General features: G+C 69.5%; 45 protein-coding genes (2 of these 45 only partly in view). 20 read left to right on the forward strand and 25 right to left on the reverse strand.

Translation table 11 applies throughout. From position 1 onward, the window contains the following. Nucleotides 1–210 carry the 5' end (the start) of a helix-turn-helix domain-containing protein gene (locus ACQP2T_RS51155; RefSeq protein WP_433512052.1) on the reverse strand. 552 nt of this gene lie to the left of the window's left edge, so 210 of the gene's 762 nt are visible here — the first part of the coding sequence; the start codon lies at nt 208–210; its stop codon lies beyond the left edge, outside the window. A 330-nt stretch (nt 211–540) separates the two neighbouring features. Here ACQP2T_RS51155 and ACQP2T_RS51160 point away from each other — a divergent pair, with 330 nt between their 5' ends. The 3 genes from ACQP2T_RS51160 to ACQP2T_RS51170 all read left to right on the forward strand — a co-directional run bounded on the left by ACQP2T_RS51160 (nt 541) and on the right by ACQP2T_RS51170 (nt 2,281). Then, on the forward strand, nt 541–843 hold the full coding sequence (locus tag ACQP2T_RS51160; protein WP_433519938.1) for an ATP-binding protein: 303 nt from the start codon (nt 541–543) through the stop codon (nt 841–843). A 253-nt stretch (nt 844–1,096) separates the two neighbouring features. After that, complete coding sequence (locus ACQP2T_RS51165) at nt 1,097–1,861, forward strand: SDR family NAD(P)-dependent oxidoreductase (protein WP_433512053.1); 765 nt, start codon at nt 1,097–1,099, stop codon at nt 1,859–1,861. Between the two features lie 9 nt (nt 1,862–1,870). Beyond that, a complete protein-coding gene (locus ACQP2T_RS51170) occupies nt 1,871–2,281 on the forward strand; it encodes a MerR family transcriptional regulator (protein ID WP_433512054.1) in 411 nt (136 codons plus the stop codon). A 437-nt stretch (nt 2,282–2,718) separates the two neighbouring features. Here ACQP2T_RS51170 and ACQP2T_RS51175 read toward each other — a convergent pair whose 3' ends face one another. From ACQP2T_RS51175 to ACQP2T_RS51215, 9 genes are all read right to left on the reverse strand, one after another. After that, nucleotides 2,719–3,858: a lanthionine synthetase LanC family protein gene (locus tag ACQP2T_RS51175; RefSeq protein WP_433512055.1), complete on the reverse strand. Its 1,140-nt coding sequence runs from the start codon at nt 3,856–3,858 to the stop codon at nt 2,719–2,721. A gap of 26 nt (nt 3,859–3,884) precedes the next feature. Then, nucleotides 3,885–4,010 carry a hypothetical protein gene (locus ACQP2T_RS51180; protein WP_433512056.1) on the reverse strand — a complete coding sequence of 42 codons (126 nt, stop codon included), beginning with the start codon at nt 4,008–4,010 and terminating at the stop codon, nt 3,885–3,887. Nucleotides 4,011–4,065: 55 nt separating this feature from the next. Continuing rightward, complete coding sequence (lanL, locus tag ACQP2T_RS51185) at nt 4,066–6,630, reverse strand: class IV lanthionine synthetase LanL (protein WP_433512057.1); 2,565 nt, start codon at nt 6,628–6,630, stop codon at nt 4,066–4,068. A 154-nt stretch (nt 6,631–6,784) separates the two neighbouring features. After that, nucleotides 6,785–7,921 carry a hypothetical protein gene (locus ACQP2T_RS51190; RefSeq protein WP_433512058.1) on the reverse strand — a complete coding sequence of 379 codons (1,137 nt, stop codon included), beginning with the start codon at nt 7,919–7,921 and terminating at the stop codon, nt 6,785–6,787. 380 nt (nt 7,922–8,301) lie between these two features. Continuing rightward, nucleotides 8,302–10,302, reverse strand: coding sequence for a zinc ribbon domain-containing protein (locus tag ACQP2T_RS51195; RefSeq protein WP_433512059.1), 2,001 nt, complete (start codon nt 10,300–10,302; stop codon nt 8,302–8,304). An 825-nt stretch (nt 10,303–11,127) separates the two neighbouring features. After that, nucleotides 11,128–12,375 carry a hypothetical protein gene (locus ACQP2T_RS51200; RefSeq protein ID WP_433512060.1) on the reverse strand — a complete coding sequence of 416 codons (1,248 nt, stop codon included), beginning with the start codon at nt 12,373–12,375 and terminating at the stop codon, nt 11,128–11,130. Between the two features lie 51 nt (nt 12,376–12,426). Then, on the reverse strand, nt 12,427–13,107 hold the full coding sequence (locus tag ACQP2T_RS51205) for a TetR/AcrR family transcriptional regulator (RefSeq protein ID WP_433512061.1): 681 nt from the start codon (nt 13,105–13,107) through the stop codon (nt 12,427–12,429). Nucleotides 13,108–13,159: 52 nt separating this feature from the next. Next, nucleotides 13,160–14,914: a GMC family oxidoreductase gene (locus tag ACQP2T_RS51210; protein ID WP_433512062.1), complete on the reverse strand. Its 1,755-nt coding sequence runs from the start codon at nt 14,912–14,914 to the stop codon at nt 13,160–13,162. After that, nucleotides 14,915–15,673, reverse strand: a complete 759-nt coding sequence (locus ACQP2T_RS51215; protein ID WP_433512063.1) for a gluconate 2-dehydrogenase subunit 3 family protein — start codon at nt 15,671–15,673, stop codon at nt 14,915–14,917. A 151-nt stretch (nt 15,674–15,824) separates the two neighbouring features. Here ACQP2T_RS51215 and ACQP2T_RS51220 point away from each other — a divergent pair, with 151 nt between their 5' ends. Both ACQP2T_RS51220 and ACQP2T_RS51225 read left to right on the forward strand, forming a co-directional pair. Continuing rightward, nucleotides 15,825–16,319: a DUF1772 domain-containing protein gene (locus ACQP2T_RS51220; RefSeq protein ID WP_433512064.1), complete on the forward strand. Its 495-nt coding sequence runs from the start codon at nt 15,825–15,827 to the stop codon at nt 16,317–16,319. Between the two features lie 78 nt (nt 16,320–16,397). Continuing rightward, nucleotides 16,398–17,339 (forward strand): hypothetical protein, encoded by a 942-nt coding sequence (locus tag ACQP2T_RS51225; protein WP_433512065.1) that lies wholly within the window; start codon nt 16,398–16,400, stop codon nt 17,337–17,339. Nucleotides 17,340–17,353: 14 nt separating this feature from the next. Here the strand turns inward: ACQP2T_RS51225 and ACQP2T_RS51230 are convergent, their stop codons facing one another. Then, on the reverse strand, nt 17,354–18,694 hold the full coding sequence (locus ACQP2T_RS51230; protein WP_433512066.1) for a 6-phospho-beta-glucosidase: 1,341 nt from the start codon (nt 18,692–18,694) through the stop codon (nt 17,354–17,356). Between the two features lie 46 nt (nt 18,695–18,740). Then, nucleotides 18,741–19,499: a DeoR/GlpR family DNA-binding transcription regulator gene (locus tag ACQP2T_RS51235; protein WP_433512067.1), complete on the reverse strand. Its 759-nt coding sequence runs from the start codon at nt 19,497–19,499 to the stop codon at nt 18,741–18,743. A 131-nt stretch (nt 19,500–19,630) separates the two neighbouring features. Between ACQP2T_RS51235 and ACQP2T_RS51240 the strand changes: the two genes are divergently transcribed. The 5 genes from ACQP2T_RS51240 to ACQP2T_RS51260 are packed head-to-tail and all read left to right on the forward strand — an operon-like array spanning nt 19,631 to nt 26,644. Beyond that, the gene (locus tag ACQP2T_RS51240) at nt 19,631–20,872 is read left to right on the forward strand and encodes a PfkB family carbohydrate kinase (RefSeq protein WP_433512068.1); all 1,242 of its coding nucleotides are present in this window, start codon (nt 19,631–19,633) and stop codon (nt 20,870–20,872) included. A 4-nt stretch (nt 20,873–20,876) separates the two neighbouring features. After that, nucleotides 20,877–22,247: an extracellular solute-binding protein gene (locus tag ACQP2T_RS51245; RefSeq protein ID WP_433512069.1), complete on the forward strand. Its 1,371-nt coding sequence runs from the start codon at nt 20,877–20,879 to the stop codon at nt 22,245–22,247. Beyond that, nucleotides 22,244–23,128, forward strand: a complete 885-nt coding sequence (locus tag ACQP2T_RS51250) for a carbohydrate ABC transporter permease (protein ID WP_433512070.1) — start codon at nt 22,244–22,246, stop codon at nt 23,126–23,128. Before ACQP2T_RS51245 ends, ACQP2T_RS51250 begins: the two co-directional genes overlap by 4 nt. Then, on the forward strand, nt 23,125–23,952 hold the full coding sequence (locus ACQP2T_RS51255) for a carbohydrate ABC transporter permease (protein ID WP_433512071.1): 828 nt from the start codon (nt 23,125–23,127) through the stop codon (nt 23,950–23,952). Before ACQP2T_RS51250 ends, ACQP2T_RS51255 begins: the two co-directional genes overlap by 4 nt. Nucleotides 23,953–23,968: 16 nt before the next feature. Continuing rightward, nucleotides 23,969–26,644, forward strand: coding sequence for a sugar-binding protein (locus tag ACQP2T_RS51260; protein WP_433512072.1), 2,676 nt, complete (start codon nt 23,969–23,971; stop codon nt 26,642–26,644). 65 nt (nt 26,645–26,709) lie between these two features. Here the strand turns inward: ACQP2T_RS51260 and ACQP2T_RS51265 are convergent, their stop codons facing one another. Further along, the gene (locus tag ACQP2T_RS51265) at nt 26,710–27,525 is read right to left on the reverse strand and encodes a hypothetical protein (RefSeq protein ID WP_433512073.1); all 816 of its coding nucleotides are present in this window, start codon (nt 27,523–27,525) and stop codon (nt 26,710–26,712) included. A 368-nt stretch (nt 27,526–27,893) separates the two neighbouring features. Here ACQP2T_RS51265 and ACQP2T_RS51270 point away from each other — a divergent pair, with 368 nt between their 5' ends. Both ACQP2T_RS51270 and ACQP2T_RS51275 read left to right on the forward strand, forming a co-directional pair. After that, nucleotides 27,894–29,483, forward strand: coding sequence for a hypothetical protein (locus ACQP2T_RS51270; protein WP_433512074.1), 1,590 nt, complete (start codon nt 27,894–27,896; stop codon nt 29,481–29,483). Nucleotides 29,484–29,496: 13 nt separating this feature from the next. Next, a complete protein-coding gene (locus ACQP2T_RS51275; protein WP_433512075.1) occupies nt 29,497–29,838 on the forward strand; it encodes a hypothetical protein in 342 nt (113 codons plus the stop codon). 314 nt (nt 29,839–30,152) lie between these two features. On the opposite strand, the gene ACQP2T_RS51280 is transcribed toward ACQP2T_RS51275, so the two are convergent. Both ACQP2T_RS51280 and ACQP2T_RS51285 read right to left on the reverse strand, forming a co-directional pair. Next, nucleotides 30,153–32,330, reverse strand: coding sequence for a cellulase family glycosylhydrolase (locus tag ACQP2T_RS51280; RefSeq protein ID WP_433512076.1), 2,178 nt, complete (start codon nt 32,328–32,330; stop codon nt 30,153–30,155). A 266-nt stretch (nt 32,331–32,596) separates the two neighbouring features. Further along, nucleotides 32,597–33,106 carry a hypothetical protein gene (locus ACQP2T_RS51285; protein WP_433512077.1) on the reverse strand — a complete coding sequence of 170 codons (510 nt, stop codon included), beginning with the start codon at nt 33,104–33,106 and terminating at the stop codon, nt 32,597–32,599. 306 nt (nt 33,107–33,412) lie between these two features. On the opposite strand from ACQP2T_RS51285, the gene ACQP2T_RS51290 reads away from it, so the two are divergent. Next, nucleotides 33,413–36,325: an AfsR/SARP family transcriptional regulator gene (locus ACQP2T_RS51290; RefSeq protein WP_433512078.1), complete on the forward strand. Its 2,913-nt coding sequence runs from the start codon at nt 33,413–33,415 to the stop codon at nt 36,323–36,325. Here the strand turns inward: ACQP2T_RS51290 and ACQP2T_RS51295 are convergent. Then, nucleotides 36,299–38,593 (reverse strand): tetratricopeptide repeat protein, encoded by a 2,295-nt coding sequence (locus tag ACQP2T_RS51295; RefSeq protein ID WP_433512079.1) that lies wholly within the window; start codon nt 38,591–38,593, stop codon nt 36,299–36,301. The two genes, ACQP2T_RS51290 and ACQP2T_RS51295, sit on opposite strands and share 27 nt — an antisense overlap. Nucleotides 38,594–38,889: 296 nt before the next feature. Here ACQP2T_RS51295 and ACQP2T_RS51300 point away from each other — a divergent pair, with 296 nt between their 5' ends. Next, nucleotides 38,890–39,687 carry a calcium-binding protein gene (locus ACQP2T_RS51300; RefSeq protein WP_433512080.1) on the forward strand — a complete coding sequence of 266 codons (798 nt, stop codon included), beginning with the start codon at nt 38,890–38,892 and terminating at the stop codon, nt 39,685–39,687. A 456-nt stretch (nt 39,688–40,143) separates the two neighbouring features. Next, on the forward strand, nt 40,144–43,410 hold the full coding sequence (locus ACQP2T_RS51305) for a S8 family serine peptidase (RefSeq protein ID WP_433512081.1): 3,267 nt from the start codon (nt 40,144–40,146) through the stop codon (nt 43,408–43,410). A 107-nt stretch (nt 43,411–43,517) separates the two neighbouring features. Here the strand turns inward: ACQP2T_RS51305 and ACQP2T_RS51310 are convergent, their stop codons facing one another. The 4 genes from ACQP2T_RS51310 to ACQP2T_RS51325 form a co-directional block, all read right to left on the reverse strand. Next, complete coding sequence (locus ACQP2T_RS51310) at nt 43,518–44,453, reverse strand: methyltransferase (protein ID WP_433519939.1); 936 nt, start codon at nt 44,451–44,453, stop codon at nt 43,518–43,520. A gap of 106 nt (nt 44,454–44,559) precedes the next feature. Continuing rightward, nucleotides 44,560–45,339: an ABC transporter permease gene (locus tag ACQP2T_RS51315; protein WP_433512082.1), complete on the reverse strand. Its 780-nt coding sequence runs from the start codon at nt 45,337–45,339 to the stop codon at nt 44,560–44,562. Next, entirely contained in the window at nt 45,336–46,109 is a 774-nt protein-coding gene (locus ACQP2T_RS51320) for an ABC transporter permease (RefSeq protein WP_433512083.1), read from the reverse strand. The genes ACQP2T_RS51315 and ACQP2T_RS51320 overlap by 4 nt, the downstream gene beginning before the upstream one ends. Beyond that, entirely contained in the window at nt 46,106–47,092 is a 987-nt protein-coding gene (locus ACQP2T_RS51325; protein ID WP_433512084.1) for an ABC transporter substrate-binding protein, read from the reverse strand. Before ACQP2T_RS51325 ends, ACQP2T_RS51320 begins: the two co-directional genes overlap by 4 nt. 396 nt (nt 47,093–47,488) lie before the next feature. Here ACQP2T_RS51325 and ACQP2T_RS51330 point away from each other — a divergent pair, with 396 nt between their 5' ends. The 4 genes from ACQP2T_RS51330 (at nt 47,489) to ACQP2T_RS51345 (ending at nt 52,997) form a co-directional block, all read left to right on the forward strand. After that, nucleotides 47,489–50,374, forward strand: a complete 2,886-nt coding sequence (locus ACQP2T_RS51330; protein ID WP_433512085.1) for a nitrate- and nitrite sensing domain-containing protein — start codon at nt 47,489–47,491, stop codon at nt 50,372–50,374. Beyond that, a complete protein-coding gene (locus ACQP2T_RS51335) occupies nt 50,371–50,793 on the forward strand; it encodes a roadblock/LC7 domain-containing protein (RefSeq protein WP_433512086.1) in 423 nt (140 codons plus the stop codon). Before ACQP2T_RS51330 ends, ACQP2T_RS51335 begins: the two co-directional genes overlap by 4 nt. A 153-nt stretch (nt 50,794–50,946) precedes the next feature. Then, the gene (locus ACQP2T_RS51340) at nt 50,947–52,233 is read left to right on the forward strand and encodes an extracellular catalytic domain type 1 short-chain-length polyhydroxyalkanoate depolymerase (RefSeq protein WP_433512087.1); all 1,287 of its coding nucleotides are present in this window, start codon (nt 50,947–50,949) and stop codon (nt 52,231–52,233) included. A 185-nt stretch (nt 52,234–52,418) separates the two neighbouring features. Continuing rightward, nucleotides 52,419–52,997 (forward strand): TetR/AcrR family transcriptional regulator, encoded by a 579-nt coding sequence (locus tag ACQP2T_RS51345; RefSeq protein ID WP_433512088.1) that lies wholly within the window; start codon nt 52,419–52,421, stop codon nt 52,995–52,997. Between the two features lie 59 nt (nt 52,998–53,056). On the opposite strand, the gene ACQP2T_RS51350 is transcribed toward ACQP2T_RS51345, so the two are convergent. Together ACQP2T_RS51350 and ACQP2T_RS51355 are read right to left on the reverse strand one after the other, a co-directional pair. Continuing rightward, nucleotides 53,057–54,007, reverse strand: coding sequence for a M56 family metallopeptidase (locus ACQP2T_RS51350; RefSeq protein ID WP_433512089.1), 951 nt, complete (start codon nt 54,005–54,007; stop codon nt 53,057–53,059). A 1-nt stretch (nt 54,008) separates the two neighbouring features. After that, nucleotides 54,009–54,383 (reverse strand): BlaI/MecI/CopY family transcriptional regulator, encoded by a 375-nt coding sequence (locus tag ACQP2T_RS51355; RefSeq protein ID WP_433512090.1) that lies wholly within the window; start codon nt 54,381–54,383, stop codon nt 54,009–54,011. Nucleotides 54,384–54,536: 153 nt separating this feature from the next. On the opposite strand from ACQP2T_RS51355, the gene ACQP2T_RS51360 reads away from it, so the two are divergent. Continuing rightward, entirely contained in the window at nt 54,537–55,895 is a 1,359-nt protein-coding gene (locus ACQP2T_RS51360; protein WP_433512091.1) for a glycosyltransferase family 4 protein, read from the forward strand. Here ACQP2T_RS51360 and ACQP2T_RS51365 read toward each other — a convergent pair. The 3 genes in view from ACQP2T_RS51365 to ACQP2T_RS51375 are tightly spaced (at most 50 nt apart) and all read right to left on the reverse strand, a layout consistent with a single transcriptional unit that may run on beyond the window. Continuing rightward, nucleotides 55,825–56,220 (reverse strand): tautomerase family protein, encoded by a 396-nt coding sequence (locus ACQP2T_RS51365; protein WP_433512092.1) that lies wholly within the window; start codon nt 56,218–56,220, stop codon nt 55,825–55,827. The two genes, ACQP2T_RS51360 and ACQP2T_RS51365, sit on opposite strands and share 71 nt — an antisense overlap. A 35-nt stretch (nt 56,221–56,255) precedes the next feature. After that, complete coding sequence (locus tag ACQP2T_RS51370) at nt 56,256–56,813, reverse strand: TetR/AcrR family transcriptional regulator (protein ID WP_433512093.1); 558 nt, start codon at nt 56,811–56,813, stop codon at nt 56,256–56,258. 50 nt (nt 56,814–56,863) lie between these two features. After that, nucleotides 56,864–57,671, reverse strand: partial view of an FAD-dependent monooxygenase gene (locus tag ACQP2T_RS51375; protein ID WP_433512094.1) — the 3' portion only. The gene runs 356 nt beyond the window's last position; 808 of the gene's 1,164 nt are visible here — the last part of the coding sequence; its start codon lies off the right edge, out of view — the gene reads right to left on this strand; the stop codon is at nt 56,864–56,866.

Here is a 57,671-nt window from a genome sequence, read left to right on the forward strand (position 1 = left end):
CCTGAACCACTTCTGGCCCAAGCCCCTGATCGGGGGCAGCAGCTCCAGCAGTTCGCCATGCAGCCCCAGTGCCCTTTCGAGCTGCCGGGTGAACGGTTCGGTGGGCAGCCGGGTGCCTCGCTCAACCGCACCTATCAAGCTCTCACTACAGGGAAGGAGCGGCGCGAGACGGGCGTGAGTGAGATCCTTTGCTGTTCGATACTTCCGCATTCGTGCCCGATATTCCTCGCTGGCGTTTCTCGCAGCTTTATTCCCATCTTCCGACATATCACACCCTTTCTCCGCCGCTTGCACACCCGTACGTACAGAGACAACCACAGGCTGTGAAGCTTTTGGAGGGGAATTCCGGAAGACATCAGCATCGACCATGGCCATGCTTGGGACAGGTAACCGCACAAACACAAGAGATCTGTACGTTCCGAGGTGGCCATGCGAGCAGCTGTGTCAGACCCCCCGTACGCAGGTGTCAAGGTATGGACGACGAGCGAGGTGGAATCCCACCGGATTCCCTCGCTGGCCCGCCGCGAACTCGCAGAATGGATGGGCTCGGACCATCCCACTCTTCCCGACCTTCAGGAAATAGCCTCAGAACTACTCACCAATGCCATCATTCACGCCAACGCCATATGGGGCAGGATGCACCTGATTCCCGAATCGGGCTTTTGGCGATTGACCATCACCGATCCCGGAAACTCCAGCGAAACTCCACGCGCCCGCCGGCCTCGACCGGACGAGACGGGAGGGCGCGGACTCCTGGTCGTGGACGCCCTCACCAACGGCCAATGGGATACCCACCGCAGCCCAGTTGGCGAACGCGTCGTATGGGCGCTGCTGCCTCGCTAGACATCCCCACGGCCGGTACGACGGTGCCTCTACCTGCCGTGGGGTGCAGACCTCCCTTGACCCCCCAGGGAGGAGAAGGCCCCCAGACGCGCATCCGCCGCAGCGTTCCGTCTGGGGGCCTTTCCCAGCCGCCACGTCGTACTGGCTTTCCGACCGCCGCGTTGTAGCCCAGGGGCGAGCCGCCATTTTGACCTTGACCCCCAGGTCAGCCTTTAGCGTCGCGGTCACTCACCTGCGGACAGAGAGGACACTCATGGACGGCCTGGCAGGCAAGGGCGTGGTCATCACCGGAGGCGGCACGGGGATCGGCCGTGCCACGGCTCACCAGTTCGCCGCTGAGGGCGCGCGGGTGCTCGTCGTCGGTCGCACCGCCGCGCGCCTGGAGGAGACCGCTGCCGCGCACCCCTCGATCAGTACCTTCACCGCGGACGGCGCCGCAGCCGATGGGCCCGAGCGCATCGTCGAGGCGGCGGTGGAGCGGCTGGGGCGGATCGATGTCCTGGTCAACAACGCCGCGATCACCCGGCCCGCCGCGCTCGGGACGATCGATCGCCGTACCGCCGAAGAGCAGATCGCCACGAACCTGCTCGCTCCCCTCTTCCTGGCCCAGGCCGCCCTGCCGCACCTGACCGCCGCGAAAGGGACGATCGTGAACGTGTCCTCCAACCCGCCCTCGTACGGCTGGCCGGACAACTCGGTCTACGGCTCGACCAAGGTCGCCCTCGACTTCCTGACGGCCACCTGGGCGGTCGAGCTCGCGCCCAAGGGTGTGCGGGTCGTGTCCGTGGCGCCCGGCATCACCGCCACACCCGTGCTGGCGCACGCCGGATTCACCCAGGAGCAGATCGCCGCCTCGGGCGCGGGACTCATCGGACGCATCCCGCTCGGGCGCATCGCCCAGCCCGGCGAGATCGCCTGGTGGATCGTGAACGTGGCGCGGCCCGAGGCCGGGTATCTCACCGGCACGGTGGTTCGCGTTGACGGCGGCCTCTCCGTGGCAGCAGGACATAAGGCATAAACTGCCACGGTGCTGATCGGGGAGCTGGCGCGAGCGAGCGGCGTCACCGTCCGGGCCCTGCGCTATTACGAGCAGCAGGGCCTGCTTGAGCCGGAACGGGCCGTCAACGGCTATCGGCAGTACGACGGCAGCGCGGTGGCCAAGGTCCGCAACATTCAGCTTCTGCTGTCGAACGGCTTCACCGCCCAGGATGTGCGCGGCTTCCTGCCCTGCCTGGACGATGGCGAGGTCTCGCTTGGACCGGCTTGCCCGCCCAGTGTGGAAGCGGTGAGCAGAAAGGTCGCGGCCCTGGAGGAGCGGATCGCCGAGCTGAGCGCCGTACGAGATCGGCTCGTGCAGGCTCTGACCGGCAACGCGACGACCCAGCAACCTGGGACCATCGCTCGCCACCCCGCCTACACCCGTCCCGCTCACGAATAGCGTCACACCATCTGAGGTGACGGGCGACCGGCCCGAGAGCGACCAGCGAATGTACGCCATACCGGCCACCGTGATGATGATCGCGACCAGCGTCGCCGGGATGATGGCGAACAGCGGTCGGTAGTTGTGCCGTCGACGACAGCCCGGATAGACCCTGCTCGTCGCACTACCTGCGCCCGTCGGCGCCCGGTTCGCCCCCGGCGGATCGACGGTCGAGCACGACACCGGCTCCCGCTGCCGACTCACGCTCGGTGCGTGGTCATGGGCAGGACTGCTCCTGACCTTCGACGCTGACGTCACGGGCATCGAACCGGCAGAGCTCAGGCAGGTGCTGCGCTCCTTGCGCACCCGCATCGACGAAGGACTCAGGCGCACTATGTGAGTTCACTCTGGCGGATGGCTCCCGAGGGAAGGGTACGCAGCAGGCGCCTGCCCGCTCATGCCAGCAGGAGTGCGCGGTCCCACAGTGGTGGTTGTGTCGTGGTGGCGGCCAGCAGTGCGAGTACGGCGCCCGCTGCGCCCCCGAGGAATCCCGCCTGTTGCAGTGCCGGGTCGCGGAGCGCGAGAAGTTGCCCGACGAGCGTGTCCGCGGCCGCTTGGAAGGCGGGGTCCGCTGTGTCATGGGCGAAGCGCAGGGTGATCTGCAGGAGGCCGGCCAGTCCGTGGCACAGGCCCGCGGTGGTGTCGATTCGGCGTTCTGAGGCCGGACGGCGGAGTGCGGCCTTCAGAGCGGCGCAGGCGAGTTCGCGCAAGACCTGGTCGTCGAGAGCCGTGCCGGCAAGCCACAGAGCGCGGGCGATGCCGGGGCTGCCCTGGCACCATGAGGCGCGGGCGTGGCCCGGATAGCTGGGTGGGGCGGGCCAGTTGGTTCCCCAGGCGTCCTCGGTGCGGGCGCCGGTCAGGGCGGTGGCGAGGCGCTGGACGGCGTCGCGCTGGTTCGGGACCTCGATGCCCGCCCGCAGTGCCAGGGAGAGCAGCGCGAGAAGTCCGGCCGTACCGTGTGCGATTCCGTGGTCCGGGAGTGGGGGTGTGCTGCTCAAGGTGGTGAGGATGGTGCGCAGTATTTCGGCGCGCTGTGGATCGTCGGTGTGGCTCAGCAGGCAGGCGCCGGTGCCGGTCAGGCCCGAGATGAGATCCAGGGTGCGGCGATTGGTCGAATCCGCCGGAAGCCGGGCGTGTGTGGCTGCCGCAGTCAGGCAGCCGGGGGGCCAAGGACGTTGGAGCGTTGTCGCGGCGAACGAGAGTCCGCCGAGACCGCTGAAGAGGCCGTGCGTCCGCGGGCTGGTGTGTGCGCTTCCTCGTACAGCGGCGGCCAGGTAGCCGTCCGCCATCGTCCGCCATCCCTGTCCCGGTCGGCAGCGGTCCAGTTGGTCGAACGCCAGGGCCAAACCGGGCCCGCCGGCACCGAGGTCGTGCGGGACCGCCCGGGGGGACGGTCGTGGCCGACCGGCTAGGGCGTCGACTGCTTTTCGCCCGGCGCCGACGGTCCCTGCGGACACCGCCGGTGCCCAGACCATGCCGGAACCCCGCAACGGCAGCGGAGCCGCCGCGTTCGTGCCGGGCTGCGAAACAGGCATGATCTGGGCTGTCTACATGTCGCCGGTCAGTCCGAGCAGAAGTCGGTCCACTCGTAGCTGTGGTGGCCGGTGTCGCAGCACATCATCGGCTCCAGTGGCTGCTGCTCGGTGCTCTCGGGCAGTTCCTGCAGTTCCAGGACGGCGCTCTCCATGAGGTTTCCTCTTTCTGGTGTCGGTTCTCTGGGTGTGAGGTGGTGCTGTGTCCGGTCAGTCGACCAGCCACGAACGAGGTCCGCCGCACTGCAGGCGGAGAAGGAAGTCGAGGACACCGGCCAGTCCGACGTTGTAACTGGCGCAGACGTCCCGGAGGGTGTCGTCGGGTATCAGCAGGCGGCCGTCCCGCCGCACCGCACGGACGGCCAAGCAGGCTGCCAACTCGCGGGCCTGGACCAGGTACTGTTCCTCACCGATGGCGGTGTGCAGGTCGAGCAGCAACTCGGCATTGCCCGCGACTCCATGGCAGCTGCCGGGGCCCATCCGCCATCGGTCCCGCATCACGGCGGTCGCCGAGCCCTCGGCGTGCTGCCGGAATCGCGTCTCGCCGCTTGCGTGCCAGGCGCGGACCAGGAAGGTGCCGATGCCGGAGGCACCGTTGCACCAGTAATTCAGACCGATCCGTTCCGTGGCACCGGGTCCTTTGGGCCACAACGCGAGATCTCCCTGCCACGTGGTGAGGGCGCACAGCGCGTGCGCCCCGGCCAGCGCGATCTCGGCGAGTTCCGGGCGGTCCAGTACGCGGCCTGCGGCGAGGAGGAAGGTGGCGTTTCCGGCAACTCCATGGCCGAAGCCGTAGTGGGAAGAGCCGGACAGTTCATCACGCGCTGGTGCGGTGAGGGGCCAGTGCACGCCCTTTCCGGCACCCAGCAGCGTCAGGAGGCGGTCAGCGCATTGTGATGTCCGCTGGAGGAGCCGGGGATCGCCACTGGCTCGGCCGAGGTGGAGCAGCGCGGTCCCAGCGCCGGCCAGACCGTGGCAGACGTCGGTGCGCCTGGTGTCCAACGGGATGGTCAGGGCGTACTCCACGGCGCGCTCGGCCAGTTCTTGGTCGCCAAGCGTTCGCGCAGCCTCGTACAGTGCCCAGGCGCTCCCAGATCGGCCGAAGTACAGGCCGGGTAGCACCCGGTCAGGTGCCGCGAGTCGCTTGTCCAGCCACCGGGCCGCCGTCCGCAGCGTCGGCTCGACCTCGTGGTGGCCGCAGCGCACGGCACGGGCCAGGACGGCGAGAATCCCTCCCGCCCCCATCTGGACGTTGCACGGGTCTCCGGAGGGCAGTGAGCGCGGCGCGGGCCAGAGGTACTCGTGTCCGGGGGTGATGGTGTCGGCGAGGAACGCCAGCCCGTCGGCGAGCAGCCGGGCAACCGGGGGGATGGCTGCCTTCGGCAGGGCGCTGGGGGGACTGCTGTGCGAGGGCGCGCTGAGGAACTCGCGTGCGCGAGTGAGGGTCCAGCGTTCGGCCGAGGGTGCGGTGAGCCCGAGGACAAGCGGTGCCAGAGCGTGCAGGGCGGGCAGGTCCACTGCGGCCGAGGCGACGATCGCCGTGATCCGCTCCGCGTTCGGCCGGGCCGGAGGGGAGTCTGCGGCGAGGACCGGACTGATGCCGCTGGTGGCATGCAGCAGCGTCGCGCCCAGGCTGTAGCAGTCGGCCTCGTATCCGGGGGCCGGGGGGTGCGGGCGGGTGACGTCACCGGACTTCTCGGCCGGGGCGTCCAGGTACTCGGGGTCGGCGAACCCGCGGGTGCCGGCGACCCGCGCCGGTGTGCCGGCGTGGATCGCGCACTCCAGATCGACCAGCACCGGCTGGTCCTGCGGTGTCATCACCACGTTGCTCGGCTTGAAGTCGCGCAGTACCAGGCCCTCGGCGTGCACTTCGGCGATGAGCCGTGCGAGGTCGCCGGCGAGCTGCCACGCCTGCTCCACCGTGATCCCCCGGCCGCTCTCCAGGCGGTCGGCCGTCCACTGCTGCAAGCTGATGCCCTCGACCAGGTCCTCGGCGAGGAAGAGATGCCCGCCACTGTCAAAGAGGCCGCGCGGGGCCGGGGCGATCGCGCGCGGTACGAGCAGTTCCAGGATCCTCGCCTCGTGCCGCAGCCAGTCTCGCGCATCCGTGCCGTCTCTGTCAGCGCCGACATGGGGGCGGGCCTCCTTCAACAGGACGTCGTCACCCGTAACCCGGTCACGGGCCCGATACACACCACCGCGGTTGGAATGCCGGATCGCCTCGCTGACCTCGTACCGGTCGGCCAGCAGCACTGACGCACCGGGCCGCCGTCCAGGAACACCTGGCGCCGGCACGGGGAACGGGCTGCCCGCCCAGGGCGGCGCCCAGAACCACGGGCTGCGCTCGTCGACCACGAACGAACCATCAGGTGCGCGCAGCCGTCCCTCGTAGAACCCATCGTCATTCAGCTCACGTGGCCGAGAGAAGCAGCCGAACCGGTAGTGCACCAGACTGCCCGGCTCGAAGCGGCGGTCCGACAAGATCGCGGGCCCCTTCAGGCCCCGTGTGGCGGTATGCAGCGCCGCCGCCAGAATCCGCAGCTGACTGTCATCAGACGGGTAGGCGGTAATGAACTTCCCCGACGACGCGCGTGCAGCGTCCGGTGCGTTCAGTTCAGCGGTCACCCGGGGAGTGGCGGCGAACTTGAACGCACAGCCATGCCTGACGAGAACCTGCCCGGCGCGCTCCAGCACCCGGGGCGCCGACACCCCGGTGGCGGCCACATGCAGCTTCCATCCCTGCCGCCGGGAGACGTGGTGCGACGGGGTCACCATGCACCAGGGATCACCATGCACGACTCGCCACCGTGTCGCGCTGCCAGATCGCGCAAGAATACTCTCCAGAATCGACTGGTAACTCTGTGTCACAATTTGAGTGTGCCATACGACCCCCTTCACGCAAAGGCCGGCAGATAGGGCTGAAGCGTTCTCATGTTGCAAGGGGCCGGTTCCGGCGCACCATGTGGCCGGCCCGATCACCGGCGCCTTGGCCGCAGTGGCGGCACTGGCCCCGGCGGCGCAGGTGATAGGCCAAGGCCGCGGCGGCCAGCGCACCTCCCCAGATCGGCCAGAACGTCTCCGGCAGCCAGGCACCCCACTCCGCCATGGAGAACCGGCCCGCGATCGCCCCACGGATGTACGTCATACCGGCCACCGTGATGATGATCGCGACCAGCGTCGCCGGGATGATGGCGAGCAGCGGCGGCACGCGCTTGCCCCTCAGGCCGAGGATCCAGCGCGGGAAGACCTCGCCCCAGCGCTGCGCCAGCCCGAGAGTGAGCACGCCGCCGCCCGCGCCGAAGGTGGCGAGGTAGGCACCGGCCAGCCAGATGCCGGGAGCGTCACGGGCGCCTTCGACGAGGAACTCCTTGCTCACCCCCAGCGGGATACCGAGCGCCCAGCACCACCGGGTCGCGCAGTAGACCAGCGGTACGGTGGCGGCGATGTAGACGGCCCGGCGTCCCCACCGAGCCGCCGCCTCGGGCGCGGTCCAGCCGTCCTGGCCGGTACGCCCGCACGTACCGCATGCCTCACGGCGACGCCGCTGATAGGCGAGCGCCGCGGCGGCCAGCAGCAGTCCGCCCAGCACGCACACGAGCTGGTTGACCACCGGCCACGGCCAGGCATCGGCCAGGGTGGTGCCGCCCACGTTCAGGTCGAAGAGCGGCGCGACGGCCAGCAACGGGCTGTAGGCCACGCCCATCATGAGGCGGGAGTCGGGGATCACGACGATCAGTACGGCCGCCGAGGGCCAGGCCAGGAGCAGGGGCGCGAGGGAGGCCACGCCCCGCCCGCCTTGGCCGGTACGGGCCAGCGTCAGTGCGAGGATCGCGCCGAGCACGCCGAACGCGGCGATCCACCACCCGCCGGGACGCGGGGTCGCACCGGCGAGGATGGACAGCGCCCCGTCCAGATCGGGGTCGGAAGCTCCCCACGGGAAGCCGGGCGCGCCGAGTGCCCAGGCCATGCCGAGCAGGCCGTAGCCCAGAGACCACAGGGCCGCCGCGTAGGCCGACCACGCGGGCCAGCGCGAGATCAGGGATCGTGGGGTTGTCGTCATTGCCATGCGACCAGCCTGCTGGCCGGGGTCGATCCGGCCCATGTGCCATTCGGCCGATCTTTGCCCTGTTCCGGGGCTGCGAGTATGCCGTTCGGCAGAGGCGGGCGCCGCTGGAGCTCGCGTTCAGGCTCTCGACGCGTAGTGAGCGTCGAATCCAATGTCGGTAACCCTTTCGCCTGGACCGACGTGGATGCTTTCCCCCCTGCATCCGCTTTCTCGCCAAATGTTGTGTGCGAACAAGGTGTTGTTGATCACCGATCTGGCGGCGAATGAGCTACCGAGGCAAAGGCCAAGTGGAACTGACCGATTAACATCCAAGGTTCCGTTGAAGTCGGTGTCGTCGTAGAAGCACAGCGTCTTGAATTCCCTGTGGTTCCCTGAAGGAATCAGGCAACTCGGACAGGCGTAGCCTGCTTTGGGCCGCCCCCGTGCTCGGCAAGCTTGAGCACGGGGGTGGCTTTGGCGTGGTGGAAGCCGGTCCGATGGTGGGAATTCCTGACATGCCCTGTCCGGTATGGCTGGTGCCGTCCCGGCTTGGGTGCATGGCCCGCCGGACGCTGTCCACCGCTGGCAGGCGGTGGGGCGGGCACCGTGCGCCGGTCGGGCACACGGCTGAAAGTCATCGGGTTGTCTCGTGAATTGTTTCGTGAGTTGGCCGGGGTACGGGTGGGCCGTTTCGGGGTGGGACGGTTCTTGGACCGGTCGCGCGCCGCCGGGCGGGGGTGCAGGTCTGATCCGGTGCGGCGAGCGCGCCGGGCCGCCCGGGTGGGCCTGCGTCGCGGTCGGGCGCGGGCGACGTTGCCCTCCACGATGGTGGCGATGGTGCGCACGCCGGTGGAGCGGTGGGTGCGGGTGGCGTTTTGGCCGAGCAGACCGCGGGCGAGGATCCGCTCGGCCGCTGCCCAGTCCCGGTCACACGACAGGCCGCAGGCCGGGCAGTACGCCCACCTCCAGCCCCGCTCGCCGAGCCGATCCGGAGCCGGGCCATGCGTGAGCACCGACGTACCCTGGCCGCAGCGGGGGCAGTAGCGGGAGGTGCCGCGCGCCGGGACGGTGACCACCGCGATGGCGTGCTTGGCGGCCAGGTGCCGGATCGCTTCGACGATCTTCCCGCGCACCTGGCCCGACAGGCGCGCGTTCACGCTCCCCCGGCGGCCGCGTGCCTCCAGGGTGGCCAGGTCTTCCAGGTAGAGGACCGTCGCCCCGGCGGTCACGGCGTGGTCGACCGCCCAGCGTGCCGCTGACCAGGCCAGCGCCTTGTTCAGGTTCCGGATGCGGGCGCACAGCCGCTCATGTTCGACCCCGAGCACCTGCCGGGCCGTACGCAACGCGACGTGGCGGGAGTCAGCGGGCGTGATGTCGGCCAGGAGCCTTTCCAGATGCCGGTGTTTGGCGGCCAGGTGCTCACGCTCGGCTCGCAATCGGTGCAGCTTGGCCGAGATGCCGCTCGCGTCGTAGGCGAACGGCCGCCCATCACTGAGCACCCGCCCACCGGCCAGACGCCCCGCCACGCCGGCCAGCACCGTGTTGAGGCCCCAGTCGAAGCCGCACCCGACCGCATGACCGGTAGCGGGCGCGAAACCGATCGGGATCTTGAACGGTAGATCGACGCGCACCCGTCCCTTGGCCACCCGCACGGTGGGGGCGCACAACGTCGCTTCCGGCGGCACCGTCGGCGGCAAGCCGACGGGCAGCACATGCCACGCCCAGTCCTTGGCGGACACGGGGAACTCCACCAGCGGGAGCCGCACCCGCAACCGGGCGCTGCCGCCGCTGGTGCGCTGCAGGGTGAGCAGTTGCCGGTCGGCCGCCGCAAGCACGGTCTGGGCCGCAACGTTCGGCGGCTCCTCCAGGTCGGTCAGATCGGCCGGGAACACCTCATGCGCGTCGAGATAGGCGCGAACCTGCCGGGTCCGGTTCCGGACGTCCGCCGCCGTCACCCCGTCCGGCAGCAGCGCGCGCAGCGCGTCCCATTCGGCATCGGTGCGCGCACCCGTATCCTGCGGCCAGGTCGCCACGATCGCCGCCACCAGCCGACGCCGATGCAGCGCCAGCCGCAACAGGCGAGCGGCCTGCTCTTGGGCGCACCGCAGCACCCGATCGCACACATGCACACCCGAGGGCGGACTCACGGCCCAGCCGAGCCTGCGCAGGGCCATCCAGCCCTTCGACGGCAACGCCCGCCCGTCCAACCCTGCCCCGGACGCCAAAGCGTCCAGATCAACCGCATTCCACCGGGCCGCGACCAAGCAGGCGGTCAGGTCGCCTGTCAGGTCGCTCAGCCAGGCCACCCGCCGCACCAGCAGGCCCTGCGAAACAACCTCACCACTCGCCTCCACCACCGCCGCGTAGGCGGTGCACGAGGCGGTCGCGGTGAGCTCACTCATGCACCGCTCCCGCCTCGGGAGCAGGCCGAAGGGGATGAACCGCGCTGGAATCGGCCGCCACCTGAGCACTGAGCACCGCTCGACGGCCGGCGACCACACGCCGGCACGAAGGTGCCGGCCAGGCGGCGGTCGCGGCAACAGATGCACCACACGCTCAGCCCGTCGCGATCGGCGGGGAACCGGTATGCCCGCATGCCCGCACCCCCGCTCCTCCGCAACGCAACCTCACGATCGGTAACTGAAAGATTACCATCGGTTGGCCCTGGCGGGTAGAACACATGAACGACAACGCTCGAATCTGCCCGCCTGGCCGAACCAGCCACGACCCGCCATGCTGCGGGCGTGCAGGCTCAGCAGCGCCGCAGTCAACCGGTTCGGCGAACGCCTCACCGAACCATGACCCGCCCCGCGATGGTCCCGCTCGACCCGGCCAACGCCACCGACCAGAAGGAAACCCGGACAGATCATGGCGGATGTTCAGGTTTTCATAGCGAATATGAGCAGCAGATCACACCCTGGACTGGGGGCATGCTGCGGCGGTCGGGCCGGCATGTGCCTGCTGGGATTGTGGGTGAACTGAGGGGGCCATCGTTGACACCGCCGAAGCGGACGACGTGCTGAAGAGCCCGCTGAACATGGTGACGACGGGCAGGAGCGCCAACATCGTGGATCTGCGCATCTTGCTCTCCTATGCAGTCCCGGAGGTCATCCGCCGAACTGGCGATGATCCACCCTGTCAGCCTCCACAGTCACCCGAGCAGTGCGCGCGACGGCATACCCAGATCTCGGGGTTGCCGCGGGTACAACGCGAGCACCAACCGCAGTTCAGCGGCGGTCTCGGCGCATTTCGTGGCGTTGCCGCAGATAGAGGCCGAGCAGCAGCCCCACCCCGACCGCCACCACGGCCACCGTCAAGCCGTAGATCCCCCAGTACTGCCCGGCGAACATCGACACCCGCACATCCACCTCACGGGCGTTCACCCCGAAGAAGGTGAGCACCAAGGTCACCGGTATCGCCACCGTGGACACGAACCCGACCGCCACCGTCCACCGCAGCCGCCGGTCCTCGTCCGCCCGCCGCTCCAGGCTCTCGATCGAGGTCAGCTCGGCTCTGATCGCCCGGGCGAGCCGTTCGAGCATGCGCGCCACGTTCTCCGCCTTGCCCACCAGCCCCATCGTCGAGTAGAGGGCGTCGTGGTAGCCCGCCACCCGCAACGACGGCACCATCATCCCGAGGTCGGCCGTCGCCTCGACGCTGTAGCTGAGGTCCAGCTCCAGGTCGCCGAGCTGGTCGGTCAGTGACTCCAGGCTCCGCCGCCGCTCCCGCGTGTCCTGCCAGCCCCGGTCGCGGCCGCGGAACGCCTCCACCGCCTGGTAGGCCACCGACCGGATCTCGCGCAGCCGCGCCGCGCTCGCCACGCCCTGCACGGCGGACAGGAAGATGCCGTCCTCCACGTACTTCGGCTGACCGCAGAGCACGCTGACGTACGGGCCCACGGCGGCGGTCGTCTCCGGGCGCCGGTTCAGCTCGCTCGGGTACGTGATCGTGCTGAACTCTTCCCGCTCCGGGAGATCGCCACGGTAGATCACCCGCTGGACCAGGTCGTCGGACGTCTCGGGCGGGAGCTGGGAGCTGAAGGCGAGCTGGTGGCGTTCGGGGAAGAACCCGCCGGTGCCGCCCGCCAGCTCCGCGGCCACCTCCTCCAGCGAGCGGCCGTCGATCTTCAGATCGGCGTAGAAGCAGTCCTCCAGCAGATCGACCGTGTCGGCCAGCTCATCCTCGACGTCCAGGGTCAGCACGGCCACGATCTGCGTGGACGGCACCGCGAACAGCCACAACCGGGCACTCGCGAGCGGCCGGTCCCAGCTCTCGAACTCGATCTTGTGGTGGTCGAGAGCCAGCTTGTGCAGGACCTGAGGGGTCGCCGAGCCGGTGAAGTAGGTTTCCGGCCGCCCGAGCCGGGGCCGCTCGCCCGCCGACGCCGCCTCCGCGCCGTCCGTCATATGCCAGGGTGTGGCGAAGATGTTGGTTAGTCGTACGCCCTGCTCTGGACGGATGCCGAACAACGTCACGACCTCGAGGGTATCGCGGGGATCCGCACGGTCACCACGAGGCCGCCGCCGTCACGTCATGGAGGCGCCTGGCGGCCTTTCGCGGCGCGCGGGGCTCACCGTGGCGGCCAGGCCGGCGACCGGCGTGTCGAGGATCGTCCGGCGTCCGGCGCCGATGAGGAGCTGTTGAAGGCCGTCCGCGACGACCTGGTCGGGATGACGAGGATCGAGGTGGAGGAAGGTGACCGAGGTCATCAGGCCGATGGCGAGCTGGGCCAGGACGTGAGCCTCGGCGCGGGAGAGTTCGGGGCGTACCCGTACGACCGCGTCCGTCCACAGCCAGAGGTAATCCTGATGTCCCCCACCGATGCGCTCGCGCACGTCGTCGGACAGGTTGCGGCGCTCCTCCAGCCAGATCATGGCCAAGCCGGGACGCTGGACGCACAAGGCCGCGTAGCTCTTGAGCAGATATTCCAGGGCGGCGGCCGGAGGCAGAGCGGCGGCCTCGGCGGTGTCGTGCTCCATCTGCTGGAAGGAGACGTCGAGAACAGCGGTCAGCAGATCCTCCTTGTTGGCGAAATGCCGGTAGACCGCCGGGCCGCTGATCCCCGCCGCCGCCCCCACGTCGGTCGTGGAGGTGTTCCGGTAGCCGAATCTGTGAAACAGGTCCAGCGCCGCGTCGATGAGCATCTCCCTGCGCGGCGTCCGCCCCGGCGGACGCCCTCCGCGACGCGTCTTCCCCTGCTCAGCCATGGACGCGACGTTACCAATCAGCCACCCGGATCCGAGATCCGCTCCCGACCGGCTACACGAGCGGGCCGGGGTTCTCGCGATACTCACGGATGCCCTCCGCCGCGCGGTAGGCGAGCGCGCCTACCGTCCCGGTCGGGTTGTAGCCGGGATTCTGCGGGAAGGCCGACGCGCCGACCACGAACACATTCGGGAAGTCCCACATCTGCAGGTAGCTGTTGACGGCCGAGGTGCGCGAATCGGATCCCATGATGACGCCGCCGGTGTTGTGCGTGGACTGGTACGGCGCGGCGTCGTAGTGCTCGGACAGGACGCCGCCACCGACGACGACGTCGGCGTGCATGGACTCCGCGATCTCCTTCACCTTCTCGCCCAGGTAGGCGACCATCTTGCGCTCGTTGGCCTGCCAGTCGAAGGTGATGCGTAGCAGCGGCAGTCCGTAGGCGTCCCGGTAGGTCGGGTCGAGGTCCAGGTAGTGGCCCCGGTAGGCCGGGCTCTCCCCCTGGGCACCGATGATCAGCGAGTGCGTGTAGTACGTACGGATCGCCCGCTTCCACTCCTGACCCCACGTCGGCGTGCCGGGCGGCGCGAGGACCCCGGTGATGGGGAGCGCCGGGTTGCTGCCGGCCTTCACCAGGCCGCCGCCGATGAAGCCCAGGCCGGTGTGGTCGAAGTTGTCGCCGTTGAGGTCGTCGATGGCGACCGCGTTCCCGCACGCGGTCATGTACGGCTTGAAGTCCTTGTCCTTGAAGTAAGCCAGAGCGCCGGCCCCGTCGGACTGGTAGCAGTAGTTCTTGCCGATGACCCCCTTCCCGGTGGCGGGATCGTAGGGCGCGCCCATCTTGGACAGCAGCAGCAGCCGGCAGTTGTTCAGCGTGAACGCGGTGAGCAGGACGATGTCGGCGGGCTGCTCGCGCACGGTCCCGGACGCGTCGTAGTAGCGCACGCCCGTGGCCCGCTCGCCGTCGTGCAGGATCTCGATCACGGTGGCGTTCGTGCGCAGCTCCAACCGGCCGGTCTTCCGCGCTTCGGGGATGACGGTCACGGTCGGATCGCTCTTGGCGCCGATCTCGCAGCCGAAGTGCCCGGTGAAGCCGCAGTAGGTGCACGACGGGCGGGAGATGCCCGCCGGGTTGGTGTACGGCCGGGACAGCGCACCCGCGGGCCCGGGGAAGGGCTGGTAGCCCAGCTCGGCCGCCGCCTTGCGGAACAGGGACCCGGCGTAGGACTCCAGTTGCGGGGGAAGGGGGAAGTCCCGCCTGCGCGGGCCCTCGAACGGGTTGCCACCGGGCATCTTCTTCCCCTTGATGTTGCCCGCCTTGCCGGTGATGCCGGCCATGTACTCGAATCGGTCGTAGTACGGTTCCAGCTCGTCGTGGGTGATCCCCCAGTCCTGGATGGACATGTCATCGGGGATGGCCTTCGCCCCGTAGCGCTCGACCGTACGGCTGCGCATCTCGAAGTCGCGCGGGTTGAAGCGCCACGTCTGCCCGGCCCAGGAGACGCCCGAGCCGCCGACTCCGGAGGCGGGGGCGAAGGATCCCATGCGGCGGATCGGCAGGGCGCGCTCGCGCAGGTCGTGGCGGAGCGTCCACGTCTCGGCCGCGACGTTCTGCGCGAGCTCGCGATCGACCGCGTAGCGCACCTCGTCGTGGCCGTGGGCGAAGTCCTCGGTGCCGCGTTCCCCACCACGCTCCAGACCCACCACGGTCATTCCGGCCTTGGTCAGCTCGGCGGCGAGGATCCCGCCCGCCCAGCCCATACCGACACAGACCGCGTCCACCTTCGGCAGCACCGTTCGCGGGGCCATTTACTGAATTCCTTTCGGGGACACGGTGTACGGCTTGTTCCATCGGCCGATGTGTTCGAAGTACCGATCGCCGTAGGCCATGGGGTCACCGGGGAAGCCCACCCATCGCCAGCCGATCATGTCGCGGTTGCCGCCGTTCACGGGGTCGCAGAACAGGCCCTCGGTGACGTTCTTCAGGAACATCGCGAAGAACGCCGCGGAGGTGAACCCGTGCTCGCCGCTCGCCAGCCCGAGATCGACCTCGCCCTTCTCCATCGCGGCCAGCACCTTGTCCTGCTGCTCGGCGAGCAGCTCGGTGAACGCTTTGCCCTTGAAGTTCGCGCGGCAGTACGTGTCGATCCGTGACAGTGCGAGTTTGTACACCTCACGCGGCGTGAGCGGGAGCTGGTAGCCGTGCCCGCCGTGATCCGGCTCGTGGAAGGGCCCCCGCAGATACAGTCGGTCGCCGTTGCCCCATCCACCGGCCAGCCGGCCGTCGATGTAGTGGGTCACACCGGCCTCACGCGCGCCGGGCCCCTGTTCGTCGGCGGGAAAGACGCGTTCCGCCATGGCTGTCACGGTCGCCGCCTCGGCGTCTGTGAACGCCCGCAGCGGAGGAATCGGGGTGACCGGCACCTCTCGCACCTGGGGCTCCGCGCCCGTCGCCAGCGTGATTCCGACGCCGATGGCGCCACCGGCGGCCAGTCCCCCGGCACCGGTCAGCAGGTTGCGGCGCGATGGCCCCCGCCGTTCGTCCGTGGGGCGATCCTCATTGATCATGAAATTATGTTATTTCGGATTAACTTATTTGGCAAACACGCCAACCCGCAGCGCATCGTGCTCACGCGCGACAGTCGCGCGAAAGGGTCACGACAGGGGCCGCTTGTTATCCTCAACAAGCCACGAACCCCCCGTATCCCCAGGAGTACCCATGGACGTGCTGCGGGTTGTCTCGCTGATGGCCGCCACGATGACGATGGGGCTGGTGGCCGGTGTCTTCGGCCTTTACGCGCACACCGTCATGCCCGGCCTGGCCAAGACCGACGACCGTACCTTCGTCGGCGCGTTCCAGGCGATGGACCGGGCCATCATCAACCCGTGGTTCATGGGCGGCGGCTTCCTGGGCGCGCTGATCTTCACCGTGGTCGCCACGATCACCCACATCGGGCGGCCCGAGCTGCCATGGGTCGCGGTCGCGCTCGTCCTCTACATCGTCACGTTCGTCATCACGATCGCGATCAACGTGCCGATGAACGACGCGCTCAAGGCGGCCGGCGACCCCGACTCCATCGCCGACCTCGCCGCGGTCCGCGCGCGCTTCGACGAGGCCCGGTGGGTGGGCTGGAACCTCGTCCGCGTTCTCGGCTCCACGACCGCCTTCGGCCTGCTGGCCTGGGCGCTCGTCGTACACGGCAAGTCGAGCTGATCAAAGCGGAATCCACCCAGAGCGGCGGTGCCCGAGAGTAATCTTCCGGCAACAGCCAGTTGCCAGGAGGCCCCCACCGTGTACTCCTCCCCCGCCCGGCGGCCGTTGACCGACGAGTCGATCGATCGGCTTCTTGAGGGCGTGGCCGAGATCGCCGAGCATGCCGTGACCGACCACGCCACCGCGGAAAAGCACTACCGCGACTCCCTCAGCCTCGCCGAACGGGTGCGCCAGCAAGACTCCTCATCCGGCCGGGTGGCCAGCGGGACCAGGCTCGAACCGCTGGTGTCGCTCATCGTCCAGCGGGTGCTCCTCGCCGAGAGCATGGTCGACGAGCACGAGGAGGCCGCCCAGAAGTTCATCGCCTGGTGGGTCGACCTCGCGGTCTGCGCGGTGATGGCGCTGCTCACCGGCCTTCCGCTGACCCGCGGACGCGCGGCGGCCGGCGATCCGAGCTCGTGCATGTGCCCGGCCGAACTCGCCTGCCTGCCCCCCATACCCGAAGACGACCGTCGACTGGCCGAGCTCGCCGGCAGCATGGATCAGTGCTGGACTCCGGAGGGCATCCCGGTCGGCGGCAAGGCGTTCGCGGCAGAGCTCGGGCTGATCCTCCAGCGTGACGCCGAGGGCAATCCGATGCTCGTCGAGGACGGGACTCCGGAGGGGCGGCGGCAGCGCCTGTGGGGCGAGACGTGGCGCAAGCACCGGATGCCGCTCCTGCCGGAGACCGACGACCTCGTCCAGGCCCTGACCGCTTCCGGTGTCGCTCCGCCCATGGTGGACAACGTCCGCTTCGCCTCCAGGGCCGTGGAGATCGCCGTCGCGGCCAAGGAACGCGCCTGGGAGCTGTCCGATGAATGGGACGGCGCGCAATCGCCAGAAGAGAGCGACCTCGTCGACTCCCTGTGGGAGCAGGCGGATGAATTGCCCCATCTGCTCTCCGCCTACGCCCGCGTCCTGACCGCGCTCCTGCCCACGCTTCGCGCGCTCGGAAACGTGCCCGAACAGCGCCGCGACTGACCGAAGGACGGGTGCTACGGGTGAAGGACGGCGGCCAGCTCCGGGATGCGGGCCCGGTAGCCGTCGAGCAGCTTGCGTGCCGTGCCGACCGAGTCGACCAGGGGGTGCAGGGCGAACGCCTCGACGGCCAGACGGGACGAGCCCGACAGGGCGGCCTCGATGGTCGTCTGCTCGACCGCCTTCACCTGTTGTACGAGTCCAAGGAAACGGCCGGGCAGCGGGCGGGTGGCCAAGGGCCGGACTCCGGAGCCGTCCACCGCGCAGGGGATCTCGACGACCGCCTCCTCGGGCAGCCCGGCCACCGCCCCGCCGTTGCGGACGTTGAGGATCATGGTGGAGGGCTCGCCACGCGCGATGGCGCCCACCAGGGCGAGCGCGATGCCTTCGTAGCCGCCCGCCTCCAGGTCGACGGCGTCGCGCTCACCGGCGTCGGTGATCTCCCGAGTGTCCGCCATGTACGACTCGTCGCGCTCCTTGCGTGTCCTGCCCCACTCAGCGAGGGCCTGCTCAGGACGCGCGCGTACGGCCTCGTAGAAGCGATCCTGCTGGCCGAGCAGAGACTCGCCACGGGTCTGCCCGGACATGGCGGCGACGGACTCGCGGGTGAAGTAGTAGTAGTACAGATACTCGTTGGGCAGCGCCCCCAGCGTCCGTACCCAGTCGCCGCCGAAGATCCGGGCCTCCTCGACCCGTCCCAGCGCCGCGTCGTCGGCGAGCAGCTCTGGCAGCACGTCGCGGCCCTGGTAGGTGAGCCCGCGCAGCCAGCCGAGGTGGTTCAGCCCCACGTAGTCGGGCGACACGCGGGACGGGTCGAGCCCGAGAGCGGCGGCGGCCCGGCGGACCAGCCCGATGGGCGAGTCGCAGATGCCGATCACGCGGTCGCCGAGCACGCTCCGCATGGCCTCGGTGATCATGCCGGCCGGGTTGGTGAAGTTGATCACCCACGCCTGGGGCGCGAGGGCGGCCACCCGCTCGGCCACCCGTACGGCGACCGGAATCGTACGCAGGCCGTAGGCGATGCCGCCTGGCCCGGTCGTCTCCTGACCGAGCAGGCCCAGCTCCAGCGCCACCCGCTCATCCGCGGTGCGGCCGGCCAGCCCGCCGACGCGCATCGCCGAGAAGACGAAGGTGGAATCGCGCAGCGCGGTGTCCAGGTCCGTGGTGGTCAGCACCTCGGGCGGGTCGTCGTGCCCGGCGGCGAGCTGCTGGAGCACGTGCCGGATGGCCGCCAGCCTGTCGGCCGACACGTCGTACAGCATCACCTGCTCCACGCGCGGCCTCGCGGTGTCGCGAAGCAGTGCGCCGTAGACCAGCGGGACCCGGAAGCCGCCACCACCGAGAACGGTCAGTCTCATCGCCACCCCTTCATCGCCACCGCTGTCACACGAATCGCCACCGCTCTCACACGACCTGCACTTCGGCACCCGCGGCCGCGCAGTTGCGCAGCGTCGTCTCGTCGGCGCCCGCGTTCGTGACCAGTACGTCGATGTCCTCCGGACCGCACACCCGCAGCGCGCCCGTGCCGGGGAACTTGTGCCGGTCGACCAGTAACACCACCTGGCCCGCCGCCGCGATCATGGCGCGCTTCAGCGGCACCTCGGCGAGCGTGGTGTCGACGAGCTGGCCGTCCGGCCGTACACCGCTCACGCCCAGGAACACCCGGTCGGCGCACACCTGGCGCAGTGCCTCCTCGGTCAGCACGCCGACCAGCGAGTGGTACGGCCGCCGGACCATGCCGCCGAGCAGCAGCAGCTCGACCGCCGGGTCGGCGCGGAGCACGTCGAGGACGGCGAGGCTGGAGGTGACCACGGTGACGCGGCGGCCACGCAACCGGCGGGCCAGTTGCATGGTCGTCGTCCCGATGTCGAGCAGGACCACATCGCCGTCGCGGACGAGCTGCGCGGCGCGGCCGGCCACCGCCTCCTTGTCCTGCTCGTCGACCACCGCCACCTCGGCGAAGGGCCGGTCGGCGTCGGCGTCGACCTCGGCGAGAGCGCCGCCGCGCACCCGCCGCAGCGTGCCGTCGCGGTCGAGCACCTCAAGGTCGCGGCGGATGGTCGACGGACTCACGCCGAGCTGGCTGGCCAGATCGCTCACGCTCGTGGCGCCCGAGAGGCGGACCCGGCGCATGATCTCGGCATGCCTGAGGCGCTGAAGCACGCGGGAATCGTATCAGTCATATTCGCGCAAGTGTGAGCATCTTTGCCCAGAACCTCGCGCGAAACACTTGAAGTGCGCGAGCAAACGTGCAAGATTGCGCACATCTCGCTCTGCCGAGGAGGACTTGTTCTGTGTCTGCCCAGGCGTATGACCCTCTAGCCGATCAGCGAACCCCGGAGGGGCCGCAGTTCGACGTCTTCTTAGCGGGCACGGTCTTCCTCGACATCGTGTTCACCGGCCTGCCCGCGATGCCCGCGGCCGGCACCGAGATCTGGGCCGACGGCATGGGCTCGTGTCCGGGCGGCATCGCCAACCTGGCCATCGCGACCAGCCGGCTGGGCCTGCGCACCTCGCTGGCCGCCGCGTTCGGGGACGACGACTACGCCGACTTCTGCTGGCGTACGCTCGCGGAGCAGGAGTCGGTCGACCTGTCCAGGTCCCGGCGCTTCGAGAACTGGCACTCGCCGGTGACGGTCTCCATGGCCGTCGACCGCGACCGCAGCATGGTCACCCACGGCCACTCCGCTCCCCTGGCGGCCTCGGACATGATCGGCGCCCCGCCCCGCTCCAGGGCGGCGATCGTGACGCTGTCGGCCGAGGAGCCGCTCGGCATGCCGGGCAAGTGCAACTGGGCCGAGAAGGCGCAGCTCGACGGCGCCCTGATCTTCGCCGACGTGGGCTGGGATCCGTCCGGCGCCTGGCCGGCCGCCCTGCTGGAGCAGCTCTCGGTCTGTCACGCGTTCATGCCCAACGCGGTCGAGGCCATGGCCTACACCGGCACCGACAGCCCGCGTGACGCGCTGTACGCGATCGCCGACCGGGTCCCCCTCGCCGTGGTCACCGACGGGGCGAACGGCGCCATGGCCATCGACTCCCTGACGGGCGAGGAGGCGTTCGTCCCGGCTCCACGAGTGACCGCGCTTGACCCGACCGGCGCGGGGGACGTCTTCGGCGCGGGCCTCGTGCTCGGCACCCTGTGCCACTGGCCGCTGGCCGATCGGCTGGCGTTCGCCGGGGTCTGCGCGGCGCTGGCCGTACAGCAGTTCGGCGGCTCGCTGGCCGCGCCCGGCTGGGGGGACATCGCCGACTGGTGGCACGAGGTACGGGCCGCGGCCGGCCACAGCGGCGCCTATGGCGACTCGCTGGCCCGCCGCTACGGCTTCCTCGACAAGCTGGTGCCCACCGACCCGGTGGGCGCCGTGCGCCGGGCGGCCGCCACCATCGCCCGGCAGGCCGATGTGGGGATGGCACTGGGGATGCCGGGTAAGCCACCGGCCAAGACCGCCGCCGGGCCTGAAGGCGCCGCGGACGACGGTCCACCCGACGAGACCGAGGGCCCGAGCACGTCCCGCACGCCTGCGCAAAAGGAGTAACACCATGATCCCCCCATCGCCTCGCACGCGTGCCGTACTCGCCGCCACCGCCGTGGCCCTCGCCGCGAGCGCCTGCGCGCCCGGCTCCTCGGCGCCACCACCGGCGGCCTCGTCGGCCACGCCCAGCGCGGTGCGCACCGACGCCGCGGCGCTCGGCAACGTGACGCTCACCATCTGGGACCAGGAGGTACGCGGGGGTCAGGCGGCCCAGATGAAGCAGCTCAATGCCGCGTTCGAGGCGAAATACCCCAACATCAAGCTCAAGCGGGTCTCCCGCTCCTTCGACGACCTCAACACCACCCTGCGTCTGGCGCTGAGCGGCAACGAACCGCCGGACGTGGTGGAGGCCAACAACGGCCGGTCCTCGATGGGCGCGTTCGTGAAGGCCGGCCAGCTCCGCCCGCTGAACGGCTACGCCGAGGCGTACGGCTGGAAGAAGCGCTATCCGGACTCCGTCCTGCGCTATTCGAGCTACAGCGCCGACGGCAAGGTGTTCGGCGAGGGCAACCTGTACGGCCTGCCGCAGGTCGGCGAGGTCGTCGGCATCTACTACAACGCCGCCAAGCTGACCAGCCTGGGTCTGCAGCCGCCGAAGACCTGGGAGGAGTTCCAGGCCGCGCTGGCCAAGGCCAAGGGCGCCGGCGAGGTGCCCATGCAGCTGGGCAACCTCGACAAGTGGCCGGCCATCCACGTGTTCGGCACCGTGCAGGGCCGTAACGTCCCGGCCGCCCAGATCGGCACCCTGGCCTTCGGCCGCAAGGGCGCCTCCTGGAACACCCCCGAGAACACCAAGGCCGCCCAGGAGCTCGTCGACTGGGTCGACAAGGGCTACTTCAACAAGGGCTTCAACGGCCAGGGCTACGACCCGGCGTGGCAGGCGTTCAGCAAGGGGACGGGTGTCTTCCTGATCGGCGGCACCTGGCTGATGGCCGACATGGAGAAGGTCCTGGGCAAGAACCTCGGTTTCATCCTGCCGCCCGGCGCCACGCCCGACGCGCCACCCGTCGCGACCGGCGGCACGGGCCTGCCGTTCGCCATCACCGCCAAGAGCCCCAACCCCGACGCGGCCGCCGCGTACATCGACTTCATCACCAACGCCGACGCCATGAAGGTGCTCACCAGCACGGGCAACCTGCCGGTCGCCGACACGGACCAGCAGAGCGTGCCGGCGGGCGCGCAGCAGGACGTCTTCAAGGCGTTCGGCACCGCGACCAAGAGCGACGGCCTGGTGCCCTACCTCGACTACGCGACGCCGACCTTCGCCGACACGCTGGGCGCGGCGCTGCAGGACCTGCTGGCCAAGAAGGCGACGCCGCAGGAGTTCCTGGCCACGCTGGAGAAGGACTACAAGACCTTCGCGGAGAGCAACGGGTGAGCGTGGCCCGACCTCCCGGAGAGCCCAGACGCGTCGCCTACTTCTACATACTTCCGGCATTCGTCATCTACGCGGCTTTCCTCCTGTATCCGATCGGCCGGGCGGTGCAGCTGTCGCTGTACAACTGGGACGGGCTGTCCGTCGGCACGTGGGCGGGTCTGTCCAACTACGCGGCGATCGTCGCGGACGAAGGGCTGCGCGGCGCCTTCGTCCACGCCCTGGTCCTCGTCGCCTTCTACGCGCTGGCGCCGCTGGCGATCGGGCTGATGCTGGCCGCGATACTCAACCACGCCAAGGTGCGCGGGCTCGGGTTCTTCCGGACGGTGGTGTTCCTGCCGCAGGTGGTCGCCATGGTCGTGGTGGCCGTCGCCTGGCGGCGCGTGTACGCCCCTGACGGCACGCTCAACGGCCTGCTCGGCGCGCTCGGGCTCGACTCGCTCACCAGAGGCTGGCTCGGCGACTACACCTTCGCGCTGCCGGCGGTCGGCGTGGTCGGCACCTGGTTCGAGACCGGCCTGGTGACCGTGCTGCTGCTGGCCGGGATGAGCCGCATCCCGGCGGAGCTGTACGAGGCGGCGCGGCTCGACGGGGCCGGGGCGGTCAAGGAGTTCTTCGCGGTCACGCTGCCCTCGGTGCGCGGGGAGATCGCGGTCGCTCTGACGCTGACCGTGATCGCCGCGCTGCGGACCTTCGACCTGGTCTACATCACCACGCGCGGCGGTCCCGGCACCTCGACGTCGGTGCCGTCGTACGAGGTCTACCACCGCGCCTTCGGGCTCAGCCAGATCGGCTCGGCGGCGGCGATCGGGGTCACCCTGACGGTCGTCATCTTCGCGATCTCGTTCATGATCAACCGCTTCGCGGACAGGGGGGCCTCGTGATCTCGCGCGGGGAGCGGCTGGCCAACTACGTCATCCTGTCGGCGTTCGCCGCGTTCGCGCTCTTCCCCATCCTGTCGATCCTGTTCGCCGCGCTCGGCCCCGACGACAGCGCCGACGCCACCGGGCAGGGGCTCAGCGTGGCGGGGCTGCACGTGGGCAACTTCTCGGCGGCGTGGGAGATCGGGCGGTTCGGCACCTACTTGCGTACCAGCCTGGCGGTGTCGGCGTTCGTCGTGGTCGTCAGCGTCGTGCTGTCCATCATGAGCGGGTACGCTTTCGGCACCATGCGCTTCCGCGGCCAGTCGGTGCTGTTCTACCTGTTCATGCTCGGGATCATGATGCCGAGCGAGGCCATCGCGGTGCCGCTCTACTTCGACCTGCGTTCGCTCGGCCTCATCGACACCTTCTGGTCGGTGGCGCTGCCGCAGGTCGCGTTGTCGGTGGCGTTCGGCACGTTCTGGATGCGGGCGTACTTCCGCGCCAGCAGCCGGGCGATCGTCGAGGCCGCCCGCATCGACGGCGCCTCGACCTGGCGCATCCTGTGGCAGGTGCTGGTGCCCCCGGCCCGGCCCGCCGTCGTCACCCTGACCGTTCTGGTCTTCATGTGGACGTGGAACGAGTTCCTCATCCCGCTGATCATGGTGACCAGCGAATCGCTGCGGACCGCGCCGCTGGGGCTGGCCTTCTTCCAGGGCCAGTACACCTCCGGCTTCACTCTCCTCGCCGCCGGGTCGGTCATCGTCGCGACCCCGGTGGTGGTCTTCTACCTGTTCCTCCAGCGTCACTTCGTCCGCGGACTGCTCCAGGGGGCGGTCCGCGAATAACCCCCCGGAGGTTCCCTTGAAGAGGTCGCTCTACGCGCTGGTAGCGGTGGCCGCCGCGCTGGCTTTCGTACCGGCGGCGCCCGCGCTGGCCGAACATGCCCCCGCTCCTCCGATTGACCTCGACGCGCTGTTCGTCGGCGCCCATCCCGACGACGAGGCGTTCAGCCTGTCCACGCTCGGCCAGTGGAACGAGGACCACAGGGTCCGCGCCGGCGTCGTCACCGTCACCCGGGGCGAGGGCGGCGGCAACGCCGTCGGGCCGGAGGAAGGCCCGGCGCTCGGCCTGCTGCGGGAGGCCGAGGAGCGGACCGCGGTCGGCAAGGCCGGTGTGCGGGAGGTGTTCAACCTCGACGACGTCGACTTCTACTACACGGTCAGCGCCCCGCTGACCGACCAGATCTGGGGGGAGGACACCCTGGAGAAGGTCGTACGGGTCGTCCGCCAGACCCGGCCCGAGGTCATGCTGACCATGGACCCGGCCCCCTCCCCCGGCAACCACGGCAACCACCAGCAGGCCGCCCGGCTGGCCGTCGAGGCGTTCTACGCGGCGGCCGACCCGAAGGCGTTCCCCGAGCAGCTCACCCGTGAGGGTCTGCGGCCCTTCGCACCCGCGCGCCTGTTCCTCGGCGGCGGGCGCGGCACCTCCCAGGTCGGTCCGGCCTGCGCCTCGACGTTCCGTCCCACCAACCCGGCGCAGAACGTGTACGGCGTGTGGAGCGGACGCCCTTCCCAGAGCCAGGGCGGCAAGACCTGGGCCACCATCGAGCGCGAGGCCCAGCGCTCGTACGCCTCCCAGGGGTGGGCCGTCTTCCCCGACGTGCCGTCCGACCCGGCTCAGCTGGGCTGCGACTTCTTCACCCAGGTGGACTCGCGGGTGCCCTTCCCCGAGCCGGGCAGCGCGGCGGCGACCGCGCCGACGGCGATCCTCGACGGCGCGCTGACCCGCGCGGCCGGCACCGTGCCGCTCGGCACCCTGCTCGACCTGCGGCCCAGTACGTTCGACGTCCGCCCGCGAACGGCCTTCACCGTCAAGGTCACCGCGACCGCCCCGTCCGGCGAACCGCTCGGCCGATCGTCCGCCGCGCTGCGCGCCCCCGATGGCTGGCAGGTCAGCGGTTCCGGTGACCTCGGCAGGATCGCCCAGGGGCGTACGGGATCCGCGACGTTCACGGTGACGCCGCCCCAGGGCGCGAGTGAGCGGGCTCGCCTGGCGGCCACGCTGACCACCGAGCATGGACGCGGCTACACCGACCGGCAGGTCGAAGTCAGCCCGGCCGTACGAGGTGGGCAGCAGTCGCTCCCCCAGGTCGCCCAGTACGAGAAGTGGACCGCCGAACTCGGCGTGCCCCAGCTGCGCGGCCTGGTCACGCCCGTGCTCACCCTCCCGTCCGGCGGCTCCCGCCAGGTGGGCGTCGTGGTCACCAACGTGAGCGGCACCACCCAGTCCGGCACGGTACGCCTGGACCTGCCCGCGGGCTTCACCGCCGACCGCGCCGAAGCGCCCTACAGCGGGCTGGCGGCCGGGGCCTCGACGACGGTGCCGTTCACCGTCACCAACTCCGACCCCGCGCTGAAGACCTCGAACCAGGGCGGCGACTACGCGTACACCATCACCACCACCAGCGCGGACGGATCGTCGGTCAGCAAGCCCGCGCTCGAACTGGTCCCGGCGGCGGCCATCCCGCAGGCCGCGGCGGCGCCGGCCGTAGACGGCGTGGAGGGCGACGGCGAATACGCCGGCCCCGCCCTCGACATCTCCCGCCTGTGGGAGGGCACCGCGTGCTCGTCGGCGGCGGACTGCTCCGGCACGGCCAAGGTGAGCTGGCGGGACGACACGCTGTTCCTGATGGTCCACGTGAAGGACGACGTCGTCGGCACCCGCCTGCCCGCCTCCGACTGCAAGCGGCACTGGCGTACCGACTCGGTGGAGGTGACCCTCGACCCGCGCGGCACGTCGGAGAACACCTCCACGACGTTCAAGGCCGCGGTGCTGCCGGTGACGGCCGAGGGCCCGCCCTGCGCGCTGCGCGACGCCGACAACCACCAGGGACCCGCCACCGGCATGCGGGTGGCCTCGAAGGTCTCCGCCGGGGCGTACGACGTGGAGATGGCCATCCCGATGGAGACCCTGCCGGGGGCGGTCGATCCCGCGCATCTCGGGCTCAACATCCTGGTGTACGACTCCGACACCCAGGACAAGACCGGTCAGACCCGGATCGGCTGGTCGACCTGGGGTGGCGTACAGGGTGACCCGTACCGGTGGGGCGTCGCGACGCTGCCCGGCTACCAGCCGCCGGCCGACCGGCCGACCACCCCGCCCGACCCGGTGATCCCCGACACCGGACTGTCCAGCCTGGACTCGCCGCAGTCGCTGGAGCAGGCGGTCCGCGTCCACCTCCCGCTCGCCGGCGGTCCCTCGGCGAAGGAGTCGGAGAGCGGCCGGGTGGTCTCCGCCACGAGTGGACGGAACGCCGTGAAGGTGACGCTGCGCGCCAACGCCGCCGGTAAGGCGCACCTGTTCGTCCGCGACGACCAGGGGACGGCGGGCAGCCGCGTCGTCACCGTCTCCGGCAAGGGCACCACGACCGTGACCGTACCCCTGACCCGCGCCACGGTCGCTCACCCGACGGTGGTGGCGGGATGGCAGGCCACGAGCGGCGGCACGCTGGCCTCACAGGTCCGCGTGCGCTGACGGCTCCGGCGTCCGCATCGTCGAACCCCTCGTCTCGACGATGCGGACGCCGGGCTTCGGCCCTTTTAGATATCGTCGGCCTTCCAGTGGGTCAGGCCGTAGGTTTCCGCGATGGGGCGCCACGCCTCGACGAATCGGGCCTTCGCCGTCTGGGCTTCGCCAGATTTGTCGAGTCCGCGCTGGTAGTCGGAATCCTGGGCGATGGGTCCGGTGCAGCCCTTCGCCAGATGGCGCCGGGCCCAGGCGAGGAAGGCGGCGTCGGCGGAGTAAGAGGCGTGCAGCGCGGAGACGAGGGACTCCTTGAGCGCAGGGCCTTCCGGCAGGGCCGTCAGGTCGAGTGCCTGGGCCATGGTCAGCTGGTCGCGCCGGTTGACGGTGATGTTCTGGATGGCGTTCACGCCGCCCCTCTCGCATTTGCTCGCGCGAGCGATGGCCCCCGACAGGCTGGCGCGGGTGGAGTGGCTGTTGGTCAGCAGATCGTCCAGACCGGTGGCCTGCCGGGCGGCCGGGTCGGTGTCGGCCGCCGGTGCTCCGGTGTCGGTCGCCGGAGATTCGCTGTCGGTTGCCGGTGATGAGGTCGCGCCGGTGGCATCGGTGAGCACGGGCACCTCGTCCTGCCGCGCCTGGGTGCCTCCTTCACCGGAGGGCCAGGGGAGACCGGAGGCGAGCCACCAGACCAGCCCGAGGGCGAGCGCCGGCAGGATCAGGCCGAGGAAGACCAGCGACGTCCAGGGGCGCGGCCGATCCCAGGGGTCCCATTCCCCACCGTCCGCCCGCGCCGGTGGCTCCGCGAGGGCCGCTCCACACCTCGGGCACCGGTCGAGGTTCCCGGCGTCGGCCCCGCATCGCCCACAAAGGCGGCCGGAGCCCGATTCATCCACCAATGCACCTCTCCCTAATTAATCCCGAAAAACCTGGACAAATGCTTTATTTCTGACTCGTCGCGTCGACGGCCGCCCGCATTACCGAAAGAAGACTATTTGATAACGAGCCGCTCTTGAGATATTCGCCCACTATAGGCTCACCGCCACGCACGAATGAGCGGGAGGCGGCCACGATGCTCAACAGCTCCGGAACGGATTCCCCGCACACGCGGACCGCGAATGTGAAAACGTCTCGCATGGGCAATGTGACGCGTTATCTTTGCGGCGCCGCCTACCTGGATAGCGGCTTTCGCGACAAAGTTCTGACTGAGCTGCTATTCGACCAGTATCGGGCGATCCCTCCCTCTTACGGGGGTTTCGACCTGATGCCGGTGATCTATCACTGCCGGCGATCCCGGACGATGCTCGTGGTCCGCGACGCCCTGATCACCGGATTTTTCGCCATCGGCTGTTTCATCGCCCCCTTGAGCACATTCGGATGGGTGACGACCCTCATCCCGTTCGCTCTTCTCACCGTGGACGGGATCCGGCGCGGGCCGCTGTTCTTGCGGGTGCTGATCTGGCTCTGGGCCGGCTACTCGGCCTTTTCGCTGCTCTTTCTGGCGATCTTCACCGCGCTCTTCTCCACGATCTTCGCCGCGGCGACGGGCTTGCCCACCTCACGCCGCTCATCATTTCCCGATATTTACGGAATTGAGCCTGCCGCTCCGGATGTCGTGAGCGACAGCACCGGCTCCCTGGTGCAGGCGCTCATGGTTCCGGCCGTCACGCTCGGCGTCGCGCTCGTGTACCGGATCGCGATCTACCTGACCCTCGTCGGGAGCCTCAAGCCGGGCGCGCCGGAACCCATCATCAGAACCACGCACCCCAAACTGGCCCGCCGCCTCGACTACATCCGCGGCGCGCAGTGGGGAAACATCACCATGTACGCGAACGAGGACGCCTTCCTCGGCGCCGGGACGATCCAGCGGAACTGGTCCATCGCCGTCGAACTCGACCGCGTACGCGAGAACCACCGGCCGTCACGGCGGGCGGACCCCGTCGACATCGACCCGGTCGAGCTGCACGGCTTCGTCCGCAGCCGCCTCATCGACATGCGTGACCGCGTACTCCGGCCCAACGAGGGCATCCAGCGGCTCGACATCGGAGATCACGTGGTGACGCGCGGGATCTTCACCGTCGCCGACGGGCAACGCGACCGCGCGGCCGGACCGCATCCGATGCTCGACCGGAACGGCCTGCCCCGCTACCTGGCCACCCCCGAGGAGATCGCGGCGATCGCCCGCCATCCGCAGGGCGGCGTCCGCTACTACCAGCGAGTCACCATCAACAACGCCGGCCAGGAGATCCGCGACCTCAACGGCAACCTGGTCGCGCCGGCCGAGGACCAGGAGGCGCTGACATCCGCGTTCATCTACCTCGCCGTCGAAGGCCGAATGCTCTACACGCAGTTCGTGGTCACCGTGCTCCCGCCGGCCCACGACCTCTATCACGTGGTCGACAGCCTGCCCGCCATGACCAGCGGGCGGATCACCTGGGAGGCGGTCAAGGTCCTGAAGCTCCAGCTGCTGCGCGACGTGCTGGCGGCTCCGGTCCGGGTCGTGCGGACGGTCGTGCAGAGCGTACGGCAGAGCTCGATGACGCCGAACCCGCGCGACCACGTCGTCTATCCGTACGGGGCCCGCTTCAGCGTCCGCGAACTGGGCGCCAGCGAGCGCCTCCAGACCCACATCCAGGTGCTCGACGTCACGAAGTACATCAAGATGATCGAGCAGCGGCTCACCGAGGCGGTCCTCGACTTCCTGGAGGAGAAGAAGGTGGAGACCGGCGCCTACCGGCTGCAGGCGGCCAGCGTGACCTCGTACTCGATGTCGGTGGGGCCCGGCGGCACGGTGAACGGGCCGATCGCCTTCGGCGAGCACGCGTCGGCGAACTACGGCCAGGCACGTGACTAGCGGGGAGGATTCGATGGGAACGGAATACGGCGTACACATCACCGGTGGCCAGGTCAATGGGCCCATCGCGATGGGCGCGCACGCCCGCGCCACCGTCAACCATCTCGGCTCGGCTGTGCCTGGTACGGCCGAGCAGCTTCTGGATCAGTTGGAGAGGCTGCTCGGCGAGCACGAGTCGGTGGTGGACGAGCCGGGCAAGGCGCGGCGGGACGCGGCTGATGTGCGGCGGGAGTTGGGCGAGGCTGAGCCGGACCGGTCGCGCGTCCTCGACGCTCTGAAGCGGCTCTCGCTCAGGGCGGGCGAGGTGTCGGTCATCGTCGAGGTCATCGGTAAGATCCGCGAGCTGTTCTCCTAGGGTTCCCTGGCTGTCTCGTGACACGGCCGTCTCGATCTCTGTGACGGTCTGTGGTGGCTGGGGGCCTTTGAGGAGATACCCCCTTCGAGGGAGAGAAAAGGGAAGCGGCCTGACGTGGCGGGGGTCCCACAGAAGGCCCCCTCCGGAGAGAGGCGGAAGGCGGTCCTTCGTAGCTGGGGTCCCACAGAAGGCCCCCTCCGGAGAGAGGCGGAAGGCGGTCCTTCGTGGCTGGGGTCCCAAGGAGAGACCCCAGCCAGAAGACGGAGGAAGACCGTCCGTCGTGGTGTCCGTCCCATGGGCGGACACCATGTGGGTCAGAAGTCGTCCGGGGTGCGGACGCGGTCGCGGACCCACACGCCGGCTGCCTTGAGGCGAGAAGTGCCGGTGAAGGGGCCGTTGGGGCAGGTGCCTTCGGTGAAGACGGCGCCGGAGCGTTCGTCGTCCGAGTAGTTCCAGTTCGTCCAGCTGATCTTCTTCTGGGCCATCAGGTCGAGGTACTGCTGCGACCTCGTGAAGTTGTTCGACCCGTCGCCGGAGGAGGTCTGGGTGCCGAACTCCGTGACGAACATCGGGATCTTGTCAGCGGCCCGCGACAGGGTGTTGAGGTATTCGGTGCCGTGGGAGGCCGCGTAGAAGTGGAAGGTGTACATGATGTTGGTCGCGTTGACCGGGTTGTTGACGACCTCGGTCTCGCTCGCGCCGTCGGAGACACCGAGGGAGGACCAGGCGCGGGTGCCGACCAGGATCGGGGTCTCGGGGTCGTACTGCCTGATGACGGGGATGAGCTGCTGGGCGTAGTTCCTGATCGTGGACCAGGAGACACCGCTGGGCTCGTTGGCGATCTCGTAGAGCAGGTTGTTCTTGCCGTTGTGCCGCTGGGCGATCTCGGTGAAGAACGTCTTGGCGCGGGCCAGGTTGTAGTTGGGGTCGCCGGTGGTGAGCATGTGCCAGTCGACGATCGCGTACATGCCTCTGGCCGTCGCCTGCTCGATCAGGTTGTGCACCCGGTCGGTGAACAGCCGGGGGTTGGTCTCGTAGCCGTCTTCCTGGATGTACATGGAGATGCGCAGCACGTCGGCCTTCCAGTCGTCGGCCAGCGCGTTCAGTGACGCGGTGTTGAGGCACTGGTAGTACCACTGCAGGCCGTGCGAGCTCATGCCGCGGAGCTGGATCTCCTTGCCGTGCTCGTTGCAGAGCCTGACCCCGCAGACGTGCAGCTGGCCGTTGGCCGCGACGGGGGTGCCGGTGCCGCCCGCCTGGGTGGTGGCCGTGACGGCGGCGCTGCGGTCCGACTCGTTGTCCGACGGGTCGCGGGCGGTGACCGTGTAGGTGTGCGTGCTGCTGGGCGCCAGTCCGGTGATCTGGGCGGTGGCGGCCGTGACGGTGGCCACGACGGTGTCGCCCTCGCGTACGCGGTAGTCCTTGATGGTGCCGCTGTTGTCCGTGGCGGCGTCCCAGGCGAGCGTGATGGAGGCGGACGTGGTGCCCGTGGCGCGCGGGTTGCCCGGCACGGACGGCTTCTCGGTGTCAGGTGGTCCGATGACTGAGGCGCTCAGCCGGTCGAGGTTCGGGCCGCCGTTCGCGGTGGTGGAGGTGGCGCGGACGGTGTTGGCGCCCGCGTTCAGCGCCGCCAGGACCGTGACCTCCTGCCAGGTCGTCCAGGCGCCCGTGCCGGGGAAGTCCCGGTTGACGGTCGTGCCGTTGACCGCGATGGCCATCGGGCGGTTGACCGTGGTGCCGTTGGCGAAGCGCAGGGCCAGTGTGGCGTTGCCCGCGGTGGCCGCGTTCACGGTGAATTCGACGTACGAGCCGACCACGTTGTCGAGGTTGACGAAGCCCGTGCCCGTGTAGCCGGCGTGGTTCGACTCGACCACGCCCTGCGAGATCGTGGCGTTCTCCGCCTGGTAGTCGTTCGAGGGCGCGGCCACGTCGGCGTCGATGTAGTCGAGGTTGGGGCCGCCGTTGGCGGTCGTCGCCGTGGCCCTGACGGTGTTGGCGCCCGCGTTGACCGGCGCGGTGATCGTGACGTCCTGCCAGGTCGTCCATTCACCGGTGCTCGGGAAGTCCCGGTTGACCGTGGTGCCGTTGACCGCGATGGCCATCGGGCGGTTGACCGTGGTGCCGTTGGCGAAGCGCAGCGTGATCGAGGCGGTGCCCGCGCTCGGGGCGTTGATGGTGGTCTCGACGTAGCTGCCGGTCAGGTTGTCGTAGTTGACGAATCCTGTCCCGCTGAATCCGGCGTGGTTGGACTCGACCACGCCCTGCGAGATCGTGGCGCTCTCCGCCTCGTATCGAGTGGGGGCAGCCTCGTATCGGGTGAGGGTGGCGGCCTGGGCACCGGGGGCCTGAGCGGGGGCGGCCTGAGCGGGAACGGCCTGGGCGGGGGCGGCCTGAGCGGGAACGGCCTGGGCGGGGGCGGCTTGGGCGGTGGTGACGGGTAAGAGGACGGCGACGAGCGCGGCCAGCGCTACTAGCCGGATGGATCGGTGCATCGGGGGGTGCTCCTGCTCGTTTTATTAGGAAAGTTAACTAACGAGTAATGTGGAGCGTAGATCGGAGGTCTTCCGGCGAGCAAGACCCAAATCTGACCGCCCCAGTCAGACTCGGGTCTTGCTCGTCGAGGGCCGCGTGCGGTGTCCCCGTCCAGGGCCGCCGCCGGGCCCCCACGGTGCGGCCACCGAGGGCCGCACCGGGCTCAGCCGCCGAGGTCCGCGTCCTGGCCGATGGGTGCGGTGCGGTGGCCAGGACGCGGCCCCTGTCACCAGGGGGCGGTGCAGACGGCCTGGCTGCCGGGCACGCCCCTCGGTGCCCCGCAGGCGCGGAACTGCAGGTTCGGGTCGCTTGAGGTGCGCGCGGCGGGAGTGGTCACGATGTCCCCGTCCCAACGGGCCTCGAACGGACCGCAGTAGCCCCAGGTACGGCCCCCGTCGCTGGTCACGTCAAGGGTGACCCAGTCGCCCTTCTTGGCGCCGGACAGCTGGGCCCAGCCATGCTGGATGTTCTGGATCTTGCCGTACATGAGGTTGAACTGCGGGCGTCCGTTGGTGCCGCCCCAGCGGACCATACGGGCGGACTTCGGGTCGTTGCCCGTGAAGTGCCACCATCCGCTGCAGTCAATGGGATCGGCCGCGGCCACCGCCGGACGCGCCGCCGCCGCTGCCACTGCCCCAGCCCCCGCCGGACGTACCGTCACGGACACGGGCTCGGCCGACGCGCTCGGCGCGGACACAGCGGACACGACGGCGCCGGCGAGTAGAATGGCCGACACCGCAGCCATCCCAAGATGTCTTTTCTGCATGTTTCTCCCCCTGGTCTACGTGAAATTCCTGACCCCTTGTCGTCATCACGCTAAACAGCGGCCCTGTCAAAAGGCTGACGTCATCCTTTCGGCAACCTGTCGCCCCGGCGCGGGGCCGCCGCATTAAGGATGGCTACGAAGTAGAACTCCGGACAGGATGTATTTCGCTACTCGCGGAAACCGTCCTTCCTTGCTGCATGGTGGAGAGTGCGAACAGGTGATCGTGTCATTGGGGATGGCGCGCACACCGTCGGTAGATCGCGGAAAGGTCCACGGATGGAAACGGGTACGGGGATCCGGTTCAGTGTGCTGGGACCACTGGAGATAACACGGGGCGGCCGGCCGGTGCGGCTCTCGGCGGCCAAGCAGCGCATCGCGCTGGCGACGCTGCTGGTGAACGCCAACCACCACGTATCGCCCGACAAACTCATCGAGTACGTGTGGGGCGACGACGTGCCCAAGCAGGCGCGCGCGGCCCTGCACACCCAGATGACCAGGCTGCGCCGGGCACTGGACGATGGCGCCGACGGACAGCCGCTGATCGAGACCATGGGGGCGGGATACATCCTGCGGGCCGACGCCGACACTCTCGACGTCGAGCGGTTCCGCGAGCTCGCCGGGCAGGCGACACGGGCGGCCGGGGCGGGCGACCAGCCGGGAGAGTCCGGTCTGCTGCGCGAGGCGCTAGGGCTGTGGCGGGGCCCGGTGCTGGTCGACGTGGCGTCGGAGTCGCTGCACCGCGACGAGGTGCCCCGGCTGGGAGAGGAGCGGATGCGGCTGCTGGAGCGCTGGTTCGACCTCGGGCTGCGGACCGGCCGCCACGAGGAGATCATCACGGACCTCAGGGCCGCCACCGCCGAGCACCCGCTGCGCGAGCGCCTCTGGGAACAACTGGTGCTGGCCCTCCATCTCGCCGAGCGCCGGGCCGAGGCGCTTGAGGTCTACCGCCACGTCGCCGCCCTGCTGCGCGAGGAGCTCGGCATCGATCCCGGCAGTGAGCTGCGGCGTCTCCAGCAGGCCGTGCTGAACGGCATTCCCCTGACGACGCCGGAGCCGGCGCCCGCCGAGCCCGAGACCTATCCCCCGGCCCCGGTGCCGCGTCAGCTGCCGTCCGACCTCGCCCGGTTCACCGGCCGCCACACGGACCTGGCGAAGCTGTACGACTTACTTCCGGAAGAGGGAGAGCATCGGCCCATCGTCATCGCGGCGATCGGTGGTGCGGGCGGGGTCGGCAAGACCGCGCTGGCCGTGCACTGGGCCCACCAGGTGCGGGAGCGCTTCCCCGACGGGCAGCTGCACGTCGACCTGCGCGGGTTCGGCCCCGGCGAGCCGATGGCGCCCGCCACCGCCCTGGAGATGATGCTGCGCTCCCTGAACGTACCCGCCGACCAGATCCCCACGGCGGTCGAGGCCCGCTCCGCGCTGCTGCGCAGCACGCTGGCCGGGCGGCGGGTGCTGGTGCTGCTGGACAATGCTCGCAACACCGCCCAGGTACGCCCCCTGCTCCCCGGATCGGACTGCCTGGTGCTGGTGACCAGCCGCACCCGCCTGGCCGGGCTGGCCGTACACGATGACGCGCGGCACGTCTTCCTGCGCAGGCTGCCTGAGGCGGAGTCGCACACGCTCCTGGGCAAGATCCTCGGCGCCGGGCGCGTGTCCGCCGAGGCCGAGGCCGCGGCCGAGCTGGCCCGGCTGTGCGCCCACCTTCCGCTGGCGCTGGCGATCAGCGCCGAGCACGTGACCCGGCGGTCCGGCGCGCGGCTGGCGGACCTGGTCGCCCAGTTGCGCGACGAGCGGTCCCGCCTCGACCTGCTCGACGTGGACGACGATCCGCAGATGAGCCTGCGGGCGGTGTTCTCGTGGTCGTACCAGGCGCTCGATCCGCGGGCCGCGCGGGCGTTCCGGCTGCTCGGGCTGCACAGCGGGACGGAGTTCGGGGTCGGCGCCGCCGCGGCGCTGATCGGGGTCCCGCCCGCCGAGGCACGGCGGCTGGCCGAGGTCCTGACCGACCGGTGCCTGCTGGAGACGAGCGGCGTCGAGCGCTATCGCATGCACGACCTGATGCGCGTCTACGCCGGCGAACGGGTCGAGGCCGAGGAGTCCGACGCCGATCGGCTGGCCGCGGTCAAGCGCCTGCTGTCGTGGTACCTCCACACCGTCGACCAGGCCGACCAGGTGCTCAACCCCCAGCATCAGGGCCTCCCGCTCCCGCCGCTGGAGCCGTCGTGCGAGCCGTACACCTTCTCCGGCTACGACGCCGCGCTGTGCTGGCTCCAGACCGAGCACGCCAACCTCATGGCCGCCGTACGGCGGGCCTTCACCCTCGGCCAGTACGGCGTGGCATGGCAGCTGCCGTGCGCACTGTGGAGCTTCTTCAACCTGCGCAAGCACTGGGACTCCTGGATCTCCAGCAACGAGATCGGCCTGGAGGCCGCGCTGCTGCTGGGCGACGCGCACGCCGAAGCCACGATCCGCACCAGCCTCGCGCTGGCTCACTGGGACCGCCGGCAGTTCAAGGACGCGCTCCCGCACGCCGAGATCGCGCTGGCGCTCCAGCGTGATCTCGGCGACCGGTGGGGCCAGGGCAACGCGCTGAACACGCTCGGCCTGGTGCACCGGGACCTGGACGCGGCAGAGGCGGCCGTCGTGTGCCACCGGGAGGCGCTGGCCATCTTCACCGACCTCGGCTACCACTGGGGGCAGGCCATCGCCTCGGCCGGGCTCGGCAGGGCACTGCTCGCTCTCGGTCAGCCGCGTACGGCACTCCAGCATCATCTGTCCGCACTCGCCGCCTTCCGCGCGATCGACAACCTTTGGGGCGAGGGCATCGCGCTGACCGACATGTGCATCACGTACGCGGCGCTGGGCGACCACGAGGAGACGATCCGCTGGTGCTTCCGCTCGCTCGACCGCAGTCGTGAGATCGGCGACTGCAACACCGAGGCCCGCACCCTGCACATCCTCGGCCAGGCCCTGGCGGCGACCGGCTGCCCGGTGCTGGCCGTCGAGACCTGGCGAAGGTCCCTGACCATCTTCGACCACCTGGCCGACAGCGAGGCGGCGCAGGTGCGCGCCAACATCGCCGAGGTGGAGGCGGAGACCGGCTTGTCCGCGGAATCCATGCTCGAACCGGAGAAAGCGTGGCTCTCGGACATCGTCGCCTCAGCCCGCGTCATCTCCTCCCGCTGAGTCCTGAGGGCTCCACCGGCGCATTACGGATCGCGCCCAGCCGGTGAGCTGATGGGCCTCGCCATAGATCCGGGCCGTGTCCTCGGCCACCCGCGCGCAGCGCCGCGATGCGGCTTCGGGGTCGCCGAGCCTGCCGAGCTGGTGCGCGAGGATGACCTCCCCCGCGAGGACATGCGCGTCACTGGCGCCGAACGCGCTCCTGCCCACCTCCAGGGCCCATTCGGCGATCTCTCTGGCCTGCTCGTGGTCTCCGGCCCCGTCCATCCGGCCGCCCACCCACCAGGCCAGGTTGGTGAACAGTGCCATGCCACCCCAGCCGTCCAGCACCCCTTCTTGGAGCGCACGCTCACCCAGCTCGCCGAGCCACGCGACAGCATCCGCGTCGAGCCGCGGGTCACCGATCTCATCAAGAGTGGCCTCGATGTTGTCCAGGGCGTCGCCGATGCCGCCGTCACCGATCATGGTCTTGTCGGCGACGAGCTCCTGCCAGAGCTCGACTGCCCGGCGGGGATTCCCGCCCCACCGGGTCCAGACCGCGATCTCGAACCGCCCACCGTTCACGATGTCGCTGTCCGCCCCGTGCACCCGCGTACCGACCTCGACGAGCTGCTCCGCCAGCGCGAGCGCCTCCTCCGTGCGACCCACCGCACCGATCTGGCGGACCATCGTCAGGCGGCACATCAACGTCTGCGCATGCTCCGCGCCCAGGAGGCGTTCGCTCTCTTCCACTGCCGACCGCGCGAGGTCGAGCGCCCGGGCGGGATCTCCGCTCTGGTAATAGCGCGCCCCGATCCACCAGGCCACCCGGTTTCGGAGGGCGATCACCTCCTCCGGTGGGGCTCCGCGCTCGGCCGCCCTGGCCAGGGCCCGTTCCAGCCAGCTCACCACGTCCTCGTCGCGGCCGGCCGTACGCATCATGTCGGCGAAGTCCAGCGCGGCCTCGAGAAGCCCCGCGTCGAACGCCTGGTGAAGGGCGCGCTCGGCGATATCCATACGGCTCCGGAAATATGCCGACCAGCCGACCTCCATAACGTCACCCGCGGTGACGAAGGAGAGGACCGCCTCCCAGGTCTGTCCCAGCACCTCGGGCACACCTTGAGCCTCGTCCAGGGCGTCGGCCAGATAGTCGAACGCCACATACTGCTCGTCCTCGGCCGGAACCAGCAGGCTGCTGGTTGAGTGCAGCGGTTGGCTCGCCCAGTCCAACGCCTGCTCCCACGATTCCAGACGAACACCGGCCCGCAGGTAGCCCTCGTGTAATTCGCGCAGGAACGACAGCGGCACCGGACGTTGCACCCCCGCCCGCCGTACGTCGACCGCCGCGCTCACCAGCGCGGCGCCGCGCGGCCGCCCTTCCGGCCAGGAGCCCTGAGCGTCCAGCCATTCCTGGAACAGTTGCGGGCCGGCCGCCAGGTACTGGCTCACGCCGTACTGTTCGCCATGCTGGAGCGCCTGGCGGATCCGGTGATCGTCGACGTCGGCCGCCGCCCGCCGCTCGTCCTGCGACCACAGGCGCTCGATCCGGATCTCCAGCGCCTGCTTCAGCACGGCTCCCGCGAGCCGGTGCGCCTGCCGCTCGCTGTCGCTCAGACCAGAGCTCGCCCGAGGGCTGTAGCGAGCCCGCTCGTGCGATCGCATCGTGGCCAGGACCACGCAATGACGGTCCGGGGCGGCGATCAGGGGGCTGATCATCTCCGCCGTCAGGCCGTCCACGCCCAGGTACAGGTCCAGCTCGTCCAGCCAGACGACGCTCTTGCTCCGGCGCCGCGCCAGGTCCAGGGCCTGCGGCAGGTCCGGCTTGCCCACCGGGCGGATGAACGTGTGGTCCGGCAGGCACGCGCGCATCGCCTCGTAGGCGGCTCTGGTCTTGCCGGCCGTCGACTCGCCCACGACCAGGACGAACCTGCTCACGGCCAGCGCCCGCTCCAGGTCGTCGCTCCGGTCGCGGCGGGTGTACGGCGGGCATCGGTCCATCGTGCCGTCGGGCCCGATCAGTGGGGGCGCCAGGTGGACCCCGATGCTGAGCGGGTCATCGATCTCGTGCACCAGCGGCGGCTTTCGGCGTTCGCCGGTGTAGAGCTGCCGCTGTGTGGACACGTTCCGGTCGATCGCGCGCTCGGCTCGTACGGTGAGGACCGCGGCCCCGCCGCTGACCGCCCCCACCAGCACGGAGCCGACCAGCGCGGGCATGGACGAAGCCAGGAGGGAGACGACCGCGCTCGCCGTCGCCGCGATCACCAGGAGCCACCAGCCACGCAGCCGCCTCATGTGCCTGCCGCCCTCCGCCGCGCCATACGCATAGTGCAGCAGAGTATGACCCAGATGTACATGATCTTGCATGGGAATCGGCGCGATATTCGACGGCGTACGCCCCCGGGTTGCGGCGTTCCATTCCGTTCCATTCAGTTCCATTGTCGGGACGAATATCGACCGCACGGCCCCACCACCAGGCAATACGCATAATGCTCCGCGCCATAAAGAATATGTGCCTTTTTACCTGTCCCGGGATGTTATGCATGCCCTCTAATTGCGGCACATCCCCTTCAGAGAGGCGTGCACCACACATGAGAAAGATTCTGTCCATCCTGGCGTTGGTCGCGACCATGGCCGGTGTCCAAGCGGTCTTCGCCTTACCGTCCCGCGCGGACACGTTGGCGGCCCTCTTCGGCAACAACCTCCAAGTGGTCGCGGCCCAGGGCAAGGTGAACAACATCACCGTCTCCACCGACGCCTCCGGCAACGTGCTGGTCTCCGACACCGGCGACGTGGTCCGCGCCGACGGCGGCGCCTGCGCGCAGGTCACGGCCAACCAGGTACGGTGCCAGGGCGTCATCGTCATCCGGATCTTCGCCGGCGACCTGGACGACACCATCACCAACAACTCCGCGGTGACCACACAGCAGTTCGGCGAGGCCGGCCGGGACACCCTCAGGGGCGGCAGCGCCGGCGACACCCTCTCGGGCGGCCTGGGCGACGACACCGCGTTCGGCAACGGCGGTGACGACATCTACCAGGCCGACGGGATCGACGGCCGGGACAGCTTCTCCGGCGGTCCCGGGTCGGACCTGGCGGCGTACAACAATCGGGGCGCCGCCCAGACCATCACCCTGGACGGGGTGGCCAACGACGGCACGGCCGGCGAGGGCGACAACGTCGGCAGTGACGTGGAGCGGGTGTTCGGCGGCGCGGGCGCCGACCGGATCACCGGCAACGCCGCGGCCAACGAGATCCGGGGCGGCAACGGCGACGACGTCATCAACACCGTCGACGGGATCGGCGGCAACGACACCATCAGCGCTGACGGCGGCACCGACACGTGCGACTCCGACAGAGGCGACACCGAGCTCAACTGCGAGATCTGACGGACCGAAATCCCCTGCGAGACAACGAAAAGTGCCCGGGCGGCGCGGTCATGCCGCCCGGGCACTCGGAGTCAGACGATCGAGCTCTCCGCGCCAGACGATCGGGCTTTCCGCATCAGTCGGTCAGGTTGACGCGATCAGTCAGCAGAGCCGTACGAATAGCCAAATTGCCCGCCGGATTATGGCAACTCGGTGGGGTTCTCGGCCGCGTGATCGCTGGTTACACTCCGGTCGGTACCGAGCCGCCCCACAGGGCGGCTCATACGGCTTGTCACCCACCGGGGAGGGTTCAGTGATCTCTCCGGTGTGCCTCGACGCGGGGTGACCTGACGCCTCCTTGGCGGCGTGGTGAGTCCATGCAGCCTCGACGAGGAGGATCTTGTGTTATCCAGTCCCCGCTTATCCCGTGCGCGGCGGCTCGCGTCGGTGGTCATCGGCCTGAGCATGGTGGCGGTGATGAGCCCGGCAGCGGCGCGGGCCACCCCCACACCCTCTCCCGCGAACGGGAAGTGGCAGGCCACCCCCGTCACCGGCGCCCAGCTCGTCGAGGGCGCCAAGTCCCCGACGGGCAAGCTCGCCAAGAGTGACCAGGCGCTGTTGCGGACCACGTCGCCGGCGCCGATCAACATCATGGTCAAGCTGGACTACGACTCGCTCGCCGCCTATCGGGGCGGGCTGCCCGGTCTGCCGGGCACCAGTCCCGCCGTCACCGGCAAGGCCCTCGACACCAGGAGTGCCGAGGTCAAGAAGTACGGCCAGCACATCGAGAGCGTGGAGAAGGCGTTCCTGGACCAGCTGGCCGGCAAGGTTCCGGGGGCCGTGGTGGGCCAGCGGGTCAGGACCGTCTATGGCGGCATCGCGCTCCGGATCCCAGGCAACAAAGCGGCCGAGGTGCTGAAGCTGCCCGGAGCCGTCGCCGTACAGGAGGACAAGCCCCAGCAGCTCCTCACCGACTCCAGCCCGGAGTTCATCGGCGCCAACACCATCTACAGCCAGCTCGGCGGCAGCAACTCCTCGGGCAAGGGCGTGATCGTGGGCGTGCTGGACTCCGGCGCCTGGCCCGAGCACCCCCAGTTCGCCGCCCCGACCGGCCTGCCCGCGCCGGGTCCGACCAAGGACGGCACGCCCCGGGTCTGCGACTTCGGCGACAACCCGCTGACCCCGGCCAACGACCCCTTCACCTGCAACAACAAGCTGATCGGCGGGCAGCCGTTCCTGGAGACCTACAACGCGGTCTTCGGTGGCGAGGTCTACCCCGACAGCGCCCGTGACTCCAACGGGCACGGCACCCACACCGCCACCACGTCGGCCGGCGGCCCAGTGGCCGACGCGAACCCGCTGGGGATCAGCCGCGGCCCGATCCACGGCATCGCGCCCGCCGCCGAGGTCTCGGTCTACAAGGTGTGCGGCGCCGAGGGCTGCTTCCCGTCCGACTCGGCGCAGGCGGTGGCACGTGCCATTCTGGACGGCGTCCGGGTGATCAACTTCTCGATCTCCGGTGGCTCCGACCCCTACAGCGACCCGGTCGAGCTGGCCTTCCTCGACGCGTACGCGGCGGGCGTGCTGGTCTCGGCGTCGGCGGGCAACTCGGGGCCCGACGCCAACACCACCGACCACCGCAGCCCGTGGGTGACCACGGTGGCCGCGTCCACGCAGACCAGAACGTTCCAGTCCACGATCACGCTGTCCGGCGGTGGCGCGACCGCGACGATCAAGGGCGCGTCCGTCACCTCGGGGCTCGCCTCGCCGCTGCCGGTGGTGCTGGCGTCCGCTCCGCCGTACTCCAACGCGCTGTGTGACACCCCGGCACCGGCCGGGATCTTCACCGGGAAGATCGTCGCCTGCGAGCGCGGCCCGAACCGGGTGCTGAAGAGCTTCAACGTCAGGCAGGGCGGCGCCGCGGGGATGATCCTCTACAACGCCTTCCCGTTCGACGTCTTCACCGACGCCCACTGGGTCCCGTCGGTGCACGTCAACAAGCCCGAGACCGACGTACTCATGAGCTTCCTGTCCGCGCATCCCGGCGCGACGGCGTCGTTCACCCAGAGCGTCAAGGCCAGCTGGCAGGGCGACGTGATGACCTACTTCTCCTCGCGCGGTCCCGGCGGGGACTTCCTCAAGCCCGATGTCACCGGGCCCGGCCTGCACATCCTGGCGGGCATGACCCCGACTCCCGAGTCACCGCTCGAAGGACCGCCCGGCAACCTGTACCAGGTCATCCAGGGCACGTCCATGTCGGCGCCGCACGTGACCGGCTCGGCCGCGCTCGTGTTCGCCCTGCACCCGACCTGGACACCGGGACAGGTGAAGTCGGCCCTGGAGACCACGGCCAAGACCGCGGTCACCAAGCAGGACCGCGTCACCCCGGCGGACCCGTTCGACATGGGCGGCGGGCGCATCGACCTGACGAAGGCCGGTGACCCCGGACTCACGCTGGACGAGAGCGCGGCCAACTTCATCGCCTCGGCCACCGACCCGCTCAACCGGATCGACCTCAACCTGCCCTCGGTGAACGCGCCGACCATGCCCGGCCTCATCACCGCCAAGCGCACGGTCACGAACACCACCAGCAAGTCGCTCACGTTCTCCGCCTCGGCCACGACCGTCAGCGGCGCCGACATCACGGTGCTGCCGGCGCGCTTCACCGTCGCACCGGGCAAGAGCGCGAAGCTCACGGTGGTCATCACCGCGCCGGACCTGCCCGACGGGCAGTACTTCGGTCAGGTGAACCTCAAGCAGGTCGGCGGCTCGCGCGCGCTGCACCTGCCGGTGGCCTTCTTCCGCCAGGAAGGCATCGTGCCGGTCGACCAGACCTGCGCGCCGGCCACCATCCCGAGGAACACCGGTGAGTCCACCTGCACGGTCACCGTGCAGAACAACAGCCTGTCCAGCGCCGAGGTGACCGCGCTGAGCACACTCGACGCCCGCCTGCGGCTGAACAGCGTGACCGGGGCCACCAAGATCGGCACCCAGATCGCGACGGCCAAGGCGACACTGGCCGGCCGCCAGCCCGACAAGCCGACCATCGCGCCGGGTGCGGGTCCTGCCGGATATCTTCCGCTGGACGCCTTCGGCATCACACCGACGCCGATCGGGGACGAGCAGGCGCTGAACTTCACGGTGCCCGCCTTCACCTTCGCCGGTAAGACCTACACCAGGATCGGCGTGGTCTCCAACGGCTACAGCGTCGCCGGCGGCACCAACGGCGCCGACGACATCGCCTTCCTCCCGCAGACGCTGCCCGATCCGGCGCGGCCGAACGCCGTGCTCGCCTCCTACTGGACCGACCTCGACGGCACCGGCGCCCCCGGCGTCTTCGCCGCGACGCTGACCGACGGCGTCAGTCGCTGGCTGGTGCTGGAATGGCGGGTCCACACCTTCGGCACGAGCGACATCAAGGTGTTCCAGCAGTGGATCGGGCTCAACGGCACGGAGGACATCAGCTACGCCTACGACCCGGGCAACCTGCCGGGCGACGCCCCCGCGGGCGCGGGACTGACCGTGGGCGCGGAGAACGACGAGGGTACGGCGGGCGACCAGATCTCCGGGCCGCCCACCCAGGACCTCGTGGTCCACAGCACACCCGGCGCGCCCGGGGGTGCCCTGACCTACTCGATGAAGATCAAGGGGGTAAGCCCGGGGGTCGGCAAGGTGACGACGGCCACCTCGACCCCGCAGGTCAAGGGGATCACCGTCGAAGTGGACAAGATCACCGTCCAGTGATCCGGTAGCGCCGCGGGCGGCTCGACCCGCCCGCGGCGTCACCCTCCGATGGCCATATCGGTCACATCGGGCAGCGAACGGCCGCAGATCCGCTCAGGACGCCTGCCTCAGACGGGCCTGGCCTCAAGGAGGCTCGCTCCCGCGCCCAGCTCGATGACCGCCGCCGGCTCCAGGCCGGCCTGCTCGAACAGCGTCGCGTACTCCTCCCGGCTGCGCTCGAGGCCGCCGTTGAAGATGGCCAGCATGCGCAGGTCGAGATCCTTGCCCAGATGCGGCGCCTCGTCGTCGGGCAATGCCACCTCCAGCACCAGCACCCGCCCGCCGGGGTTCATCGCGCGGCGGACATTGCGCAGAATCCGCAGGGCGTCGCCGTCGTCCCAGTTGTGCAGGATGCTCGCCAGCAGATAGGCGTCCGCGCCCGCCGGAACCGAGGCGAAGAAGTCGCCGGCCACGACCTCGTACCGATCGGCCAGGCCCTCGGTGGCCAGCAGGTCCCTGGCCCGGGCCGCCACCTGGTCGAGATCGAAGAGGATGCCGCGCATGCCCGGATTGGCGTGCAGGACCGTGGCCATGATGTGGCCACTGCCCCCGGCGACGTCCACCATGGTCTCGATGCCCGCGAAGTCGTACCGCTTGACCAGGCCGTCCGTGAACGTGATCGCCCTGGTGGCCATGTAGTCGTCGAATATGCGGCCCGCATCAGGATTTTTCGCCAGATGCTCGTACAACTTCCCGTACTTCGCGACGAATGCTGAGCTTCCCTGCCGCACCGTGTCCGGCAGCTTGCCCATCGCGTACCAGAAGCCTTCCTCGCCCAGCGCGCGGATCGAGGAGCGGATCGAGCCGGGGACATCGGAGAGGAGCGCGGTGCCGGCGTCGGTCAACTCGTAGTCTTCGGCACCGGCTGTGCGGACGACCCCCATGCTCGCCAGCTCACGCAGGACCCGGCGGAGCGAGGGGGCGTGCGCCCCGCACCTCTTGGCCAGTTCCTCGGTGTCGAGCGGCCCGTCCGCCAAGTGGTCGGCGACGCCCAGCTCCGCCATGGTCAGCAAAGCCGCGAATCGCGAAATGTCGGAAACAGATTTCCAGAGGAGGCTGTCGGAGTGTGGCATTTGTCCCTTCCAAAAGGTTCCAAGAGGTTCCAAGAGGTCATGGCGTCTGGGTGGCCTGCCTGTGCCAGACCAGCACCCGGCGCTCCGCCACCACGAAAAGCGCGTTCACGATGAAGCCGAGCATCCCCAGCAGGGCGATCGTCGCCCACACCGCGGGTGTGTCGAAGCTGCGCTGTGCCGTCAGCAACTGGTAGCCGATGCCGTCCGTGCTGCCGAACACCTCAGAGATCACCATGAGGATCAGCGCGAGCGACAGACTCAGCCGCAGACCCGCGAAGATCTTGGGTGAGGCGGCGGGGATGACGATCCGGCCCAGGCGCTGCACCCTCGACAACCCGAAGACAGTGGCGGTCTCGGTATAGGTCCGGTCCACCGACCTGGCCCCGTCCATCGAGTTGAGCAGCACCGGCCAGATCACCCCGGACACGATCACGGCGAGCTGTATCCGCAGGCCCGCCTGGAACAACACGATGAACAACGGCAGCAGCAACGGCGGCGGAACGGCGCGGCCGAACTCGATCAGCACGCTCACGTAGTCGGTCGCCACCCGCGAGCGCCCCAGGAGCACTCCCAGCACCACTCCGATGAGCGAGGCCAGGATCCACCCGGAGAACATGCGTCCCAGGCTGGGCAGGATGTTGGCCAACGCGTCGTCGGTGAGGAACAGCCGGGCGGCCGGGCCGGAGAACCACAGCTCGTACATGCGGGAGACGATCGTTGTCGGCGGCGGGAAGTCCCTGTTCTCCAACCGCCGCGCGACGAGCTCCCAGAAGACGATGACGACGGGGATCACCCAGGACCTGGCGAGCGACTTCACGACACCGCCCCCGTCCGCACCAGGCGCCAACGGAACAGGCGGCGCTCCGCCGCCTGTAACACCACGTTGGCCAGCAGCCCGAACGCGCCGGCCCAGAACGTGGCCGCCATGATGAGGTCGGTCCGGTTCCCGCTGCCCGCCTGGACCACGAAGACCCCCAGGCCCGCGACGCCTCCGGCGAGCAGCTCGGCGCTGACGGCGATGATCAGCGCGATCCCGGCGGCGATCCGGATGCCGGTGGCGACGAAGGGCGCGGCGCTGGGCAGGCTCACCCTGCCGAGCACGGCCAGCCGCCCGAATCCGAAGCTGCGCAACGATTCCTTGGCCAGCGGGTCGACGTCGTGCATGCCGTACAACGTGTTGATCAGTATCGGCCAGACCGACGCGTAGACGATGACGGAGACCTTCATCAGCTCGTCCCCCGGGATCAGCAGGATCGCCAGCGGGATGATCGCGACAGAGGGGATGGGCCGCAGGAACTCCAGCAGCGGCCGGAGGGCGCGCTCCATCGGGGTCAGCGCGCCGAGCAGGACGCCCGCCGGGACGGCCACCGCCACCGCGACCAGCAGGCCGAGCGCCCAGTTCGTGAGCGTCGCGAGCGCTCCCATCAGGAAGTCCCGGTCGGCCAGGAGGAGCACCGCCTCGTACAGGATGGCCGAGGGCGGCGGGAAGACCAGGTCGCGGCTCAGCCCGAACCGGATGACCAGCTCTCCGACGGCGAGAAAGCCCGCGGCGCCCACGACGCCGCGGAGCAGTCGTGCACGGGTCATCCGCTCGACGGTGCCGCGATGATCGACTTCACGTCGACAGCACTGGTGAGGTACTTGTAGTCGACCATGAGATCGGCCACTTTCTGCAGTCGGGTGGCGCTCAGCTCGCTCGGGAAGGTGCCCAGCGTGATGACCGAGGCGGTCTTCGCGTCGATCTTCGTGTACTTGGGCAGCATCGCTTCGATCTCCTTGCGGTTACTCGATGCGAGACTCTGCGCCTTGGCGATCGCCCGTTGGAAGGCGGCCAGCGTCTTCGGGTTCTTCTTCGCCCACTCGTCGGTGGCCATCCAGCCCGCGATCGGCAGGTCCTCGGTCTCGCCCGTCATGGTGTCGGCCAGCTTGCGGAAGCCCAGCTTGCTCTGGTTGGCGGTGATGAACGGCTCGGTGATCCAGCAGGCGTCGGCCTGCCCGCTGGTAATCGCGTTGCCCATGTCGGGGAACGGCTTCTCGGCGAACTTGACGTCGTTCTCGGTAAGTCCGGCCACCTTGAGTTGCGTAGTCACAGCCAGCGTGGCGACGTTCCGGAGATTGTTGACCAGGACGGTCTTTCCTTTGAGGTCGGCGACCGTTTTGATCGGTGAATCCTTCGGAACCATGATGTTGAAGGTGTTCGGACCGGCCTGATACGCGTCCGCGACGAGCTTGAGCTTGTCCCCCCTGCTGGCGGCCAGGAAGGTCGAGACGTAATTAGTCTGAGAGATGTCCAGCGCACCGCTCTTGACCTGCGGAATGGCCACCGCGCCGCCGGTGATGGTGACCGGCTGGACCGTCAGACCCTCTTCCTTGAAGAAGCCCTTCTCGTTGGCGATATAGAGCGACACGGCGTCGGGGATAGGCAGGGCGCCGACTTTGATTTCGGACTTCTCCAAGCCCTTGCCATTGGCCGACGCGCCAGGAGAGTCGCTGTTCCCGCCACAGGCGGTGAGGGTGAGAGCGACTGCGACGCCGAGAATGAGGGCGCGACAGCGCGGTGTGCGGGTCATGGGGGCTACTCCTACCAGGGGAATCAGCGTCTGTAGCTCCGGCATCGGAGACAACGAGCGTGAAGCGTAGCGGAGCAAAGATCAGATCTGAAGACCATGCCACGTATATCCGAGTTTTTGGACAAAACACGATATGTGGGGAGATAGATGCTTGATGTACTTAGAGCGCCGTTGATGGCTCCATGACCGAATTGTCCGAGTTCTTCAGACGCATGCACGCTAACTTCAAATATGCTTTAAGCGTCAACGGAAAAAGAAGTTAGTTTGGGGCGGCGGAAAAGGCCTGATGCGTTTGGCCAAATCTTGACGTTCGTGGTCCAATAGGCCCCCAACCCGCCTGCAATCACTCGGCAGTGACCAATTCCCTGCAGCAGGCCACGCGAGAGGTTGCCATTAGTGAGGACAACGACGACCAAACACGGTCGTGCCGGGGCCCCCGCTCTGCCGGGAAAGTCGGCGGCTCACGAGAAGCCCGCCGAGTCGGTGCCCGCATCCGGTAGCGCGATGGCCCTGCGCAATTGGCGGGTGCGCACCCGCCTCATTTCTCTCATCGCCATTCCGACCCTGGTGGCCGTGGTGCTGGGCGGGCTGCGCGTCACGACCTCGATCAGCAGCGCGCAGCAGTATCAGCACATCAGCAACGTGGGTGCCCTCGTCGCGCAGCTGGGCGAGCTGTCCCGCGACATGGCCCTCGAACGTGACCTCTCGGCGCAGTTCGTCGCCTCCGACAGGGCATCGACCGAGAAGGAGCAGCTCACGGCCCAGCAGGGCATCGTGAACGCCAGCGTGGCGCGCACGAACGCGGCCGCCGCGACGGCCGAGGACTCGCTGTCCGATCTCGGCCGCAAGAAGCTGGCCACCATCCGCACCAGGCTGACCCAGCTCGCCTCGCTGCGCGCCACCGTGGCCGGCACACAGCTGCCACCGCTCCCGACGATGGAGAAGTACTCCGAGGCCATCGCCGAGATGCTGCAGCTCTACGACGAGGTCACACAGGGCTCGACAGACGAGCAGCTCATCTCCACGACCGCGGCCCTGCGAGCCATCGCCCGCTATGAGGAAGAGACCTCCAAACTGCGGGGCCTGCTGATGATCGCGCTGGTCAGGGGGTCGTTCGAAGAACCCGAGTACAAGGCGTTCCTCGATGCCCGCTCCAGGCGCGAGAGCGAACGCACCTCCTTCCGCACCGCGGCCACCATCGCCCAGCGGCAGTTCTACGACAACACGGTCGCCAGCGTGAAGGTCGGGCGGGGCGAGTTCTACATGAACAGGGCCGTGTTCCTCACCAACACGGGACTGTCCCTGCGGCGGCTCGACACCTCGACGAGCGACGACGTCGCCCGCTGGGTCGAGTCCATCAGCGACACCGTCGACAGCGCGCACACCGTGCAGAAGGCGATGTCGCAGCAGGTCGCCACCATCAGCGCCGACGTCCAGGGCAACGACCAGTACGTGGCCGGGCTCAACATCGCCCTCGTCATCACCCTGATCATCCTGGTCCTCGTCATCACCGCCGTCATGGCCCGCTCGCTCGTCCGGCCGCTCAGGCGGTTGCGCGGAGACGCGCTCAAGGTCGCCGACCAGACGCTGCCCGAGCTCGTACGGCAGCTGCGCACCAGCGAGGTCAGCACGGACGATGTGCAGGTGCCACCGATCGCCATCTCGTCGAAGGACGAGATCGGGGAGGTGGCGCGGGCCTTCGACGAAGTGCACCGGGAAGCCGTACGGCTGGCGGGCGAGGAGTCCAAGCTCCGTACCAACGTCAATGCGATGTTCGTCAACCTCTCGCGCAGAAGCCAGACGCTGGTCGAGCGGCAGATCACCCTCATCGACGGGCTGGAGCAGGGCGAGCAGGACGAGGGCCGGTTGGCGAACCTGTTCAAGCTCGACCACCTGGCCACCCGTATGCGCCGAAACAGCGAGAACCTGCTGGTCCTCGCCGGCCAGGACCCGCCGCGCCGCTGGAGCCAGCCGGTCAAGCTGATCGACGTGACCCGTGCCACGCTCTCGGAGGTCGAGAACTACGAGCGGGTCGTCCTGCAGGTGCCCGACGGCGTGTCCATCGCGGGTCAGGCCGTCAACGACGTCATCCACCTGCTGGCCGAGCTGGTGGAGAACGCCCTGTCGTTCTCGCCCCATGACACGCGGGTGACGGTCTCCGGCAGCCGGATCGACGGCGGCGGCGTGATGCTGTCGATCACCGACTCCGGCATCGGCATGACCCTGGACGAACTGGGCCACGCCAACGACCGCCTCATCGACGCGCCCATCGTGGACGTCTCGGTGTCGCGCCGCATGGGCCTGTTCGTGGTCGCCAGGCTGGCGCACCGCCACGGCATCCGCGTACAGCTGCGCCCGCACGGCTCCGGTGGCCTCACCGCCATGGTGCTGATTCCGGAGGCGCTGCTGGGCATGCCTTCGCCCGCCTACGCCGGCATGCCCGGCGGCGGCCGCCAGGAGGCCTACCCGACGCCGCCGCCGTTGCCGGCGGCCACTTACCAGATGGGCCCGGGACACCCGTCGTATCCCTCCATCCCGTCGGGCTCGGCAGGCGTCTGGCCCTCACCGCCCGCCGACACCGGGTCGAGCCCGGCAGGCGTCTGGCCCTCGCCACCCGCCGACACCGGGTCGAGCTCGGCAGGTGCCTGGCTCTCGCCGCCCGCCGACACCGGTCGGTCGGCCGAGCAGCGCGCGGGCTTCGGCTCCTACGACACCGGCGACATCTGGACGCCGTCGAGAACGCCGGTCAGCTGGTCCGGCGACAACGGCCTGCCGAAATGGCCCAGTGGCGACCAGCCGCCGAGCAGAAGCCTCCACGACCGCGTGGACGGCCCGGCGCGGGCCAGATTCGACTTTCCCGAGACCGAGGCGGCCGCCACCGGCCCGATCCCGGCCGTGAGGCCGGCCTCCGCGGGTGACGAGTACCTGCCGATCTACGAGTCGATCGAGTCGGCCTGGTTCGAGCGTGGTGAGAGCGGCGCGAACTGGAGTTCCGCCCAGGCGGATGCCGGCTGGCACGCCGCGGCGGCCGCGGTCGAGCCGGTACGTGACGGCGCGACGGCCGCCGGGCTGCCCAAACGGGTGCCCAAGGCCAACCTCGTGCCGGGTTCGGCCGACACTTCCACCGCGCCGAAGGACGTCCCGCCGGCGCCCCCGATCTCACCCGAGCGGGCGCGCAACCGCCTGGCGAGTTTCCAGCAGGGCCTCCAGGCCGCGCGCGAGGACATCAGTCAGGGCAGGGCCCCTTCCAACGGCCCAATGAACAGGGAACAGGGTGCATGAACGACCTGACTTACGTGGGGCATGGGCTCGACTGGCTGGTCACTGAATTCGTCAGCACCGTCCCAGGCGTCGCCCACGCGATCGTCGTCTCGTCCGATGGACTGCCTCTCGCGGTCTCGGCGGCCTTTCCCGCCGACCGGGCCGAGCAGCTGGCCACGATCGCCGCGGGGCTGGTGAGCCTGACGCTGGGAGCGGCCAGGGTCTTCGAGGCCGGCACCGTCACCCAGTCCGTGGTGGAGATGCAGCATGGGCTGCTGCTGACGATGTCGATCAGCGACGGCTCCTGCCTGGCCGTACTCGTCGCGCCTGACTGCGACATGGCGCTCGTGGCGTACCACATGACGCTCATGGTGGAACGGGCCGGCCAGGTGCTGACCCCTGCCGTACGCGCGCACCTACGTACCAGTCTGGCCAGGTAATTTCCGAAAGTTTCAAGAATCCTTCCCTGAGCTAAGCAGATTGCCCAGGTCATCCGAATGCCGAATATGGCGGCCCACGTGGCTCCTTGCCTCTCGAAAAGTTTTTAAGAATACTCCGAATATTTCGGGGCCATATCGAGAGAGGGGCAGCGGATGAGGATGACCACCAGAGTGCTCGGCGCCTTGGTCGCCGCCGCGATGTTCGTCATCGCATGGCTGACCATGGCGCCGCCGGCCTCGCCGGCCTCGCTCACCGAGGTGACCAACTTCGGCACCAACCCCAGCGGGCTGCGGATGTACGTGTACGTACCGAACAACGTCGCGGCCCGGCCGCCGATCCTGGTGGCCGTGCACTACTGCACGGGCTCCGGCCCAGCCTTCTACTCCGGCACCGAGTTCGCCTCACTGGCGGACAGGTACGGATTCATCGTCATCTACCCCTCCGCCACCAGGAGCGGGTCCTGCTTCGACGTCTCCTCGCCACAGGCGCTCAAGCACGACGGCGGCAGCGACCCGGTGGGCATCGTGTCCATGGTCAAGTACGTCGAGCAGCACAACAACGGCGACGCCTCCCGCGTCTACGTGACCGGCGCCTCCTCGGGCGGCATGATGACGAACGTGCTGCTGGGCGACTATCCCGACGTCTTCAAGGCCGGGGCGGCGTTCATGGGAGTGCCGTTCGGCTGCTTCGCCACCACCGACGGCTCCAGCTGGAACAGCGCCTGCGCCAACGGCACCATCATCAAGACCCCGCAGCAGTGGGGCGACCTCGTACGCGGCGCCTTCCCCGGCTACACCGGGGCGCGTCCGCGCATGCAGCTGTGGCACGGCACCGAGGACGCCACACTCCGCTACCCGAACTTCCAGGAAGAGATCAAGCAGTGGACCGACGTCCACGGCCTCAGCCAGACACCCACGTTCACCGACCACCCGCAGGCGTCCTGGACCCGGACCCGTTACGGCGGCACCGGCACCATGGTCGCCGTTGAGGGCGTCAGCATCCAAGGGATCGGGCACAGCCTTCCGCAGGGCGGCATGGCCGCCGGGGTCATCCAGTTCTTCGGCCTGGACGGCGGGTCCACCGGCCCGTCGCCGACACCCACCCCGACGCCAACGCCCGGGGGACCCTGCGGCGTCACCTACACCATGAACAGCTGGAACACCGGATTCACCGCGTCCGTCACCATCACCAACACCAGCTCGTCCCCGATCAACACCTGGGCCCTGACCTTCACCCTCCCCGGCGGGCAGACGGTCACCTCCGCCTGGAACGCCACCGTCTCCCCCTCCAGCGGCCAGGTCACGGCCAGGAACGTCAGCTACAACGCCACCATCGCGCCCGGAGCCTCCACCAACTTCGGCTTCCAGGCCACCCACACCGGTAACACCGGCAAACCCACCTCCTTCACCCTGGGCGGCACGACCTGCTCCCTCTCCTGACCATCCATCCGCGACACGGTGCCGGAGGCGGCCAGCCTCCGGCACCTGCCCGCCGAACCGCACCACGGACATCCCCCGCCCCCTACGGCCGTTCCCGCCAAATAGGCGCGCCTTCGGGCGGTGGCCAGTTCGCCGCCCGATTTGAGAGCATCGACAGAAGAGCTAGCGATGCTAGACTTGTGGACATGTCGATTCAGGAGCGCAGGGAGCGCGAGCGGGCGGAGCGGGAACGGTTGATCATCACAGCGGCCCGGACGCTGGCCGAGGCCGAGGGCTGGGAGGCGGTGACGACGCGCCGCCTGGCCGAACAGGTCGAATATAGCCAGCCGGTGCTCTACAGCCACTTCAAGGGCAAGGACGCCATCATGGCGGCGGTCGCGGTGGAGAGCTGCGCCGACCTGGCCGTCGACCTGCGCGCGGCCCGTACCTCGACAGACGACCCCCGGCAGGCCCTCGCCGCCGTCGGCGCCGCCTACGCGGACTTCGCCGAACGGCGGCCCGCCCTGTACGACGTGATCTTCAGTCTGGCCGTCGACCTGCCCTTCGCCACCCCCGAGGCACCCGCCCCCCTGCAAGCGGCCTTCGGCGAGCTGAGCCAGGCGCTGGAACCGCAGGCCGGCGACGACGACCTCGGCCTGCTCACCGAAACCTTCTGGAGCGGCCTGCACGGGCTGGTGACGCTCATGCGCGGCGGCCGGCTCCCCCGCGAGGCCCACGACCAGCGGCTGGCCATCCTGGTCGACCGCTTCTCCCATCACCCCTGACCACAGCTTCAGGCAGGGCAGTGGACAGTTCTCCCATCTCCCTTCTCCCCTGACACAGCTCAGGCAGGGCAGTGGGGAGCGCAGAGCAGGAAGATGGGCGCCCCGCTGTGCACCAGCAGTGACTCGGCGTCCTGGTTGGCGTTCAGCGGCGCCCACAGCGTCAGGACGGCCAGGGCGGCGAGCACGGCCACGAGCACGGGCCGGCGCCGTGGCCGAGGGCTGAGCAGGGAGCGCACTCGCTCGGGTACGTCCGACGAGTGGTAGCCCATCGCCGGAGCCGCGGGGGAAGACGACGCGGCCAGTGTGGCGAGGGCGGCACGGGCCAGCGCCCGGGCGGCGAGCGCGCGGTCACCGACGACGCTCGCGGCTTCTTCGTCGGCCCAGCGTTCGGTGGCGTAGCCGACGGCCCGGGGAAGGCGATACAGGAGCGGATTGACCGCGGCGGCCGCGTCGGCGAGCGCCCGGCACAGGTGGTGGCGGTGGGCCAGGTGGGCGTTCTCGTGGGCCAGCAGGACGTGTCGCTCGTCCGGGCTCAGGGCGTTCAGCATGCCGGTGGAGACCACCACCCGCCCGCCACGCCGGGCGGGCAGGGCGAACGCCTCAGGGCGGACCTCGTCGATCACCACCAGGTCACCCGGTCCGCCGTCCAGCTCGTCGGCGACGCGGCGGACCTCGGCCATGGACCGGCGATGCCGGAAGATGGTGCGGGCCAGCCTGATCGCGGCGACACCCAGAGCGAGCGCGGCGCCCAGGGCGACCGGGGTGGGCACGGGATCGGCGTCGTCCCAGGACTGCAGCGACCAACCGCCGAGCCACGCCACCAGCCGGATCTGGGCCAGCAGGGTCCAGGTGAGCAGCGCGAGCGCGTACGCGGTGCTGACCGCCGACACCAGCGCGGCGGCCACCAGGGCACGGCCGGCGGTGGACGGCGGCAGCCAGCGCGCCAGCGGCGCGGCGACCAGGCCGAGCAGCAATGAGATGAGCAGCGGCAGGTAGACGTCGACGCGCATGTCAGGTGCCGCCGCTCTCGCGCAGGAGCCGCTGCAGCAACGCCTCGTCCTGCTCGGACAGCTCCCCGACGAACTGGGCCAGCACCCGAGCCCGGTCCTGGCCCTCGCCGAGCAGGCTGCGCATCTGCGCCGCCCGCCGGGCGGCCTCGTCGCGCTGGAAGGAGTAGGCGTAGGCGCGGCCGGCGCGGACCCGGCTGACGGCGCCCTTGTCGTGCAGGCGGCTGAGCACCGTCATGACCGTGGTGTAGGCCAGCGGGGAGGCCAGCCGCTGGGCCACCTCGCCGGGGGTCAGCGGACCAGGGGTGCCGGCCAGGATGGCCAGCACCTCACTCTCCAGGCCGCCACGGTCCCGGCGTTGGCGCGATGGTGAGGTCATGAGCGCTCACTCTCTACTTACAGCTTGTGTAGCAGAGTAGCTGTAGTGCCTGGGCGATTCATCCCCTTCAACTACTACTAACTATGTAGTAGAAAGGTATGGGGGTACGACATGTCCTTCTCGTGACGATCATCCAGGTAGGGGGCGGCTGAGGTGTACGAGCGATCGCGGAATTGGCTGCTGGGGTCGGGGGCACGCTGGGTGCGATGGACGGCCCTGTGGCTGCTCCGGCTGGCGGACCTGCGGCGGGCTCGCACGGCACCCGCGCCAGATGCCGGCACGGTGCGCATCCTGCTGTTCCACGCGTACGGCATGGGTGGCACCATCCGCACGGTGCTCAACCTCGCCGGATACCTGGCGCGCGAGCACGAGGTCGAGATCGTCAGCCTGATCCGCGAGCGGAACCAGCCGTTCTTCCCGCTCCCCTCCGGTGTGCGGATCTCGGTTCTCGATGACCGTACGCGCGACAAAGGCAGGCTGCGCCGATGGCTGTCGCGGCTGCCCAGTGTGCTGGTGCCCTCAACCGAGCCCTCCTACCGGCGCTGCTCGCTGCTGACCGATCTGGTGCTGCTGCGTCACCTGCGCTCGCTGCGCGGCGGGGTGCTGATCAGCACGAGGCCGAGCCTCAACCTGTTCGCCGCCGGTTTCGCGCCGCCCGGGGTCATCACCATCGGCCAGGAACACCGCAACCTGGCCGCGCACAAGCCCGAGCTGCGCAAGGTCATCAAGCGCCGGTACGGCAAGCTGGACGCGCTGGTCACCCTGACCCGTGCCGACCTGGAGCGCTACACCAGGGCGGTGCCCCAGCTCCATCTGACCTGCATCCCCAACGCCCTGCCTCCCCTCGGCGGCGGCGACGCCTCGCTGGACGGCACGACCGCCGTCGCGCTGGGGCGGCTGGATCGGGTCAAGGGCTTCGACCTGCTCCTGGCGGCCTGGCGGCTGGTCGGCGAGCGGCACCCGGAGTGGACGCTGCGCGTCTACGGGTCGGGGCCGTGGCGCGAGCGGCTGAGGACCCAGATCGAGGAGTCGGGGCTGGAGGGACGCGCCTTCCTCATGGGGCGTACCGACCAGGTCGGGGAGGAGCTGGCGAAGGCGGGGATGTTCCTGCTCAGCTCACGCTCCGAGGGGATGCCGATGGCGTTGATCGAGGCGATGAGCAAGGGCCTGCCCGCCGTCGCCTTCGACTGCCCCACCGGTCCGGCCGAGGTCATCACCGACGGCCTCGACGGCCGCCTGGTCGAGCCGGGCGACGTCGGCGCCTTCGCCGAGACGATCTGCGAGCTCATCGAGAACGAGGACCTGCGCCGCAAGTTCGGCGCCGCGGCGAAGCGCACCGCCAGGGCTTATGACCTTCGGGAGATCGGCGCCCGCTGGGACAGCCTGCTGGCCGAGATCACGGAGCCTCGGCGGCCGTCCCGGCCCAGGACGGCCGTGGAGATCACGGAGCGACCTGCGCATACTGGGCCACGCCGTCGCCGAACGACCAGTCGAGCGGCTCGTTCTCGGTGACGGTGACGAACACGTTCCGCGGCTCGGTGCCCGCGTAGTCCTGGGCGAGCTCGGCGATCCTGCGATAAAGAGCCTGCTTCTGGTCCGCGGTGCGCCCGGAGCGCATCGTGATGGCCACGAACACGAGGTCGTCGTCCCGGTGGATGCCGAGGTAGTTGTCGTCGTAGCTGATCATCCGCCGCGTTCCGTCGTGGCCGGTGATCACCTGGAACCTGTCGTCCGGCGGGATGCCGATGGCGTCGACCAGGGCATCGTGCACGGCCCGGCCCAGGGCCGCCAGCCGCTTCTCGTCTGCACGAACCGCGTCAATGCGTACAAATGGCATTACTTCGTCCTTTCGGCGAGGAAACTACAGTGGGCTCAGTGGGCGGCGAGCAGGCCGAGCGCGCCGTCCACGGCCTGTGCGTAGACGTCCGCGTCGCCGGCCGCGCGGGCCAGCACATAGGCGCCCTGCAGCACCGCGACGAGCGCGGTGGCGGTGGCCGCCGGGTCGAGCGCGGTGGCCAGCTCATCGGCCGCCCGCGCTTCGGCTAGGACCCCGGCGAGCCGGTCGCGCAGCCAGGCGAAGGTCTCCTCGATCGGCCGGCGCAACGTGGAATCGGCCATGACGTCGGAGTCCTGGGTGAGCCGGCCCACCGGGCAGCCCCGGAGAGCCTCCCGCTCGCGGCGCAGGTAGGTGGCGATCCGCTCTTTCGGCGCGCCCGAGCCACCGAGCTCCGCCTCCGCGCGATCACGCAGCTCCTCGGCGCTACGGGTGATCGCGGCCAGCGCGAGGTCGGACTTCCCGCGGAAGTGGTGGTACATGCTGCCCTGGCCGGCCCCGGATCGCCGCTGGATCGCCTTCGGCGAAGTGCCTACGTAGCCGCACTCCCACAGCAGCTGCCGGGTGCTCTCGATCAGCCGTTCTCTCGTGTCCACGGCAATGACCGTACATACTAGTAGGTACAGAGCGCAAGCCCAGGGTGCGGTCAGTGCTTGGCAGCGCGCGTCAGCCCGAGCTTCCCGGCCACCTGATCGAGCCGGTAGTACAGCCGCGGCGGGATGTGCGGGAGCAGCACCGACTGCCGCTGGCCGAGCAGCGCGAACAGCTGCCAGGGCGGCAGGTTGATGTAGCGGGGCAGGCTCTCGTACCACCGGGCGCTGTAGCGGGCCGCCCGCTGGGTGGCCCGGATGACGGCCCGGCGTTCCCGCTCGTAGCGGGCGAGGGCGGGCTTGAGCGCCGTCTCCTCGTGCAGCGCGTTGACCAGGAAGGCGGCGTCCCCCAGCGCGAGGGCGGTGCCCGCGCCGATCGAGTAGTGCGTGGTGTGCGCGGCGTCGCCGAGCAGGACGAGGTTGCCGTGATACCACTTCCGGTTGGTCAGGGTACGGAAGTTCAGCCAGTGCGCCCGGCCGTCGGAGTGCGCCCGGCCGATCAGGGGGTGCCCGTCCAGGATTTGGGCGAAGAGCTTCTCCAGGAGGGCCAGGCCGTCCGCCTCGTTCGCCTGGTCGAGCCCGAGCCCCCGCCAGGTCTCGGGGGCGCACTCGATGACGCAGGTGCTGTGGTCCTTGCCGAATCCGTAACCGTAGTACCAGATCCAGCCGTGCTCGGTCTCCACGAAGGCGAAGGTGAACGATTCGAAGATCTTGGTGGTGCCGAGCCAGAGGTAGACGTTCCGGCCGACCGCGACCTGGGTGCCGAAGTGGTCGGAGTGGCGCTCGCGCAGCACGCTGTTGATCCCGTCGCCGGCGACGACGAGGTCGGCGTCGGCCAGTTCCTCCTCCTCGGCGATCTCACGC

Origin of the sequence: Nonomuraea sp. CA-143628, assembly GCF_050942315.1 — a bacterium.
In the GTDB taxonomy this organism is placed as follows: Bacteria; Actinomycetota; Actinomycetes; order Streptosporangiales; family Streptosporangiaceae; genus Nonomuraea.

What these genes read in the sequence shown, in the direction of transcription:
- ACQP2T_RS51325 (WP_433512084.1), bottom strand. Translation starts at nt 47,092, where the DNA reads ATGACCCGCACACCGCGCTGTCGCGCCCTCATTCTCGGCGTCGCAGTC.
- ACQP2T_RS51345 (WP_433512088.1), top strand. Translation starts at nt 52,419, where the DNA reads ATGTCGATTCAGGAGCGCAGGGAGCGCGAGCGGGCGGAGCGGGAACGG.
- ACQP2T_RS51350 (WP_433512089.1), bottom strand. Translation starts at nt 54,007, where the DNA reads ATGCGCGTCGACGTCTACCTGCCGCTGCTCATCTCATTGCTGCTCGGC.
- ACQP2T_RS51335 (WP_433512086.1), top strand. Translation starts at nt 50,371, where the DNA reads ATGAACGACCTGACTTACGTGGGGCATGGGCTCGACTGGCTGGTCACT.
- ACQP2T_RS51310 (WP_433519939.1), bottom strand. Translation starts at nt 44,453, where the DNA reads ATGGCGGAGCTGGGCGTCGCCGACCACTTGGCGGACGGGCCGCTCGAC.
- ACQP2T_RS51215 (WP_433512063.1), bottom strand. Translation starts at nt 15,673, where the DNA reads ATGATCAATGAGGATCGCCCCACGGACGAACGGCGGGGGCCATCGCGC.
- ACQP2T_RS51205 (WP_433512061.1), bottom strand. Translation starts at nt 13,107, where the DNA reads ATGGCTGAGCAGGGGAAGACGCGTCGCGGAGGGCGTCCGCCGGGGCGG.
- ACQP2T_RS51210 (WP_433512062.1), bottom strand. Translation starts at nt 14,914, where the DNA reads ATGGCCCCGCGAACGGTGCTGCCGAAGGTGGACGCGGTCTGTGTCGGT.
- ACQP2T_RS51280 (WP_433512076.1), bottom strand. Translation starts at nt 32,330, where the DNA reads ATGCACCGATCCATCCGGCTAGTAGCGCTGGCCGCGCTCGTCGCCGTC.
- ACQP2T_RS51340 (WP_433512087.1), top strand. Translation starts at nt 50,947, where the DNA reads ATGAGGATGACCACCAGAGTGCTCGGCGCCTTGGTCGCCGCCGCGATG.
- ACQP2T_RS51245 (WP_433512069.1), top strand. Translation starts at nt 20,877, where the DNA reads ATGATCCCCCCATCGCCTCGCACGCGTGCCGTACTCGCCGCCACCGCC.
- ACQP2T_RS51165 (WP_433512053.1), top strand. Translation starts at nt 1,097, where the DNA reads ATGGACGGCCTGGCAGGCAAGGGCGTGGTCATCACCGGAGGCGGCACG.
- lanL (WP_433512057.1), bottom strand. Translation starts at nt 6,630, where the DNA reads ATGGTGACCCCGTCGCACCACGTCTCCCGGCGGCAGGGATGGAAGCTG.
- ACQP2T_RS51355 (WP_433512090.1), bottom strand. Translation starts at nt 54,383, where the DNA reads ATGACCTCACCATCGCGCCAACGCCGGGACCGTGGCGGCCTGGAGAGT.
- ACQP2T_RS51220 (WP_433512064.1), top strand. Translation starts at nt 15,825, where the DNA reads ATGGACGTGCTGCGGGTTGTCTCGCTGATGGCCGCCACGATGACGATG.
- ACQP2T_RS51175 (WP_433512055.1), bottom strand. Translation starts at nt 3,858, where the DNA reads ATGCCTGTTTCGCAGCCCGGCACGAACGCGGCGGCTCCGCTGCCGTTG.
- ACQP2T_RS51365 (WP_433512092.1), bottom strand. Translation starts at nt 56,220, where the DNA reads ATGCCATTTGTACGCATTGACGCGGTTCGTGCAGACGAGAAGCGGCTG.
- ACQP2T_RS51300 (WP_433512080.1), top strand. Translation starts at nt 38,890, where the DNA reads ATGAGAAAGATTCTGTCCATCCTGGCGTTGGTCGCGACCATGGCCGGT.
- ACQP2T_RS51270 (WP_433512074.1), top strand. Translation starts at nt 27,894, where the DNA reads ATGCCGGTGATCTATCACTGCCGGCGATCCCGGACGATGCTCGTGGTC.
- ACQP2T_RS51320 (WP_433512083.1), bottom strand. Translation starts at nt 46,109, where the DNA reads ATGACCCGTGCACGACTGCTCCGCGGCGTCGTGGGCGCCGCGGGCTTT.
- ACQP2T_RS51230 (WP_433512066.1), bottom strand. Translation starts at nt 18,694, where the DNA reads ATGAGACTGACCGTTCTCGGTGGTGGCGGCTTCCGGGTCCCGCTGGTC.
- ACQP2T_RS51305 (WP_433512081.1), top strand. Translation starts at nt 40,144, where the DNA reads ATGAGCCCGGCAGCGGCGCGGGCCACCCCCACACCCTCTCCCGCGAAC.
- ACQP2T_RS51290 (WP_433512078.1), top strand. Translation starts at nt 33,413, where the DNA reads ATGGAAACGGGTACGGGGATCCGGTTCAGTGTGCTGGGACCACTGGAG.
- ACQP2T_RS51160 (WP_433519938.1), top strand. Translation starts at nt 541, where the DNA reads ATGGGCTCGGACCATCCCACTCTTCCCGACCTTCAGGAAATAGCCTCA.
- ACQP2T_RS51195 (WP_433512059.1), bottom strand. Translation starts at nt 10,302, where the DNA reads ATGAGTGAGCTCACCGCGACCGCCTCGTGCACCGCCTACGCGGCGGTG.
- ACQP2T_RS51275 (WP_433512075.1), top strand. Translation starts at nt 29,497, where the DNA reads ATGGGAACGGAATACGGCGTACACATCACCGGTGGCCAGGTCAATGGG.
- ACQP2T_RS51180 (WP_433512056.1), bottom strand. Translation starts at nt 4,010, where the DNA reads ATGGAGAGCGCCGTCCTGGAACTGCAGGAACTGCCCGAGAGCACCGAG.
- ACQP2T_RS51295 (WP_433512079.1), bottom strand. Translation starts at nt 38,593, where the DNA reads ATGAGGCGGCTGCGTGGCTGGTGGCTCCTGGTGATCGCGGCGACGGCG.
- ACQP2T_RS51190 (WP_433512058.1), bottom strand. Translation starts at nt 7,921, where the DNA reads ATGGCAATGACGACAACCCCACGATCCCTGATCTCGCGCTGGCCCGCG.